Below are 57,671 nucleotides of genomic sequence, written 5' to 3'. Positions count from 1 at the left end.
TAGGGCCGGAGAGTGCAATGGTGACCGGGTTGATAATCGCCGTCAGCGAGACAATCACTTTTGCCATCTCCTCCGCCACCGGCAGCGTGTTCAGATGCTCAAACGGCAGGTTGGAAACTTCACCGGCAAACTGGCTTGCGCCCTGTAATACCTGTCCGTTAATCACCATCCCGCATCCGAGACAAGGGACATCCGGCTTAAATACATAGGCAACCGGCGCAGTGACGCCGGCACAACTGCTGCGGTAAAAACCCCAGGCGGTATAGTTCATGTCGTTATCGACTTGCACGTACAGGCCAAAACGGTCACGCAGTTGTTGTTCGATGGCAACACCGGCAAACACCGTGATATCGCAGGTCGCGACGGTGCCTTTCACCACCACACCCGGCAATCCAACGCCCAGCGCTTTAATATTCGGGTAATCTGCCAGCAGCGATTCAATCTGCTGATAAAACGTTGCCAGCATCAGCGGCAAAAAACGAACTTCGCCCTGAGCCAGGCTTTCACCCGTGGCTGAATTCACCGACCAGATAATCTGCGCCGCCGTGTCACTGCCCTGTGCATACAAACTCAGTACGGAGAAGAAGTCCGGGTTATATGCATAGCGCTGCGCCGGACGCCCACCACGAGAAACTTCCAGTTCCAGCGCCAGTACCTCATGGCGCAGACTCAGTTCATTAAGCACCGCACCACACGTCGCAATGCTCAGCCCGGTAGCAACCGCTAAATCTGCTTTTGTTGCCGACCCCAGTGATTTCAATGCATTAGTGACCAGCACAACATTGTTGATCTTCATTTCACGGGTGGTACGGTTGAGCGGAGTGAACATGTTGCCTCGGGGAATACGGGTAAGAATGAGGGCTAATTTAGCACAAAGTGGAATAATGCTCCGGTTGTCTGACGACAAAAGTCTGCACGCAATGCCATAACCGGCTATAAAAAGTGTTCAGTTTCAATGGAGGCACCCATGATTTCACACATCTGTATCGGCGTTAACGACTTTGAGCGCGCTTACAAATTTTATGCCACGGTGATGGCTGAACTGGGGCATATCCTGAAGTTTTGTGACGATGAAAAACCCTGGGCGGCGTGGATGGCACCTGATGCACCGCGCCCGTTATTTTTGATAGGTAAACCTCTTGATGGCGATACCGCCAGCGCCGGTAACGGCCAGATGGTGGCATTGCTGGCAAAAACACGTCACACGGTTGATCGGATCTATGAATACGCTATCGCCAATGGCGCAAGGGACGAAGGCCAGCCGGGATTACGTCCGCATTATCATGCGGATTATTACGGCGCGTATTTCTGCGACGCCGATGGCAATAAACTGTGTATTTGTTGTCATGAACCGCAGGTCTGAACCCCTTTCCGCATTATTCGACGTTTTGCACAAGTCTGCCGAGTTCAGTCTCGGCTTCCCCTTCGTGATATCCGTCAGTAAAGCAGGCTCCGGTCACGGGTTCGCTGAGATCCGGGAAGTGATAGACCGCATTCACGCACGACGGACCGCCGCCTGAGTGACCTGCCGAGCGTCCGGCTTTTCCCATTGCGCCGCTCATCAGCCCGAGCGCGTAACCGCATTCGGTCCACGGTCGCCCTTCAAGGGCACCGCCGAGCGGGTATGTCACCCGCATGTCAGCCAGCGATGCCGGGCTGAGGAGTTTGCCGGTGAATAAACCGTGCAACAGTCTGGCGGCGTCCCGCACATTGCCTGCCAGACAACCGTGAGACACCCAGCCCGGATCGTACTTTCCGGCGGCTTCACAGTGAAGTTGCGCGAACTCTTCGCGCGTGGTGGCAAGAGAAATGCTGGTGAGCCCGAGCGGTGTGGTGATGATGTCTGCCACCAGTTGCGCAAAACTTTGTCCGGACGCGGCTTCAATCTGCTCGCGGGCCAGCATGTAGCCAACATTGGAATAGGACCAGCCTTCACCGGGTGCAAACAGCATGCCTTTGGCTAAGGCGGCATTGAGTAATTTTTGGCGCTCCCAGGGTTGCTCACCGGCAGCGACAGCGTCGTGATAGATTTTCAGCGAGCCGTAATCCGGCAATCCGGCGGTGTGGTTGAGCAGTTGCCGCAGTGTATAAGCCGCGCCGTCAATGCGGCTGTCGGGCTGCAAAACGCCACGTTCACTGAGCTTCAGCGCGCAAATCGCTATCGTGGTTTTGGTGAAACTCCAGTAAGGAAAACGAGCCTCGAAATCCCCTTGCCCCCTTTCTTCCCCTGAGGCTGAAATACAATAAGAATGGAATTGATGCATGACTAACCTCATCGCATGAAAGAAAACGGGCAAGGCCGAAGAATAGCTGATAACAGACTGCTCTGAGTTCCCGGAATGCGCATTCATCTCTCACCGGAGATCGGGTATATTGGTACGCAGATCACAAAAATCCCTTAAAGGAAGACGTCGCACTATGAGTTATCGTTTCACCCTGGCTGCCGTAGCAGCCGTTTTAGCCCTGACAGGATGTGCAAAATCGAAAACCGCCGACCAGGCACCGGCTTTCGATTTTGGCTCCACGCGGGTGACCGTAACGCACGTCCCGACCAAAACCGACGACGGCACCAAGCTGTATGTGACCATTGATGGCAAAGATGCCGGTGCGCTGGGGATTGGCGAGAGTATGGAGTTACAACTTCCGGAGGGCAAACATAAAGTCGGCGGCTATGCCCGTTCACTTGTTGGCCGCGTGACCATATCCCCTGTCGAAGTGGCCACTTCGCGCGATGTGATCAGTCATGTAACCTATTCGGTTGCGAACCTCAAACCGACATTCCTTGTTCGCGCATCAACGCCGGTTCCGAAACCGAAGTCAGAATCAATTCCGGCAGAACCCGTTCCGAGCATTCCGAGCATGCCAGCACAAATTGAAGATCCTGCCGCAGCTGAACAGACGCAAACTGTAGCGCCTGCCGCGCCGGTAGCAACTCAGCAAACGCAGACTGCCACACCTGCCGCGCCGGTAACGACCCAGCAAACGCAGACTGTAACACCTGCCGCGCCGGTAACGACTCCGCAAACGCAAACTGCAACACCGGTAACCACGCAGGGGACGCAGGCGCCGAACATCACCGAACTGACGCCCGTCACTCAGTCGCCAGCATCACAAGCAACGCAGGATTCAGCAGCGTCTGTTATCACAGATTTAACCTCCTCCGCTCCGCAAACTTAATCCGCCTTTACCGCTGGTGCCTGATGCACCGGCGGTGACCTGTGGCCTTCCTCAGAATTTCACCACCGCACCCAGCTCAATCACCCGGTTTGGTGGAATATGATAATGTTCCGGCGCACGCAGAGAATTTCGCTGCAATACCTGAAATAGTTTTCCGCGTGCCTTCAGGTACCACGGGCGCGGCTCGCCGAGAATAAAGGTGTCGCGCGACATAAAAAATGAGGTTTCATTCATGTTGCTTTGCAGCCCTTCCAGCCCGCAACGATAAAGGATATCCGTCACATTCGGCTTTTCCCGCCAGCCATAACGGGCGATAACCCGCCAGAATGCCGGTGAAAGCTGTTCGATAATCACCCGCTGTACGTTATGCACATACGGCACATCCTCGGTGACGATAGTCAGTAACACCACGCGCTCATGCAATATCTTGTTGTGCTTGAGGTTATGCAACAACACCAGCGGCACTTCATATTGCCCGCGCGACATCACCACGGCCGTTCCCGGCACCCGTTGTGGCGGCGCTTTTTCAAGCGAGGTAATCAGAGCCTCCAGCGCTTCCGGATCCTGACGCAAGCGGCGCAGCAACCGCGAACGTTCCGTTTTCCAGGTCAGCATGATCACCAGAATGGTCAGCCCGATTGCCACTGGCAACCAGCCGCCCGAGAAAATTTTGCTCAGGTTGGCCGCAAACAACGGTACATCAATCAGCAACATGGCCGTGATCACCAGGCCGCCAGCCCAGCTTTTCCATCCCCAGTTTTTAATCATCACAATGCCGATCAGTACAGACGTGATCACCATCGTACCGGTGACCACAATACCGTACGCCGAGGCCAGATTACTGGAATGTTTGAAGCTGACGATCGCAATCAGCACGGCAAAATACAGCAGCCAGTTGACGACCGGAATGTAGATTTGCCCCGACTCCACATCGGAGGTGTAAATAATGCGCATCGGCGGCAAATAGCCCATACGCACGGCCTGACGCGTCAGAGAGAACACGCCGGAAATCACCGCCTGCGAAGCAATGACGGTCGCCAGCGTGGCCAGCACCAGCAGCGGAACCAGCGCCCAGTCAGGTGCCAGCAGGAAAAACGGATTCTTAATGGCCGCAGGCTGGCTGAGTAACAACGCGCCCTGCCCGAAATAATTCATCACCAGCGAAGGCCCGACCAGCACAAACCAGGCGATGCGGATGGGTTTCTTACCAAAATGCCCCATATCTGCATATAGCGCTTCGCCACCGGTGACTGAAAGTACCACCATACCGAGTGCGAAAAACGACACGGTTTTGAATTCCACAAAGAAATGCACCGCCCAGTAAGGGTTGAGCGCCTGTAATACGTCAGGATTACGCACGATGCCGCCGATGCCCAGCGCGCCAATCGTGATAAACCATACCACCATCACCGGGGCGAAAATTTTCCCCACGCTACCGGTACCGTTCTTCTGAATAAAAAACAGCAGCGTCAGAACAGCAATAGAAAACGGAATGATAAAGCGGTCGAGCGATGGCTCGATAATTTCCAGCCCTTCAATCGCCGAAAGCACCGAGATGGCAGGCGTGATAACGCCGTCACCATAGAAGAAGCTGCCGCCGACCAGGCCGATAAACATAATGAACGGGATCCAGCGCGGATTCAGATTGCGGATAGCCAGCGCCATCAGAGTGAGAATGCCGCCCTCCCCGTCGTTATCAGCCCGCATGACGAAACTGATGTATTTAACGGAAACGACCAGCATGAGAAGCCAGAAAATCAATGACAGAAAGCCGAACAGCGCGCTTTGCGTCACGGCGATGCCCGCCTGTCCGGTCAGGCATTCACGCAGGGTATACAACGGGCTGGTACCGATGTCGCCATAGACAACACCGATACAGGCCACGGTCACAGTAAGCAGCGATGATTTATTTTTAGTTTGCTTCATGAGTGGCTTCACAATTTCCGGGGCGACGTTGGTCGTCCCACAGAAAGAGTATAGATACACTCGTACGCCATCGGGTATAGATGAACGCTTTATTATTCAAGGCTAACTTTTGACATTAAGGGCATGATAGTCATGCGTAAAGCGAACCGGTTTAAGGGGGCTTACACATGACGCTCATCTCTGTAAAGGAGATCTTTAACGAGAAATGTCAATAACCGGAACGCCAGGATTACATTTTTTCATCCGTTCAACTAACTTGTACAACCTTTCGTTAATCCCTAGGGTCGCTTCCCGAGTCGGACGTATAGTCTTAGGTGCTACAAAAATCCCCGCTATTTTAATCTCACGCGTCGGAGGTAATCCCTGATAAGTATTAATATCCGGACGACCAATAAGCAGGATCTCATTATGCCATTGGTAATTAGTGTTCTTGAGTATCTTTTGGGGTGGCTGAATTTGATTGTAACCACCGGGAGCAATGATTTCTTTCTTTTTAGATCTGCCCGCAAAAATATTGTCAGCAAGGGCAAAACGGTTATAGACCATACCATTACTGACACCCGCATGATTAGGGAACCATACATCACCGCTGAATGTTCCCATTATATTTTGCACCGGCACATCGAGAATAAAGCCTGCTTCGAAAAATAATCCTGATTGCGATCTGACCGTGAGTCCGGCCCCCAGCCGGAAACCGGCCAGCACGTTATCCAGATCAATGAATGAACTTGAAATAATATCCCAGGTTTTAAAAACATCTCTGCCCGGTTTCATGAGCAGTGGTGTATTCACATAGTTAGCAGAAACCGTGTGAATCAGCAGTTGTCTTTTTTTATCACGAGCGTCCCATTTCTTCAACGCTTTGACTTTATCTGCATCGGGAGACTTTAACTGTTTTTTACCGAACATAATGTAACTCCATTACATAATTACTATTAATAAATTCTTCAGATATGCTTTTCAAATAAATACATAAAATAGATTGAATTTAACGCTTCGATTCTTTGTGAGACCTGCTTTAATAATGCCGAATTAAACTGATCGGTATTTTCATTTTGCTGACTGAGTTGCCAAAGTAGGGTTTCAGCGGGCACACCATTGCGCTGCAGGTCCTGCCGTATCTGATATACCGCTGTTTTCAATTCTGACACGGTCATATATTGGCTGTGTTTCTTTTCAGCGTTCAGCAACCGGGCTTCAAGCTCATCAAGATGTTTATTAGCAAGCACTAAACCGTCCAGTGCCGGAATATCTCCCGCCTTTTCATCTACTGTGCGCTGCCATTGAGCACTGTACTGATTTCCCGGATAGGCTTTTTCCAGATGATCAGACAATATTTCACCCTGACGCAGCAATACATCAGAGGGTTGTTCGCTCAGCCATGTCAGCACCGGTGCCGCCTGCGCTAACACTGCCTCTTTTTGCGCATTCAGATCGGCTTCAGGCGCTTTGTTCCAGGCGTCATTTATTTGACGCTCACTGTGTTGCAATGTCAGTAACGGGACGCTCAACTTTTCACTAAAACTCAACGTCTGTGATGAGAACCAGAACGCCGCAGCGACGGCGCAAACCGCTATGCCAGCAGCCATTCCACCGAGCCCCCACAATAACGGGCGCGGGTGATGTGTCTCAGCAAGCTGGATTTCAACCGGTTCTACATCAGGTACGATGTCAGTCAGCAGTGCAGCGACATTTTTCTCACTCAATACCTGAGGAGTCTTATCTACGGGCTCACGTATCGCTTTCGTCACTTTGGCGTGGACCGGATACGGCACGGAACGACAGCGAACCTGCAGGAAATAATGCAGATTGTTCAGCGAGTCATGGCTGCGTGATTGCAGGTTTTTGGACTGTGTGCACAGCACGCCGATACTTCTTTCTACCTGTCGCATTTCCGCGCTGTTTTCCGGCCCGTACTCCAGCGTATAAATATGCGTCGCCACATTGGCATTGAACCAGTCGATCAACTGCTGTCGCTGCTGAACGGCGGCCACCGGCGGCCAGCAGCGCTGGCTGTTGTGGGTAAATGCCGTCGAAAGCAGATCGAGTGCCAGCGCCAGCCCTTTCCAGCTCTTAAGCCGCAGGTTGATGAGACAAAACCACATGCCACTTTGCAGGTCGTAGCCATATTCATGGAACAGCTGAAAACACCGTTCTTCCAGCGCATTCCAGTCCAGTCTGGCGGGAATGGTGCCATTCAGCGGGCTTAGCTCACTGCTCAGCAACAGAAAGGATTTGCTGAGCCTCGGATCGTGCCCGTTAATTTTCAGTGCGCGCAAATTCACCCGGTTTTTCATGGTTATCCTTTTCCTGTCACTCAGACGGGTTGTTTCGCGGCAGAGCGTTTGGTCGCTGACTGTTTCGTCAGAGTGAGCTGATCTTTACTGACACCAACCTGCAGGCGGATATCGGCTTTGCTTTCGACCGCCAGCAGACGGTCGGTCAGCAACGGCAGCAGTTCCCGATTCAGGACGGCATCAATTTCGCGCGCCCCGCTTTGTTCGACCTGACAGCGGCTGGCCATGAACTCCACCACTTTTTCGCTGTAGCTCAGGGAGGAATTACCTTCACCGGCACCGCTAAAGCGTTTGCACACTTTATCGATTTTGAGACGGATGATTTTTGCCAGTGTTTCGCCCACGACCGGCAGATAAGGGATCAGCTGTAAACGTCCCATCAGCGCAGGACGGAAGTACTGATCGAATTCAGGCCGCAGGAGTGCTGTCAACTCTTTCTGATCCGTATTTCCGGCGGCACAGGCGGTCATCACGCGATCGCTGGCCAGATTGCTGGTCAGAATAATCAGGGTATTGCGGAAATTGATCAGTTGGCCTTCAGCGTCTTCCATCACGCCTTTATCAAATACCTGATAGAAAATCTCCATCACATCCGGATGGGCTTTCTCAACTTCATCGAGCAGCACCACGCTGTATGGACGACGACGCACCGCCTCGGTCAGCACACCGCCCTGCCCATAACCCACATACCCGGGCGGGGAACCTTTCAGGCCTGATACAGAATGTGCTTCCTGATACTCGGACATATTGATGGTAATTAAACTTTGCTCGCCACCGAAAAGCAGCTCAGACAAGGCCAGCGCCGTTTCTGTTTTCCCAACTCCGGAGGGCCCGGCCAGCATAAAGACGCCGGTCGGCTTAACCGGATCCGCCAGATTGGCGCGCCCGATGCGGATTTGCTGCGCAATGTCCGCTAATGCGTGGGATTGCCCGATCACCCGGCTTTCCAGACGTGCAACCAGATCGCCAAGCTGTTGCTGCTCTTTTTCCATCATCCGGCCCAGCGGAATACCGGTCCAGCCAGCAATCACATCTGCGACACAGGTCGCATCCACGCAGTCATACACCAGAGCTTGATCTTTATGCATCTCAGCCAGTTGCACACGCAATGCGGCAATCTGCGCCACATCCTCAATACTATTAATTTGCGCCACGATCTGCTGTTGCTGACGCCAGACCGGCAGCAGTGCCTCCAGACTTTGCTTCAGTTCGCTTTCACGCTGGTCCAGCCATTTCACCCGGGAGGGATTCTCGCCCTCTTTCAGCAGACTTTCCCGCTCAGTGTGAATGTTGCTGATCATCGCATTAAGATCTTCGATCTCTTTAGGCTCATGGCACTGTGAAATCGCCACCCGAGCGCAGGCGGTGTCCAGCAAGCTGATGGATTTGTCCGGCAACTGGCGGCCAGAAATATAGCGGCTGGAGAGGCGAACAGCGGCCACGAGCGCGCTTTCGAGGATTTGCACGCCATGATGTTTGCTGAGAGCCGGTTTCAGGGACCGCAGCATGGCGATGGCGGTCTCTTCATCAGGCTCCGCCACTTTGATCACCTGAAAACGTCGTGCCAGGGCCGCATCTTTCTCAAAATATTTTTTGTATTCAGCCCAGGTGGTGGCTGCCACCACGCGCATTTCCCCGCGAGCCAGCGCTGGTTTAAGCAGGTTAGCAGCGTCGTTCTGACCGGCCTGTCCCCCCGCGCCAATCAGTGTATGCGCCTCATCAATGAACAGAATGACCGGAGACGGGTATTCTTTCACTTCACGCAACAGAGTTTGCAGGCGGTTTTCAAATTCGCCTTTCACGCTGGCACCGGCCTGAAGCAACCCCATATCCAGCGACAGAATCTCCATTGACTTTAGCGCTTCCGGTACAGTGCCATCCGCAATGCGCTGTGCCAGCCCTTCAACCAGCGCGGTTTTCCCCACTCCCGGTTCACCGGTCAGCACCGGGTTGTTCTGACGGCGGCGTAATAGCACGTCGATCAGTTGACGAATTTCAGGCTCGCGACCCAGCGCGGGATCCAGTGCCGCATCACGCGCCTGTTCAGTCAGGTTACGGGTAAATTTCATCACCGCAGAATCAGTATTGTGGCGGGTTGCAGCAGGATGATTCGTGGCCTGTACCGGTGCGCAGGCATCGTGCAGCAACCGGTCAGCGCGATCAGCCTGACACAGCAGCGCCTGCTGTAAGGCTGACGACAGGTGGATCTGATTGTCTTTTTCACTGGCAAGCAGGCTACCCAGAAAGGCCTGTACCGGCAGTTGTGTTTGCTGCCAGCAGGCACTGGCGTGCAACCAGGATTTCTCCAGGTGTTCGACCAACAGCTCCGATAATACCGGGCTACGCGTATTGCCGCTACGCAGGTGGTTGAGGCTGACTTGCAGCGCATCGACTAACGCATCACCCCGCAATCCGGCATTCAGACAGAGTTGCTCAATCAGCGCAGGCTGACGGGTCACCAGTGCGAGCAGTAAATGCTCGATGTCCACTTCGTGATGCGTACGGCTGACGGCCAGACTGATCGCGGCATCAAGGCACTCACGTGCCTCGACATTCATTTTCTCTACAATTTTCTTCAGGTAGTTACCCATAAATTATCCTTTTTAAATTTTTCAAAAGGCGTCCTGATCAGACGCTCAGTGACATCCGGTAATGCGGACAGGCAGTTGAGAGAACGCACTCTTCAGCGCCGTCGGTCGTTGTTTTTCCGCTTTTTTAAGCCCGGTTTCCTGCTGCGCCTCAGCGTTGTCATTCAGTGCCTGATTGAGTTCTTGCCACTGATGCCAGCGATCCTGCACCGCGTTCTGTGAGCCGCTCTGATAACGCACCATGACTTCTTTGATGCCCAGTGCCGTCAGCTGAGCAGCATCATCCGGGAAATCTTCCGCTTTGAAACGATGCTGCCCGTCGGAAATGTCCTGCAGGAAATCAGGCCATGCGGCGTCGCCGAAGTATTCGTACGTCAGATCGAAACCAGGGAACTTGATCACCAGCGTGGCACGGCTGCAATGCCCCGGGCGCCAGCGGAATGCCGCCTGTTCGCTGAAGTTCATGCTATTGAGCTTCCACTGTTGCTCATCGCAGAACAGCGTCAACTGAGTACCCACCGGCATCAGCCGCGCACCGCCGGGAATGGTGGCAGGCAGGCTTTTAAGCGTCAGTTCCAGCGATTTTGCTTCCAGTGCCGCCATTTGAGCCTCCAGATCGGCCTGCTCATCTTTCAGGGCGGCCAGCGCATCGTCATTGCGGGTATTTTCACGTTCCGGCATCGCCAGCACGTCATCCGGACGCAACACGTGATTGACCATTCGCAGAAATTCCGGTGTCAGGCCCGGTGTCTGCCCGTTGAATTCGCCCGCTTTTGGCCCGTTATCTTCAACCACCAGCACACTTTTTGCCGGTCCACGGATAAAGTCAGACAGGTATTGCCACGCCAGATCCTGTTGGTCATCGTACTCCAGACGGCTGGCATTATTTTCCATTGGCCACAGCACCCGGCTCTGCCATTGCTGTTCAAGCCAGCAGGCAGAACGCTGCATGGCATGCGCCACCAGCCAGTGCGCATCATTCTGATACAACGCCCACACCGCGTTGGTGGCAAAATCATCGCGTTCCGCCGACAAGCTCTTACGCAGCACGTTAAAACGGCTGTCGAGTAATTGCAGTGGATTGCTGTCACCCGCCGCGCCGGTCTGGAACAGTCCGCGCGTCAGACGATCGCTGCTTTTCGGCGTAGCAAACACGTCCGAAACCGCCGCATGCAGACTGTTTTTCCAGGCATTCCAGTTTTTCACATTGAGATCGGAAAGCACGGGTGTCAGGGTTTTGCTGTCGATTTTCAGCAGTGCTGAAATTTTCTTCTGAAAAGACTGCTGGACCTTGCTGATACGCGGTATCAGCGCACCGGGTACCGACATAGCCTGTAACTGATTCAACCGGCGCAGCTCGCGCAACCAGGGCTCGGCATCCTGAGCACGGATGTCTTCTAGTTGTTCATTGACGTAACGGGAAAATTTCATTGATGGGCTGTTACCCTGATCGAGCGTAATCAGCGCGGTTTGCCACTCTTCGCTGGTCAGCTCCGGGGCGGGTTGCTGGTTCATCGCCAGCATCATCGTCATCCATTGCGTCTGGCGCAGCGCAGGCCAGTGCTGTTCAAAAGCCACTAGCGCAGGCATCGGGACCTGTTCACCTCCTGCGCGACGAATTTCCTTCAACCAGCCCTGAATTTGTGCGGTGCCCTGTAGCGTCCACAGACCACTGACCTGCGTTTTATCCTCAGACGAGGGCATGAAATCCGTCAGATTCACTGGCGTCAGATCGCCTGAAGGAGCCACCAGCCATGCCATCTGCGGATCACTGTTGACCAAACGTCCGAGCAATTCGCGCAGTACCACAAGTTGCTTGCCGCCTTCCGGCAACTGTAACAGCGCGCGTTGCAACACCACATCCTGTTGATAGGGTAAGGACACGGTGGCCCCGGTCATGCTCAGCGCCGCCGGAACCGGCGCCTGTTTTATCAGCTCACTGACCGGCTGTTTTTCCCACATGGCCTGTTTAGTGATAAGCGTGCTTGCCAGGTTCAGAATCAACTCGCGTTTTTGCTGTGGATCGGCGTCGGTGAACAGCTGCTGGTAGTTATCTGCTATCTCCCGCAGGTTCACCTTATCGCGTGGGGATGCAGCAAGAATGCTGGCCTCAAGCTGCGCATGGCGATGGTTGAGAACGGGAACAAAAGGTAAATATTTCAGCGGATGTGCATTCCAGTGTTCAATGTTCTCAAGCTGCTGAACCTGCGCCGTGACATCCATTTGCGCGGGCGAGCCCCCGGTGAGGCGGTTGGTGAAATAACCGGAAAACAGCACATAGGTTATTGCCAGCACACTGAAGGTCATCGCCCCCCATTTATGCAGATAGCGACGGCCAAACCCGACAGGCTCAATTTCACGCTGGCGGCTTAGTTCAGGCAGTAATCGGGCCATCAGGTCATGGATAAAGAAAGCCTGACGCGAAGCACTGTTTTTGCTGACAGGTTCAGTGGCGGTAAACCAGATACCACCCAGTGCTGCGGGCTGAAAGTAAGCGTCCGGCTCACACAGGGCGGCCAGATAACGTTGCAGTGCAGGTTGCAATTTCGGTAGCTGTTCAGGGAAATCCATCAACGCCAGCGTGTCGCCATCCGGTTCGCCGCCCGAAAGCATGCTGACACGCACTTTATCCAGCCCGTCTTTCACGCACGTAAACAGCGGATCCAGCAAGGCCGGATCTTTCCCGTCGACGACAGGCGAACGGCGCCAGTAGTAACCCAGCGGTTGCTGGCGCTGTTCGGCGGAGAGATTATTGGCCCAGTGGCTGAAACCGGGCACCCGGTCACAACAAGTGATAAACAGATACACCGGCAGACGGCGTTTGACTTTACTGACCAGCGGTTCGATCTGCGTGCGGATATGCCGCGCATGCAGATGCAGTTCCGCGTCATCTTTTTCGAGCAACTCACTGACCGACACGCACACCACGATGCCACCCGGCGCAGGCAGACGGGCACACCAGTTCACCAGACGCAACCAGCCGCGCTCGAAGGCCGGGGTTTTATTCAGAAAATGGCTGGAGAGGTCGAGAAAACCTGCGGAACGAAAAAACCACCAGCGTAAGGTTCGGGTCGGCACAACCAGAGAACTTTCCGGTTCATTAGAAAACAGCGGTAATCCTGCACCGGCCATCAGCGTCGTTTTACCACTTCGCCCGCCAGTGAGTATAAACCAGGGTATTGGCTGTTTGCGTCTTCTGATGCGCTTAATTACCGCAGCCCCGGTTTTCCAGTGTTCGAATAAAACATATTCCAGCCGGGTGAGTTTAAATCTTGCCTTCAGGGAGGAGATATATTTCGCCTGCGCCATACCGGAAACAGATCCCCAGACAAACCGGGAAAATAAAACGGCGAGGATCAATATCAGCCACAAAATTAATGCATGCAGGAGTGTTTGTTCGAAAACAACAGACATGACAATACAAACAATAAGTAACAGGCACAGAAATAGTGTCCATGCGACAAAGGAAAGTAATTTTTTAAACATGATAGGTTACCTGAAAAATATCCCTAAGCCGGTGGACAAAATCACTAAATAGACGACAACAGGCAGTGCCAGTAACAGCCCTTTACGCTGGCGTAGTTTTTTCACCACCGTTTTATTTTTTTCGCCGCCGCCTGCGTCCTGTTCAACCAGCAAGGCATTGTTCGGCCAGTGACGCCAGGCTTGTGGCAAGCATTGCCGCTCATCCTCGATGCGCTGTTGCAAAAGCTGCGCATCCTGTGAGGTATATTTTCCGTGGAAGCCCATCAGCAGACAGAACAGATACACCATTCTCAGTTGTGTATTGGTTTTATCGGTTTGATCCAGCCGGTCGAAAAATGCCTCGCCGCCGACAGAAATATCAAAATAATATTTCTGCAACAGATTGCTTCGCCATTCTTTCACCCACTCCGCGCGGGATCTTAATACCCGCTCATCTACCCACAGCACCACCGCGAAATAAGCATCATCGCACTCTGCTTTTTCATGATGACGTTCTGACTCAAGCAGCGCCTGCTGTAATAAAGTAATAATTTTTTCGCGAAACTCTCTGTAATCAGAATATTCCTGCGGATTAATAAAAAACGCCGTCACATAGCGAAACAGCGGTAAATAACAATTGAGCAAACTCATCATGAAGGCACCACAAATATAATTTGCACCTGAAGATCTTCCGGCATGTCTGGCCAGTAGAAGGAAATGCTGCTGTGCTGCCGGGCTTTGTTCCACAATTCGCTATCCTGCTCGACAAGGAAATAATGCGAATCTCTGCGGTTTGGTACACCCCGCGGTGGCTGTGGACAACGAACTACCGGAATGCCCGGCAGAGCATGCTGGATCAGTGGTTCGATCATTCTTGGTGAAGCCAGTTTGATGCCACCCGGATTTTTTATCTGACGATTTTCCATCGGCATGCTGGCGGAACGTAACAGCAGCAGTACCGTTTCGGGATTTTTGCTCTGCGCGCTGTCAAAGCTTCCGGTGAACACGCCCTGAAGATCGTTTTCCAGCGTGATGTACGTATTGTCCTCAAGCACCAGACTGTTCAACAAGGTAATCAGCGTCTTACGGGCGCTTTCGAAACAACTCAGCAATTCATTGTGGTTGTAGGTTTGCAGTGAATTTTCACCGTCGTGCCACTCACCAAGGAAGGTGCAGCTGTCATTGAATGAGGAAAGATCGCCCACCAGCTGGCACAACACGTTGTAGACTTGCCATGGATGAACCTGGCGCGCCTGACAGAAATTTTTCAGTTGTGGCAACACCCGGTTGAGAGAACGCATCGCTAACAACTGTGTCATCTGGTCGCCACGGTCGGCATCGCTGACCAGTCGCTCTGAGCGTTTGTATTCTTCAAGCTTCCTGGCCCGCGCACTCAGTTCAAAATAAATAGTGTCAATCAGCTTGCCGAGGCTGAATGATCCAAAAAGTGTCACGGAAGGTGGCGAGAATGTCGGATCGAGGATCACCCGTTCGTTTTCATAACGCAGTCGGGTGAGTGGAATGCATTCGCAGTCAACCGCATCGTCTTTTTCAACGTCCGTCAGCAACCTGACGTTGTAGCACAGGCGTGCCACTGCAGCATCCGGCGCATGATCATAGACATCTTTCATCACCCGCTCTTCGCTGGTGTTGATCCAGCGCGTGACGGCGCGATCATGCTCTTTTTCCAGCGTGGTGACATTACTGTGCAGCGGATCAAAGCGACGTAAAGCCAGCCAGATGGTCAGCGGCTGATCGCGCTGTTTCCAGAGGTCACGGAAGTTGCGTTGTTCAACACGGCTGTTGCCGGGCAGTGAGAGCAAGGTACCGCCGGGCAAAATACAACGGATCTGCTCAACGCTGATCACGTAGTCGCTCAGTGCTGCTTCATTAATACTCACCTCAATCAGCCCGTGATTATAGGGCTGCGCCAGCCGCAAATGCTGCGCGAGGTTCCATTCATAATGCAGGTCAAGTGACTGAAAGTGCTGCGGCTGCAGATAAAGCCCGGAATGCCAGTAAATTTGCTGTTGTTCTGGATACATTATTTTTTCTCTCCGGCAACAGGGACATCTGCACTGACAATACTTTCACTGCCTAAGGTGACAGAAAGAGTGACCGGCGCTAAATGCGCCTGCCAGACAGGCTCCCACCAGCCAGTGCTCTCAGACTCTACCGGCACCAGTGCGCTGACCATGTGTTTCTTTACCGGGAACGGATAGTAGCCTGCGACCAGCGCCACATTGCGGGTATCTCGGGCGCGATCAATATGCACCGTGTTGGTTTGTCCCGGCATCATGACGTAACGATCCACCTGCAAAACGTCTCCTTCGCTGCCGGCACCGGCAAACAAGCTTTTCAGCGTCGCGGGATTACCCAGTATTTTATCCAGCGTCGGTTTATCCTTGGCTTGTAGCAGTAATACTGTACAGCTGTTGGGCATGTCGTTCAGGCTGTTCAGCCCCGGCTCAGCCCGCAGTTGCAGAGTGATAGCCCCATTCGCGAAAGGCGCAGCCACTTCACTGATCGCCTTCTGACGGCTTTGCCCATCATCTGACGCGCAACCTGCCAGCAGCATGACACTCAGTATCAGCCCGGTCAGTCCCCTTTTCCCCCTCATTCTCTGCCGTGTCCTTTCAATACTTTGTTGATATCGCGCATACTGCTGTCATCCTGCAACATCTCTTCCAGCCATTCGGTCAACGTCATAGCCGCCCAGCGCGCCGCACGCTCCATCAGAAAAGGGACGGGGCTTGACGGTTCGGTCTGACGGAAAAAATGGGCAATGGTCAGCATCTGGCTGATGGCCAGATCCCGTGACATCGTTTGTTTTTTGGTGTTATTCATCAGTGAACTGACGTCATTGGCTTGCTCATCTTCGTCAGGCATTAATACGTTAAGGGTCATCACGTCGTCATATGCCGGTGCCGCACGGTCAAACAGGCGTTTCACAAATTCCTGCATTTCGGCGACGGCACTACGCATCTGCCCCATTGCCAGAGAATCAGCCTGCGGATTCAGCTGACCATAGAGGGTTTCAAGCGTATCCAGCATAGTCATCAGTTGAGTTAACGCCTCGTTCTGTGCGGCAACTTTCTGCGGATCCAGTGTGGCAGCCCAACGGTTGAAGGTATCCATCGAGAAATCATCGTCACTGCCCCGTTCCGCAGCGCTGTCAGGTTTCATCGTCACCCGGTGCTCATAAGCGAGCACCTTGCGCCAGTGATCCAGCGTGCTTTCCGGCTGTCCAAACAGAGGATGACAATGCAGCATTTGCGCCAGTTGGCGGTCCAGACGATTAATCATGCCATGGCGGATTATGACGCCGTCCTCATCCAGCTCCGGCCAGCCGGTTTGCCAGTAAGTTTGTATAAACGGTATCAGAAAACCGGTACCGTCCAGCAGGCCGCGGATCCCGTGTTGCTGGCTCAACCCTTCGATCAGCCAGCAAGCCACCTGCAAATCTTTGCTTTCTGCCTGCAAAACCTTCGCGCTTAAGCGAACGACTTTGCTCCAGTCGGCTTTACGCAATTCAGTGGCCCATTCGCCCTGCGGCAAATAGTCAGGATCGCTTTCCCGCGCCTCACGGATTTCGTTATAGACCGGCTCATATTCCATGTTGCGCCCGACAGGATGATCGCCGCTGAACGGGGCAAGCAAGGGCTCAAAATTCATTATCATTTCAATACACTCTATGAAATCAGTACGGTCGGGCAACCCGCAACAATGGTTCCGCCATGCGCTGTGCTGTCGCCCATCCGCGCTGCGGGTTTACCGCCAATCAGCACTTTCGTGCTGCCCATGATGACCGAATCCGGTGGTCCGACGCACACTGCCATCGAGCCCATAGTCGCGGCAGGCATACCTCCGATAAGTACGGTCGGCGTACCGGGAGTGGTCACCGGTCCGCCAACGTGTGGGATCGGGGGTAAGCCGGGTGTCACCATCGGGCAAACATGCATATCGCCAACGCGAGCAGCGGGCTGTCCCATCAGTAACCTCCCCCGGCAGCGTGCCACTCAGAAAGCAATGTCTGTGCTCCCTTAAGTGGCGCGTCTTCCGCCGCGATCGCCACGCTGAGCAATTTCAACGCACAATGGAGCATCAGACGGGACAAATGGGGTTCTGGGTACACCGCATCGAACTCTGCGGGTGTCATGCTGCCTTGCATCCAGAACAGTGACAGGCCGAGCGCGCCAACGGGGGTATCAAACCCGAGCTGTTCTGCCTGCTGGAAAATACGGAAACGCCGGTCATCATCAGGATTTGCCAGCCACTGATGGATTTCACTGGCACATTGCTGCATCGCGGGTTCCTGTGATTCAGGGCGGGCCAGCGCCTTTTGCAGCGTCCATGCCAACAGTTTCTCCTGCACAGAATCAGCCGCCACGCTTGCCAGCGCATCTTCCCAGCGTTCTGCGATCATCAGTTGCGCTGCGTTTTCAGCGCCGTTTTGCAGCGGGTTGTAAGCAGCAAGCGCTTCCGGCGTGAGCAGTTTTTCTTTCATGTTATTCATTTCCTCAGCCAATCATCGTCACGCCGCCCTTGATCTGGGTCATACCACTACCCTGAACAGTGACCATCGCACCTTTAAGTTCTGCCGTGCCCTTCCCTTCAATTTTGATCGTGGTGCCGCTCAGCGTAATGCCGGAAGGAGAAAGAGTAATTTTGCTGCTACCGACTTTTAATTCGATAGACTGGGTCGATTCAATAACGCAGGCTTTGTCCGCTTTGACCGTGCTACCGCCACCACTGATGTTTAGCTGATGGTTACCGCTGGTCAGGCTTTCCTGCAAATTGCCTTTAATATCCAGGGCATAATCGCCCTGTTTGAGCGTCAGGCTTTCATTACCTTTGGTTAACTCGGTCGTGCGGTTCTCACCAATGGTTTCAGTGACGTTTTTGGTAATACGGGTGGTGACGTCGTTTTTCACCGTCAGCAGCAGATCTTTTTGCGAGGTGATGACCAGACGCTCTTCGCCTTTTTTATCGTCGAAGCGCAACTCATGGCCTTCTTCAACATTGCCGTTGAGGGAGCTGCGTGAAACGAATCCGGCGTGATTTTTCTCCTCAGGCAGGCTCAGCGGCGGTTTGTTTTGCCCGTTGTATACCGAGCCGGTCACCAGAGGATAATCAGGGTTGCCATGCACAAAGCTGACCGTAACTTCGCTGTTGACGCGAGGCAGGAACATGGCGCCGAAACGGCCACCCGCCCACGGCTGCGAAACCCGCACCCAGCAGGAACTGCCATCGTCATGTTTGTTTTCGCGATCCCACGGGAACTGAATTTTGATGCGGCCATATTCGTCCGTGTGGACTTCTTCTGATTTTGGCCCGACAACGATGGCGGTCAGAATACCGGCGATTTCAGGTTGTCTGGTGAGGCACGGCGGACGCCAGGAAAGGCTGTCTTTCAACACAGTGAGCGCGTAGCCAAAATCAGGCTGCCCGTCATCAATGTTGCTTGATGCATGCATATGAACCGACTTGATTCGGTAGTTTCCCCGACAGGAAGGATGCCCGCTCAGAAGGAATTTATCGCCACAGCCTAGCCACCACACGCTGGCTTCGGCGTAAAACTGCTGGTTATCGGCCTCAAGCTGTTCCATCTTCAGCCGGGCTTCTGATTGCAGTAATTCGCGTTTTTCATGGCCGTGCGCGTCCACGTAGCTGACACCCGGCACGGAATATTCCGCTTCCACGGCTTTCGATTCGCCCTCCACACTGGCTGCCTGCACAATGTTAAAACCTTTGAGCATCACGGAAGAGGCCGCCAGTGAAGAACTGGCCACCCAGTTCAGGATACCGACGCCATCGCCTCGCCCCTGCAGTGGCATAAAGGGTAACTCCGCCGTTTTGCCAGACTGATGGCTGGACGGATGATCGGCCAGTACCAGCGTGTGTTGCCCGGCATCATGCTGGAAGAAGTAATAGATCCCTTCCTGCTCAAGAAGGCGGCTAATGAAGTCAAAATCGGATTCGCGATACTGAATGCAGTATTCACGCGGCTGATAAGTCGCACGCAGACGCAAATCAATGTGGCTGATGTTCTGCTGGCGCAGCAGCTTGCACACTAAATCCGGTACGGTAATATTCTGGAAAACCGCCAGGTTACGTCCGAGACGCAACAATGCCATGCGCGGTTCCAGCGTACCGGTGAAGGTACTGATGCCATCGACATTATTGTCTTCTTTAATCTGTGTCAGCACACCATGCACGTAGCGCTTTTGGTTGCCACGGCCAATCTCACAGGCCATTTCATGCCCCAGAAAACGCCCCATCTGCGGAGTCATTAACGACGTGCGAAACTGGACCTGATAGCTGAAGGTGTCAGAGAATTGTTCATCGCCCTCGATATACATCAGCGTCAGTGAATCAGCGGCATCGCCAACGAAACGGATAAACCGGTTGTCTTGTCCTGCTACTTTCGACATTTTTTATTTTCCTTCCCGGCAGACGGGTAAACGAATTTTATGCTGGCCTGCTCCCTCGGAGGCCCCGAGACAAATATCCAGCCCGAGTTGTCCGCACCCCAACGAGGTAACGACGTTCGTGGTATTTTCGATCAGCAGATCAATATCAAAATCCAGACCCGGACCAACGTATTCACGCAGATGCGACCACAGATTTTGGTAGTGCTTGCCCTTTGGCAAAAAAAGACCGGCGTTTTTCATCGGCACCGGTCCCAGTGTCACCGTAAAATGTGATTGCCGATCCCAGTACACGCTGCCCAGCATGGGAGCAGCGGCCAGCGTATGTGACGGTTCTCCCAGCCGGCAACACTGGGCCGGGTCCATGACCTGCCATCCGCCGGTAAAAGGCGTGACTTTCGCCGCCACGGAAAAGCGGTGTTTTAACCAGGTTTCAACGTTGAGCATTGAGCGCACTGAATGCGCAAATAAATCAGCAAACTGCTCCTGCTGCAGAGATGGCGCACTGTTTGCCACGCCGGATAACGCACGGATTGCCTGACTCAGCGGCCGTGTTGCACTGAATTCTGCCATGGCGTAATAGTGATATTTCTGCCAGGCGAGATAGCGCAGGCTATGTAGCCGGTGGTTAAAAATGTCCAAAAAAGCTTTGGCAGTTTTGTCCCCATGGCGGTAATAGCGGTCGATCATCCACTCGGTGTATACCGTGGGTAACGCGCCCAGTGCCCCCGTCAGTCCCTGGGCGGCCACTTCAACTTGCCAGCGCTGCTGATCCAGCGGAGTTACCGACGTAATGTCACCTTTCGGCGCATCCAGCGAGAGCGGTGAAATGAAATCAAGTTGCGCTTCGAGCACCTGTTTGCTGTCTTTTCCCTGTGCTCTGGTCAGACTGCGTAACATCAGCCGCACCTGTTGGAAAAAGTTATGCGGACTGAGGATTTTGCTTAGATCCATGATAGCCTTCCTGCCCGCACAGGCCATGTACGTGGAGTTTCACCCGGTGAGTCAATGCAGGTGATTACACGGGTGAAACTGTTGACCGGTGCGTACAACGCCAGGAAACAATCAATAAAGCGACACAGCAGGAAGTACTCAACTTCTTCGGCCGCTTCGCTGGCAAAGGTTATGCGGATCTCCATCCCCCGCGCCATGGAACGGGGATCCAAAGGCGCCAGCCGGGTAACAACCGGGCCAGACTCGACATGCAGGATCAGGTTGATCAAGCGGGTAATGCCCGGATTATCGACAAAGTTGTACAGCGCCAGTGATTCCCTGAGTACACGGGCGCCTTCCGGCCCACTGATCAACATATGGTTGAGCGAAAGCTGAGAAATCAAACGCCAGCGCGTAGCCTGCTTAGCCGGTGGCCTGACCGGCAGCGTCGGGCGTGTCAGCGCAATAATTTTCATGCCCGCAATCGGCAGCTCTGATTCGAAATCGCCTTCAGGAGCGCCGTTGCGCATGGCTGCGGGAATCTCACGATTGGTGCAGGTCAGGTTCATGCTGACAATGTCGCAACCGGGCGCTAACGGGCTTTCTCCCCGGTCAGAAAAAGCGATAAATAACGATGTGGCGACACCGTCATTTTGCATGGTTTCGCGGCGCATACATTGCCAGAACAAACCGGTTTCACCGTCACTGGCGGAATGGTCCAAACCAAACAATGGATAAACAGGCCGGGACTGTGTTTCATTGCCCAGTTTGCGCATCGCCGAAACGCCGTCTACAGACCAGACTTCCATCGCATCCTGGTGACGAATGTCAGGGATAACCGGATATTCCGCCGTTTCGTGATCAGGTGAAATCGGTTCGGCCCGATGGGCGAAAAGATTAACAGCAGGCGTGCAGTTGAGCAGAAACAGGTTTTCGTTCACCGCACCAGCTATTTTCTCCAGCTGGCGCGCTATCATGCAGCGGTTGAATTTCACCACCAGTGAAAGCTCGCTTTGACTGCCCGCCACCATGCCAGCAGGCAACGGCATATCAATAAAATGAAACTTTTGCGGGAAGTAAAAATAGTCCTGCAACAGGCTGTGAGTGGGCGAAACCCGTGAATCACCCGCAAGCAAGCCTTCATTTTCACCGAAGCCTGCGGCACGTATAGTTTGCGGCGACAGCGTATGACTCTGCCCTTGCTGGAAAACTGTCAGTGACTCAACTTCGCTGCACAGCAAGGTATAAAGGATGTTGACGATGCGACTGGCGCCGCTGAGATGCAACCTCAGGGAATCCGCCGCCAGTGTGGCACCGGGCCAGACCGATAATTGTATTTTCAGACTCCAGCTCATGTCATCGGCATCCAGATGCAGGCTGACGTTATGCAGACTGACAGGTTGAAGCGTAACCGGATAAGTGGTGCGAAAACGGCAGACCTGTCCGTTCACCGGACGGGAAAATAATGCTGTTCCGGCGTCAATGCGGTTACTGGCTGTCAGCGCACTGACTTTGATATCTGGCTGCATTTGTACGACGCAAACCGAAGGAAAAGGACGCAAAAATTGCGGAGCCAACACCGTCAGCAATGCATCAGTCACTTCCGGCATATCCTCATCGAGACGTTGCTGAATCTGCGCCGTGACCAGCGCAAAGGACTCAATAATTCGCTCAATATGTGGATCTTCTGACGTACCTTCTGACATCCCTAAGCGTCTGGCGACTTTTGGGAAATGGCGGGCAAACGCCTTCCCCTGCGTTTTGAGGTAAGCGAGTTCATTCTGATAATAAGAAATTAATTTTTTCGCCAACATTATAAACACTCGTTAATCACGCAGAGAAAATTGACTGATGACATCGTCCCACATTAGACGGTAGCGAACTTCACCATTGAATGTTTCAGCATTAATAATGAATGAACAAAGACTTCCCAGTTCTTCACCGGGGGTCACGCAGACGTTTTTCAATCTTGGTTCAAAGCGTTGTAATGCCATTTCAATACGTGATTGCATAATGGCATTGCGCTCAAGACGAGGCGTATCACTGGAAAAAACGTCACTGACTCCATAATTAAGTATCGACTCATTAATCAGTGGAATATTATCAATGCGGTAACTTCGGGGGCGTGAAGACAAAAGCAGCAATATTTCGTCAATGAGTGTGCTGCTTTTGTCTTCTTCCTCAATAAGGTCATTTTGATCTTTTGGGTTATTGTCAGATAATTGCTGTAATAAGCTCTTCATCAATAAGCCTTAATACAGTGCACGCTTACAGCGTGCACTGTTGTTTTAAAAATTACAGCTTAGTGTTCTCAACCAGATTCCAGCCCACAGGACCTTGTTTGCTGGTTTTACCGTCTGGCTCAACCATATTAGTTTCGAATGTCATCTGACCAAATACAAAGCTCAGATTTTCACTCGGAACATCCCCTTCTGAATAAGCGTTGAAGTTGTAGCTGTTCAGTACACAGTTTTTATAGGTCAGCTTGAGTGCTTCAACCAGTTTCTCACCCTGGAACAATGCTTTAACAATAACAATTTGCTTAACATTGCTGCCTTGCGCAACCATATTGGATAACTGAGTAGAGGTAGTATCCATTACTTTTGAAAATGAAATTGCATCAAAGTTGACGCCATCGCTGTTTACCTGACCGCTAGCATTATCAATTTTAGCTGAGCAGTAAACACCGAAATTCATATTCTCAACGGCAATCCAACCTTCATAACCTTTATTACTTACAGTGCCTTTAATACCATCAATTTGCATGAAAAGCGATTCAGTGGCCATTTTATATCCTTATTTTTACGATTAAGTATTTATGCACCCGTCGATGCAGGAAGTTCCGCTACCAGACGCAGCGACATGCTGAGTCCTTCAAGCTGGAAATGCGGTTTTAAATACGCAACGGCGCGATAACTGCCCGGAGAACCTGGTACATCAACAACTTCGACCACAGCCTCACGTAACGGATGGCTTGCTTTAATCGTTGGTCCTACATTATCTGAACCCACAACATATTGGTTGATCCAGTTCTGCAGGAAATTCTGGCATTCAGATTTGGACATGAAGCTGCCCACTTTATCGCGCACGATGGATTTTAGATAATGAGCAAAGCGCGACGTTGTCATAATATATTGCAACTGACTTGACAATTTGGCGTTAGCATTCGCCAGCTCAGAATCGTATTTACGCGGTTTATTGGTCGACTGCACAGCGAAGAACGCCGCGTAATCTGTACCTTTGCAATAAATGAGCGGAATAAAACCAAGCTCAGCTAACTCTTTTTCGCGACGGTCAGAAATTGCCACTTCTGTCGGGCATTGCATGACCTTTTCGCCGGTCTGCGAAATGTAATTGTAGGTCGGCAGTGACTTCACCAAACCGCCGCCTTCAACACCACGGATCGCCGCACACCAGCCGTGTTCCTCAAACGCCTCGACCATACGGCCCGCTAAATCATAAGCCGCGTTGACCCATAAATAGCTGGCTCCTTCATTATTTTCATCAATTTTTTCTTCGAAATTAAACGCGTCTACGGATACAGTTTTTGCACCGTAAGGCAGACGGCCGATAACACGTGGCAGCGTTAAGCCGACATAACGTGAGTCGTCACTCTGACGGAAGGATTTCCAGCGGGCGTAGTCAGAGGTTTCAAACAGTTTGCCCAGATCACGCGGACGCGGCATTTCGGAGAACGATCCCATCGCAAACATGCCAGGGTTCGCAGCACTCAGGAATGGCGCGTGGGCGGCGGCGGCAACATGTGAAATCTGTTCCAGCAGTTGCACATCTTCCGGCATACAGTCGAATTCAAAATCACCCACAAAAGCAGAGTAAGGGTCACCGCCAAAGGTACCGTATTCGCTTTCATAAATGCTTTTGAATAATGAAGACTGATCAAAGTCAGAGGCGGATTTAAAATCACGCAGCAGCTCTTTCTTCGTGCAGTTAAAGACACGCACTTTGGTGTTTTCCGTGACGCTGCTTTGCACCAGTTTGTGCAAACCACGCCAGGAAGATTCCATACGCTGGAATTCAGGTGCCTGAATAATTTTGCTGACTTGAGAAGACAGCAGTTCATCGATGGCGGCAATGCGTGCTTCGATGCTACCCACCAGATCATTGGAAACAATGACCGCACCTGATGCCACTTCCGACAGGAAGTTATCCAACTGGCTTTTTACTTTATTACGATCGGATTCCCGGCGGATGGCCTGAGTATTATCGATAATTTGATCGAGATAATCACCGGACTGCTCAGCTTGAGCTGAAGCATTCATGACCTGGATATCGCTCATTCTACTTCCCCTTTGGCAGGTTCTGCGTCTTTCGCCATACCCTCTAATAATTCAACCAGTTGCTCTTTCAGACGGTCATTGCTCGCAGTTCTGTTGCGCAAATCACTCAGTTGCTCGCGTAATTCAAGAAGTTTGCGCAACGGTTCCACCTGCATCGCCACGTTTTCAGGAGAGAAGTCATCCATAGAGTTGAATTCCAGTGCAATAGCCATCTGGCCTTCTTTTTCTGGCAACGTACTTTCCACCAGCATGTCCACAGCCGGCTTCATTCCTTCCATGACATTATTAAAGTTGTCTTTATCAATGTGCGTAAAACGACGGTCGCGCAGTGGCAAATCATCTTTAGCAAAATTCCCGATAACCCCCATCACCAGAGGTAATTCTTTTTTGGATTCAGCACCGCCAACTTCAACGTCGTACGTAATTTGAACGCGAGGGGGACGCGCTTTGCTCAATTTATATTGTGTATTACTCACGGATAAATCACCATAATGTTTAAAAGAGAGAATTAATATGGCCGTGATAATAAACAGTAATTATAGATTTTCACATATCCGATTGCTTACTAATACATTTACCTTTGCTAAAGTATTTTATTTTTTTCATAAAAAATAACAATATACAGGGTTATTTTAATTATTTGTAAATGAAAAAATAGAATCTATCGAGATTAGATTTTAATATTTATAATAGGGAATGCTTGAATTTTTTATAAAAACAAGAAATACCACGAAATATTAAATGATAATTATTTTTACATTTCATTTTTGACATTCCCCATTCAACTCTTTTTTAAAGAAATAGTATGTGATAGGACCTGCAATGATAATTGTTTTCACGCCATACAAGGGTACGCATAACTTCACAACCTGTACCTGTACCTTCATCATCACATTCAGAATGCGGCGTCACTGGAGATCTTCGGCCTGGTGACGTTCTGTACTGTCCTGAAACAGTAAGATTTTCTGAATAAATCATACTCACTCTACATCGTTATGATGATTGATGTTTTTGATGCTTCTCATCGTAATTTTCATCACTTTGCGGGCATTTTGAACAAATATAGCCCGTGCTAACATTCTTAACCAACACTATAACATACTGAAAATAAAGGTTTTTCTATTTTGTTTTTTGTGGCAGACTGCGCATCTCAATTAATAAATAGCCTTTGGGATTACCGAAGGCCTGACTGGTCCGTTTTATGCAACTTTATACCATCCTCATTCTGGCGTTCGGTATGTCCATGGATGCCTTCGCAGCCGCTATTGGCAAAGGTGCCTCTCTGCACCGGCCACCGCTAAAAGAGGCGTTACGCACAGGGCTTATTTTTGGCGTAATTGAAGCGATTACACCGGTGATCGGATGGGGAATTGGTCTGGCGGCCAGCCAGTTTATTATGAGCTGGGATCACTGGGTGGCATTCACCCTGCTGCTGATCCTTGGTATCCGCATGATTGCGGAAGCCTTCAGGAAAGATAAATTGGAAGAAGATACGCAGGCACCACGTCGTCACGGTTTCTGGGTACTGGTCACTGCAGCTGTCGCGACCAGTCTGGATGCAATGGCTGTGGGCGTCGGTCTGGCCTTTCTTCAGGTGAATATTCTGGTGATGGCGCTGACTATTGGTGCCGCCACCACCATCATGGCGACATCCGGTATGTTGCTTGGCCGGTTTCTCGGTGCCGCGATGGGCAAATGGGCTGAAATTCTGGGTGGTGTGGTGCTGATTGGTATCGGTACATCAATTCTCATCGAGCATCTTGGTCTGCTCGGTTGAGTCTTCATCCAGCGAAGCTATTTTTTATAGTGCCGACTAACAGGCTACTTTTCGATTCCTCAGATAATTTATGTTTGAGATTATCTTCGCGCACAAAATCGATAAACGCCTGTAATGGCGCGGGGATCAGACGCCGGTCATTGTAGTAAAGATATGGCCCGGAAAACGACAGCCACCATGGTTGCAAGATAGCCTCCAGTTTGCCGCTGGCAATGGCAGGCCGCAGCCATTCTTCGAACAGATAGATAATACCCGCACCCGCCACCGCCGTTTCTACCGCCAGATCCACCGCGCCCCCTACACTCACCACCAGCGGGCCGCTGACCTGAACGCTGAGGCTTTCGCCCTCATGTTCGAACTCCCAGTCCGGCATAATCCCGCTGGCATAGCGACCACGCAGGCATCGGTGTTGTATCAGATCCCGCGGATGCGATGGCCGTCCATGCACATTCAGGTAATCAGGGGAGGCCGCCGCCGCATAACGCTGACGGCGCGGTCCGATGGGGATCGCCACCATGTCCTGCTCGAGACGTTCGTCGTAACGAATACCGGCATCGCAGCCATCACGAAATACATCCTGCACGTTACTTTCAGCAATGATTTCCAGCTGGATATCGGGGTAACGCCGGAGAAATTCGGGCACAAGTGCAGGCAAAACCAGCCGGGTTGCGCTGACCGGCACATTCAGCCGCAGTGTACCGCCGGGCGTATTGCGATAACGGTTGAGAGCATCGAGTGCCGCATCCACTTCATTCATGGCCGGGAGCAACCGCTCGAGCAGCGCCCTGCCCGCTTCGGTCAACACCACCGCCCGCGTTGTGCGGTGAAATAAGCGAATGCCCAGTTGTTGTTCGGCCCGGCGCACAGCATCGCTCAGCCGGGATGCATTACTGCCTGTGACGCGTGCCGCTTCACGAAATCCTCCGGCTTTGGCCACTTCTACCACTGCGTGCAACAGCGCGATATCCATCGGCATTGTGCGTCACCCTGTACAGTTACTTCTGATTTAACCGGATAGTTGCACACTCACAACATCGCGACAATCATTTGATTGATCCCGAGTGACACACAGAGAATCGCGGTATTAATTAAACCGAAAGCTCCTCACGAAATACTAACGATCTTTAACACAATCTTTCCTTTACGCTGACGTTATGCGTGGAACTAACTTTTTAGGATTAAGTCTACCTTAGCAGTAAATTTCATTATGTCTTTATGACGGCCCTTTAATAGAACACCCGCATGATGATAATGAAGTTTATATATAATGATAAGAGTCAGGCATAAAGTTACATTCTTGATGACAGTGTATTTAATGAGGAAAGAAATGAAAATATTAATAATCAGACGGGAAAACATTGGTGATCTTATCCTTACAACCCCGCTGATTTCTATGCTGGCGAAAAATCATCACGTCGATGTGCTGGTTAATTCTTACAACAAACAGGTTCTTGAAGGTAATCCCGGCGTCAGTAAAGTTCATCATTATACTAAACTGCATCATGAAGGATCTTACACTCAAAAGATAAAAGCCATTTTACGCCGTGTAGTCACCACTTTGGCTATTCGGAAAGAAGGTTATGATGTAGCTATTGTGGCAGGGAACTGGAATAAAAGACCTTTGCGATGGGCAACATTATCACGGGCCAAACGAATCATCGCGATAGGAAGTGATTCGCCAGACTCTGTCACCGATAAAATACCTTATATGCGGGATGGCATGCATATGGTTGAACAGATGGCTGAACTCGCCAGGCCTTTAAATTGTCACGCCAAACCGGGGAAACTGGCTTTATGGGTGACAAAATCTGAAAAAGAACTGGCAGCTCACAAAATAAAAAACACTTACAATATGCCCTTATATGGTTTGCAGATCAGCGCCCGAAAAGAAAAACAACGCTGGCCCGTTGAGAATTATATCGAAATCGCGCACAGGCTGGCGCGTGACGAACCTTGCAAAATTATTCTTTTCTGGTCGCCAGGTTCAGAAGATAACTTGTGTCATCCCGGGGATGACCAGAAAGCGCAGTACATCATCAACGCCTGCAAAGATATTATTATGGTTCCTTTCGATACCGTAAATATTCGTGAACTTATGGCAGGAATGTCTCTGTGCCACCAGATAATCACCAGCGATGGCGGTGCATTGCACATTGCAGCGGGTGTGGGAAAACCAGTGGTGGCGCTTTTTGGTAACAGCGATCCGCAGGTCTGGGGGCCATGGAAAGTGCCGTGCAGAATCATTGCTGCTGCAGACGAAGAGGTTTCTCATATTTCAACCGATGAAGTTTATAACAATTTCGTTGCACTGAGAGATGAAGTGCTTACTGAAAATACAAAAAAATGAGTAACAGCCTAAAACTCTATTTGTAATTTAATGGAAAAATAGTCCCTATCATCGCGTTGCGGGTAACCTGAACAGAAATGAAAGCCATCAAGATAAAAGTAATAAAGACGATATTGCATATCTATTGTTTTTTAACGAGAAGAAAAAAATATTCGCTGCAAGAGCGTGAAACATCACCGGGTAATATTGTCATTTACTCCACTACCGCGCTGGGGGACTACCTCATGAACACACCGGCAATCATGCATTTAAAGAATAGGTTTCCAGCCAGCAAAATAATACTGGTTACCAGTAAAAAAAATCACAGCCTGGTTGTGCAATATGATTGGTTTGACCATATTTATATATGGGATAATAAAGTTGTCAGAATATTACCTTTGTTATGTAAACTCAGAAAACACAAATCTGATATTTCCGTTATTTTACACGCACACTTTCCTTATGACATATTTTGTGCTGTTTTATCCGGCAGTAAAATTATTTTACGCGACCACTATGGCAGTGAGTCTCCCGAACTTAATCGTTATTTAGATCACTATTCCGGTTACTATGACGGACATACTATCCGGCGCAAATTGAAGCTACTCGAAACACTGGGAGAAAATACTGGCGACACGACAATGCATCTTCCCGTGATCAATACTCTTTTACCGCGTCAGTATTTACGCCAGCGCATTGGATTTCAGTTAGGGGCATCCAATGAGACCCGTCGCTGGCCGGTATGTTTTTTCAGTACACTCGCCTGTATGTTATTAGACAACGATCGGGATCTGGAAATCATTATCACAGGCACAACATCCGAAAAGAATCTGGCGAATGATTTCTTAAAACAATTACCCGCTCACTATCAGAACAATATATGCGTAATGTCTGGTCATACGCAGTTGACAGAATTAGTCACGCTGTTGAAAAGTCTGGATGTTCTTGTTACGGGTGACACCGGGCCGCTACATATCGCAGTGGCCGCTGGCGTAAATACAGTCAGTCTTTTTGCCACAGCCAATCCAGCCTATACCGGTCCGTGTCAGGATCCGGATAAACATATTATTTTGCACCGTCCTGATGGTGAAAAAACAGAACATCCCATGATGGCGATTCTGCCTGTTGAGGTTTACCACGCTGTCAGGGAATTGCTGGGGAGGACATATGACAGTGAATGATGTGCTGGAAGGGAAAATCATTGATTTTCTTGAACAACATAACCACCCCACCGTGTTTGGTTTTTACAATAAGGTCTGCGGGAGTGATTTTTCATTGTTAAAGCTTTCGCTGAGTGAAATACAGACGGATATCCTGATGAACGATTTTTTCATCCAGTTCAAGGTAAAACCTAAAAACTATCGCACATCCAACCATTTCCCCGAAAAAACGGGTGTTCTCGGTTCATTGATTTTTACCCTAAACCGGATGCAGGGAAAAGTGACACCCATAACCGTCAGAGCGCTGCACGATGCGGCTCTTATGGGCGTCTGGCCTGATTATCTTCAGGGCAAAAATCAATAAACAATGTCCTGTGCAGAATTCAGCGCGATAACCTTCGCCATTGTGCGCCAGTCCGTACAGTTTGTCCTGATTTCACCGGATAGTTGCACAACCTGCCCGCGGCTACAATCAGTGAACAATCACACAGGAGAATTCCATGTCACACACCTCAATGACTTACCCCCTCGGCGACAGAGAAGTGGCGCGCTTAGGTTATGGCGCAATGCAATTGGCTGGCCCCGGCGTTTTTGGCCCGATCAGCGATGAAGCACGGGGCATTCAGGTGCTGCGTGATGCCCTGGCATCTGGTGTTAATCACATCGACACCAGCGATTTTTATGGTCCGCATGAAACCAATAAGCTGATCAAAAAAGCCCTGCATCCGTATCCCGATAATCTGTGCATCGTGACAAAAGTCGGCGCACGACGTGATGAAAAAGGCGGCTGGTTACCGGCTTTCAGCCCGCAGGAACTGACGCAGGCGGTGGAAGATAACCTGCGCAATCTCGGGCTGGAGACGCTGGAAGTGGTAAATTTGCGCAGCATGCTCGATGAACGTCAGCCAAAAGAAGGATCACTGGCACCGCAGCTGGAGGCGCTGATTACGCTGAAAGAGCGCGGCCTGATCCGTCATATAGGTCTGAGCAATGTGACTGCAAAACAGGTCGCCGATGCACAGAAACTGACGAAGATCGCCTGCGTTCAGAACATGTATAACCTGGCGAACCGTCACGACGACGCGCTGGTGGATAGCCTGGCTGAACAGGAAATCGCGTATGTGCCGTTCTTCCCGCTGGGCGGTTTTTCGCCGTTGCAGTCAACGCAGCTTGATGAAGTAGCGGCACAATTGCAGGCGACGCCGATGCAGGTCGCGCTGGCCTGGCTGCTCAAACGCTCGCCGAATATCTTGTTGATCCCCGGCACGTCATCGCCGCAGCATCTACAGGAAAATCTGGCCAGTGCGAAGGTGATTTTGTCCGATGAAGTGATGGAAAAACTGAACGGAATTGCGGGTTAGCTCTCACACATCCCCCGGCACATCATGCGGGGGAATGGTTTCCCCGGTGGCTGAATCTTCGCCCCGTGGTATTAACGGAGTCTGGTCACTCACAGCAATTCATGGGCCTGCGCGCAGATCAGTTGTCTCAGCCATTTCTGCGCATTGCTGTCATCAGAACGCCGGTGCCACAACAGATAAAACGGGATCTCCGGCAATGCCACCGGCGGCAGGGTCATCACGATATTGGGGTGTTTCTCGCTCACTACCACGCTGCGTTTGAGCACCGTCGCGACATACCCCGTCTGCTGCACCACACCGGCAACGCCAGCCATGGTCGGCAACGTCAGACGAAGTTCACGAGCCAGCCCCATCTCCCTGAGTTGTTCATCGACCAGACCATAATGATTTCCTTCCGGCGAGACCAGAATATGGCTCATCCCGAGATAGGTTTCTAACGTCATGCCGTTGCGTGCCGCATCACTGTCGCGGCGGATAAGCGTGACAAATTCATCACTGAACAAGGGCTGCGATAAGATGCGGTTTTCCGGCCGGGTCGGGGGAATACCGATCACCACATCAACCTCACCGGCATCCAGCATCGACACGGACACATCGCGGTCGGTGAATGTCCTCACATGCAGTGTCACTCCGGGCGCCTGTTCGCTGATCGCCCGCATAATGCCGGGCAGTAACACCATCAGCGGATATTCGGACGTGCCAAGCGTAAAAGACATTTTTCTGTTTTCCGGCGCAAAATTGTCGTCCGGAGCCAGCAGATGACTCAGTTCGTTAAGTGCTTTTGACACATGCAAACCGATCTCTTTTGCCCTGGCGGTAGGCAGCAAACCGGAAGCACTGCGGATAAACAGCGGATCCGCAAAATGCGTTCGCAGGCGCGACAATGCCGCGCTCATCGCGGGCTGACTGACCACCGCTTTGCTGGCGGCACGGGTCACATTCCGCTCTTCCATCAGCGCATCAAATGCGACCAGCAGATTCAAATCGAGACCCTTAAAATCCATAAAACGTATATTCCTCTATATGCTTTTCTTATTTCAATTATTACTGATATGAATGTGATACTCGCTGCGTGCACCACATTAACCCTATAAAAATGCAATCAGCCAGAGGAATTTAACGATGTCAGACAACAATAGCGAGATGGCAAATCGTCTTATCGCGGAGCGTAAAGCCGTTGAAAAAATCTATCAGGCTTTTAGCCTGCATGATCCGGACTTAATGGATGAGGCAGTCACGCAGGACTGGAAAGATATTCCCCTCGCGCCAGGTCAGGCATCCGGCCCCGAAGGGTTGAAACCGATCATCCGGGGGTTCATTGAGGCTTTTCCGGATGTGAAGATCACCATCCACGACCTTCTTCAGACCCCGGGGAAGATTGCCGTGCGCGCAGAAATTACCGGTACCCATCACGGCAACTTTATGGGCATCGAACCGACCGGCAAATTTGTCAGCATCCGGCTGCATGAATTTCATGAGCTGAATGGCGAACGCGTCACCACCACCTGGCATCTGGAAGACTGGTTTGGCGCGTTCATGCAACTCGGTCAGTTCCCGCCGCAGGGTTAACAACCGGACAACAATTAAAGGCAAGCGCTGACCCGTCTGATAGATTTCATTTCGGATTGTCTGGCGGTGAGGCGGGTGCGGCGAACCAGTTATCCTGAGTTACCATGACCGCCGTTTCCGGCTGATTCACAAAATTCGGCGACATGATCTGCACATTAAATTCGTTGAATACGTCCTGAATGTGACTGTGCAATTCGCTTCTCACTGTGGCAAGAGATTCGCCCAGCTGGAGATGCACCTGCAGTTCATAAGCGATGTACCAGTCCATCAGGCTGAGCTGGCGCACCAGCGGCTTCTGCTGAAGATCAATACCTCGCGTGCGACTGGCGGCCACGACAGCCCGCAGGCAGCCGGATTGTATCTTTATGAAATTGGCACAGAAGATGCCGGGCTGACCGAATACCCCCTACCTTACGCTGAACTCCAATACCGTCCAGAAGACGTTGCGCAAACTGGCTTTCATGAGCCTGTCCGGGACTCAGCACGATGTTTAGCGGGAGACCGCTTGCGCCTGTCACCCGATGGATTTTGATGCCAAAACCACCGTGAGAGCGACCCAGCCCATTATCTCCGGTTATATAGGGATGTTTTTTTGAGCGCCGGCAGCACATTTCAGCGCCCGGATATTACTGCCATCCATCGCTGTGGCAGACCAGTCAACAAGGCCATAAAGCAACCTGTTGAAAATAAGGTTAATCACTGCCGATTTTGACCATTGGTTAAAGCGGATAAACGGTTTTCCACGGCCCCTATCGTTTAGATAAATCGCGCCATAGGGCACCTGAACACAACACCCAGAACATGCCGTTGATGATCATGCGGTGCTGTGCCCATGGCCGTCCGCCCCGTGGCGTAGCAGGCTCAAGAGGCAACAAGGACTGGATGATGGTCCATGCTTCGCCGGGAAGGTCGTAGCGAGGCATAGTTTACTATGTCTTGAAAACAGATAGTTACTATAGCCCGGATGATTAAGGGACACAGCTTAGCTGCAGGTCACCTGCAGCCAGGCCTTAATTCATTTACGGTGAAGGTTTTTCAGGCCCATCGTCGCGCAGTTATCTAACGTTACTCTTCGCCTTCATAAGCCTGACGATAGAGTTCAATGACCTGCTCTTTAGTCGCTTTGCGCGGGTTCGTTAACTGGCAGACATCTTTTTTCGCATTCTCGGCCATGATGGCAAAATCTTCAGGTTTGACGCCCAGGCTTTTCAGATCGCGAGGAATGCCAACCTGCCTGCTCAGGCGGCGGATGGCGTTAATGGCTTTAACCGCAGCCTCATCGGTAGAGAGCCCGGCCACGTTTTCCCCCATGGCCTCTGCAATATCGCGGAAGCGATTAAGGTTGCCAATCAAGTTAAAGTACTCAACATAAGGCAGCAGAATGGCATTACATACCCCATGGGGAAGGTTATAGAACCCGCCCAACTGATGCGCCATCGCATGGACATAGCCCAGAGAAGCGTTGTTAAAGGCAATCCCGGCGAGGTACTGCGCGTAGGCCATATTATCCCTTGCCTTCATATATTCGCCGTTTGCCACAGCTTTGGGAAGGTACTGGGTGATCATCCTGATCGCTTGCAGCGCGGCGGCATCAGTCAGCGGGTTCGCCATGGTAGACACGTACGCTTCGATGGCGTGAGTTAACGCATCCATGCCGGTCGCGGCGGTCAGTGAAGGTGGCATCCCGACCATGAGTTCCGGGTCGTTAATCGAGATTTGAGGCGTCACGCGCCAGTCAACAATCGCCATTTTAACTTTACGTGCTGTATCAGTGATGATGCAGAAACGGGTAATTTCTGAAGCGGTACCTGCGGTGGTGTTGATTGCCATTAATGGGATCATATCGTTGCTGGATTTATCAATACCCTCAAAGTCGTGAATATTTCCTCCATTGGCTGCGACTAATCCAATACCTTTCGCACAGTCATGGGAGGAACCGCCACCGAGTGAAACAATACCATTGCAGCCATGTTCCCGGTAAAAACTAATCCCCGCCTCTACGTTTTTATCTGTGGGGTTAGGTTCCGCGCCACCAAATATACGCGCTTCAATACCGGCTTCTTCATAAATTTTAGCGACTTTGTCCGCCATGCCACTTTTTGCCAGGAAAGCGTCCGTGACAATCATGATTTTTTTTACATCTAACGTTTTTGCCAGCGTACCGGCTTCCTGAACACTGCCTTCGCCAAATACATTTCGTGTTGGCAGAAAATAATATGTCGACATTGAGCTTCCCCTGTTCATAAATGTGATTGTTAATGTGTCCATGACTGCTTTTGAGCGGTAGACAAAATGCATCAAGCGCGGAGCGGGTGATGCGAACAAAAGCGCGGACCGAACATATCCACGACAATGGTAAGGGATTACTGGTAAAGAACAGAGAACAACCTCACAAAAGGAAGGGTCTTTATAACAAAAAGAATTATCTTTTTTCACATTGCATGTCTGGTTGGTCGTTGACCTGGTCGATTCAGGTTACCGCTGGAGATTTCACGCCGGCCAATACACAAATGTTGTTGCAAATCTTGCGACGTCTGCGGCAGAGGGAAGCGGCGAAAATAATCGGGTGAGCCATACACGGCGGCGATGAAGGGGCCTGTCTCCGATCTTCGTACGAATACATAAACAATTTCCTGACAGTCCAATAAATCGTCCGCACCACCTCGCAGGATACAAACACATCGCTGGACAGCCTATTTGTTTCGGCCTATTTTTAATCAATCGATTGATTAACTCTTTTATGAGGCAATATGCCGACCTCTCAACCTCCCATAACTTCTCGTGGCGAACAGGCTAAAAATAGCCTTATTAAAGCTGCCATCGCTCAGTTTGGTGAATATGGCTTGCAGGCGACCACCCGTGATATCGCGGCTCTTGCCGGGCAAAATATTGCGGCTATCACCTATTATTTCGGCTCAAAAGAAGAGCTGTATATTGCTTCTGCTGGGTGGATTGCTGATTTTATCAACGACAACTTTCTTGAGCACATGCAGTGCGCCGAAGAGGTTATGAGTCAGTCGCCATCAGACAAAGCGCAAATCCGCCAGCTAATTCATACGGCATGTGAGCAAATGATAAGGCTGCTCACCTCCGATGAAACTCTGAATCTCAGCAAATTTATCTCTCGCGAACAGCTTTCGCCAACCCCCGCTTATCAGCTCATCCACGATCGTGTGATAGCACCGATGCACAGCCACCTGACTTCCCTTGTGGGCCGTTACACTGGACGTGATCCCCTGGATACCGAAACCATTTTGCATACTCACGCTTTGCTCGGACAGATTCTGGCCTTCCGACTGGGGCGGGAAACTATTTTACTACGCACCGGTTGGACAAACTTTGATAAGGCCAACCGGCAGCAAATCAGTAGCGTTGTGTTAACCCACGTCGATTTCATCCTGCTGGGATTGTCTGTTAATTAAGGAAGATCGTGCCATGAAAAATAAAAAGCCCATGGTTGTGCTCGTTGTTATTGCGTTGCTGGTCAGCTGTTTTGGCGGCTGGATGTGGTATCAAAGCGAGCAGGAAAAGCCATTAACGCTCTACGGGAATGTGGATATTCGCACAGTGAACATGAGCTTTCGCGTCGGTGGTCGCCTCGCTACGTTGCAGGTCGATGAAGGCGATTCAATCAAGGCTGGGGAAACGCTCGGGGAACTGGACAAAGGCCCGTATCAAAACGCCTTGCAACAGGCGGAAGCAAACGTTGCAGCGACACAAGCGAAATTTGATTTGATTATTGCCGGCTACCGTGACGAAGAAATTGCCCAGGTGGCCGCGCAGGTGAATCAGGCGCAGGCTGCCTATGACTATGCCCAGAATTTTTACCAGCGCCAACAAGGGCTGTGGGCCAGACGCATGATTGCTGCAAATGAGCTGGAAAATTCCCGTTCATCAAGCGATCAGGCAAAAGCTACACTGAAAGCCGCGCGCGATAAGCTCAGTCAGTACCACAACGGTAACCGCCCGCAAGAGATTGCCCAGGCACAGGCCAGTCTGCAACAGGCTAAAGCACAGCTCTCCCAGGCGCAGCTGGATTTACAGGACACCACGCTTACCGCCCCATCCGCCGGCACATTGCTTACTCGCGCTGTTGAACCAGGGAGCATGCTCAGCGCGGGTAGCACGGTATTAACGCTTTCCCTTACACGCCCGGTGTGGGTACGTGCTTATGTGAATGAAGTGAGTCTTTACAATGTACAGCCGGGTACGGAAGTGCAGATTTATACCGACGGGCGTCCCGAAAAGCCCTATCACGGCAAAATTGGCTTTGTTTCTCCTACCGCGGAGTTCACCCCTAAAACGGTTGAGACGCCCGATCTGCGCACCGATTTGGTCTATCGCCTGCGCATTATCGTGACCGATGCCGACGATTCGCTGCGTCAGGGTATGCCGGTCACCGTAAGTTTTAACAATGGTGCCCAGCATGACCCGCTATGACAGCGGCATCATCCGCTTGCAGGGGCTGATGAAAAACTTCCCTGAACTGGGTAAACCCGCGGTAGCAAGCCTTGAATGTGAAATCCACCCGGGGGAAGTCACCGGGTTGGTGGGGCCTGACGGCGCAGGGAAAACCACGCTAATGCGTATGCTGGCAGGCTTGATGAAACCTAGCGGGGGAAGTGCACAGGTCATAGGCCTCGACCCAATCAAAGATGGCAGTGCCCTACACGCCGTAGTAGGGTACATGCCGCAAAAATTCGGGCTGTATGAAGATCTGACGGTAATGGAAAATCTCACTCTGTACGCAGACCTGCGTGGAGTGACGGCCGAGGAACGTAAAAAAACATTTGCGCGGCTGCTAGAATTTACTTCCCTCGGTCCCTTTACCTCGCGCCTCGCCGGCAAACTTTCCGGCGGTATGAAGCAGAAGCTAGGCCTCGCCTGTACACTGGTCGGCCAACCTAAGGTTCTGCTGCTCGATGAGCCCGGCGTCGGCGTAGACCCCATTTCGCGACGCGAGCTGTGGCAGATGGTGCACGAACTGGCAGGTGAAGGGATGCTGATCCTATGGAGTACTTCGTACCTTGACGAAGCCGAACAGTGCCGCGAGGTGCTACTGCTAAACGAAGGCGAGCTGCTGTATCACGGAGCGCCAAAAGAGCTGACGCAGAAAATGGCCGGGCGTTCGCTGCTGGTGAGTCATGGGGGAGAAAACAACCGCAAGCTACTTCAGCGGGCGCTGAAATTGCCGCAGGTGAGCGACGGTGTGATCCAGGGGCGTTCCGTACGTCTGATACTGGCAAAAGACGCCACTATAGAAGAGCTGGCACAAGCATTGGATCTGTCTCTGGAGCAAATAACGCGTACCGTCCCGCGTTTTGAAGATGCGTTTATCGAACTGCTGGGGGGCACCGGCACGAAGGAATCACCGCTAGGAAAAATACTGCATACGGTGGAAGGCAGTTCCGAAGAAACGGTGATTGAAGCCAAACAGCTCACAAAGAAATTTGGTGATTTCACAGCGACTGACCAGGTCAATTTTACCGTACAGCGCGGCGAGATATTCGGGCTGCTTGGGCCGAACGGCGCGGGTAAATCCACGACGTTTAAAATGATGTGCGGGCTGCTAGTGCCGACCTCTGGCAAGGCGCTGGTGTTGGATATGGATCTGAAAACCAGCTCCGGTAAGGCCCGTCAGCATCTGGGATATATGGCACAGAAGTTTTCGTTGTACGGCAACCTGACGGTTGCACAAAATCTGCGTTTCTTCTCAGGTGTGTACGGGCTGCACGGCAAGGCGCAGGACGACAAAATTTCCCGTATGAGTGAAGCGTTTAACCTCCAGCCGATATTTAACAGCCCGACAGATTCCCTGCCACTCGGCTTCAAGCAGCGCCTGGCGTTGGCCTGCTCACTGATGCATGAGCCGGATATTCTGTTCCTTGATGAACCCACGTCTGGTGTTGACCCGATTACACGGCGCGAATTTTGGATGCACATCAACGACATGGTTGAAAAAGGCGTAACCGTGATGGTCACCACACACTTTATGGACGAGGCGGAATATTGCGACCGTATCGGGCTGGTATATCGTGGCAAGCTTATCGCCAGCGGCACGCCGGACGATCTCAAACAGCAGGCGGCAGACGACGAGCAGGTCGACCCAACCATGGAACAGGCATTTATCACGCTGATAAACAAGTGGGATAAGGAGCACACGCATGAGTGAGCATAAAATAGTCTCATGGAGGCGAGTACGCGCCCTCTGCGTGAAGGAAACGCGCCAGATTGCGCGTGACCCGAGCAGTTGGTTGATTGCTGTGGTGATCCCCCTGCTGCTGCTTTTTATTTTCGGCTTTGGCATCAACCTGGATTCAAGCCGCCTGCACGTGGGGATTCTGCTGGAACAGCAAAGCGAAGAAGCGCTGAGTTTCGCTCATACCATCAGCGCTTCGCCCTACATTCAGCCGACCATCAGCGATAACCGCCAAGAACTGATTCAGCTCATGCAGGCGGGAAAAATCCGCGGCATAGTGGTTATCCCTACAGACTTTGCGCAGAACATGGCGCGCGCCGGGGCTACAGCGCCGGTTCAGGTGATTACCGACGGCAGCGAACCGAACACCGCAAACTTTGTGCAGGGCTATGTCGAAGGGATCTGGCAGGTATGGCAACAGCAGCGCTCGAAGAGCCGGGGTGAAAGCGTCGAGCCACTGATTGACGTGCAACTGCGTTACTGGTTTAACCCTGCTGCTATCAGTCAGCATTTCATTATTCCGGGGGCGATAACCATCATTATGACGGTTATCGGTGCCATTCTGACATCGCTGGTCGTGGCGCGTGAGTGGGAACGAGGCACTATGGAAGCCCTGCTTTCAACGCAGATAACGCGTACCGAGTTGTTGCTGTGCAAGTTGCTCCCCTACTATGTGCTCGGCATGCTGGCAATGCTACTGTGTATGGTGGTTTCGGTATTTATTCTCGGCGTACCCTATCGCGGTTCGCTGCTACTGTTATTTTTGATTACCAGTCTGTTTTTGCTCAGTACGCTTGGTATGGGTCTGCTGATTTCGACTATCACTCGCAACCAGTTTAACGCCGCTCAAGTGGCGCTGAACGCTGCATTTTTACCTTCCATCATGCTCTCGGGCTTTATCTTCCAGATCGACAGCATGCCCGTGATTATCCGCGCAGTGACTTATATCATACCGGCGCGCTACTTCGTGAATACCCTGCAAACCCTGTTTCTCGCGGGAAATATCTCCACGGTGCTGATAGTTAACGTACTGTGTCTCATTGTCTCGGCGGTGATGTTTATCGGCCTGACGGCGTTGAAGACCAAACGTCGTCTGGATTAAGGGAAAGTTATGTATCATCGACTCTGGACATTAATTCGCAAAGAACTGCAATCCCTGCTGCGCGAGCCGCAAACCCGTACCATTTTGATTTTGCCGGTGGTGTTGCAGGTGATTCTGTTCCCGTTTGCCGCCACGCTTGAGGTCACTAACGCCACCATCGCGATTTACAGCCAAGACAATGGCAGCCATTCCGTGGAACTGACGCAACGTTTTGCACACGCCAAAGCTTTTAGCCATCTGCTGCTGTTAAAAAGCCCGCAGGAAATCCAGCCAACCCTCGATAAACAAAAAGCGCTGCTGCTGATCCACTTCCCTGCGGATTTCTCACGAAATTTGGCAAGCAATCAGCCAGCTAAACTGCAAATTATTCTTGACGGTCGTAACTCGAACAGTGCGCAGATTGCCGCCAATTACCTGCAGCAAATCGTGAAAAACTACCAACTAGAACTCATGACTGGTCAACCGAAGTCGAATAACAGTGAGCTGGTAATACGCAATTGGTATAACCCAAACCTGAACTACAAATGGTTTGTGGTGCCGTCGCTTATCGCCATGATAACGACCATCGGCGTAATGATTGTGACTTCACTGTCCGTTGCTCGTGAACGTGAACAAGGCACGCTCGACCAGCTCCTGGTGTCGCCGCTTGCCACCTGGCAGATATTTGTTGGTAAAGCCGTACCCGCGCAGATTGTCGCCATTGCGCAGGCCACTATTGTGCTCGGTGTGGGAATATGGGGCTATCAAATCCCCTTCTCTGGTTCGGTCTTACTGTTCTACTTCACCATGTTGATTTACGGGCTTTCGCTGGTGGGATTCGGGCTGCTGATTTCTGCACTTAGTTCGACGCAGCAGCAGGCATTTATTGGCGTATTTGTCTTTATGATGCCGGCGATTCTGCTTTCCGGCTATGTCTCACCGGTAGAGAACATGCCCGTGTGGTTGCAAAATCTGACGTGGATAAATCCTATCCGGCACTTTACGGACATCACAAAACAAATTTACCTGAAAGATGCGAGTCTGGACATTGTATGGGGAAGCCTGTGGCCGCTACTGGTGATTGCAGCGATAACAGGCTCAGCGGCGTACTGGATGTTTCGCCGCAAAGTGGCCTGATCTGTCAATCAAATTCTTCGCCAGGGGTTGTCACGCACTTTGATGACTTTACGCAGATGAGCTACATCCTTCAGCATGGCAGCCACACGTTGAAATTGCTGTCATAGACCACTCTTGTTAAAAAATAGTGTTATTTTTGACCAGAAAGCTCCGTTGTACGACGCACCGCAGCCAGAACGCTGCTTTGCAGACCAGCGGCGAAATTAATTTTATTCAACTCATATAAACCATTAATGCCAACCCCTGCCGGAGAGTTATTAATATCCATCAACTGGCGCGGATGGCGCCCGGATAACTTAAGCATTTCAACCGCGCCCACCAGGTTTTCCCACACCACTTGCGTTGACTGAGTCCGGGTTAATCCGGCAAGGACACCGGCGTCCGCCAGCGCTTCGACAAAATAATAGACATAGTTGACACCAGCGACAGCAAAACCGGTGAAGACGTCAATCAACCGTTCTTCCAGCACCATCACCTTGCCGAAACTTTCCAGAAACGGCATTACGGACGCGCTGTTAACATAAGCATTAAACGCCACGCCGCTGTAGCCCAGCCCGGTATCCGTCAGCGTATTCGGGATGATACGCGTAATCGGGCGTGACTCGCCCAGCATCAAAGACAACTGGGTCAGCGTTACGCCAGCAATAATAGAAATGACCGACGTCTGTGGCGCGGCATACTGCTTAATCAGTTGTGCGACATCAGCAATATTATCCTGCGGACGTACCCCAATCACGATGTGATCCGCTGCGGCCAGCGCGTTTGGCAAATCTTGTGTATTGCTCAACTCATAGCGCGCTTTCAGCGTTTCAATTCGCTCTGGATCAATATCCGATAAGCTGACCTCGTGCGGGTTTAATGCGCCGCGTTTTAAGGCGGCGCGCAGAATCGCTTCGGTCATTTGACCAGCACCAATAAAGTGGATATGGCTCATAGTTAATCCTCAGAAGTAACAGAAACAGGACCCAATGACCTCTCCACCAGCGATACCCAAAGACCGATGCCAGGTGCGATAAGTTGGTCATTAAAATCATAATGCGGGTTATGTAATGCCGCGCCCGGCGTTGGGCCATCGGCCCCCAGCCACAAATAAGCGCCCGGACAGGCTTCCAGAAAATAGGCGAAATCTTCTGCCGCCATTGAGGGTGATAACTGTGTGTGGACCTGCGTGATCCCCTCGACGTGGCGTGCGGCATCCGCCAGAATTTTTGCCTGTTGCGCATGGTTGACGGTTACCGGGTAACCGTATTCCCAGCGAATGCTGCCACTGACGCCAAATGGCCGGACGAGCTGTTCGACATACTCCGCCATCAGAATCTGGCAGCGCGCTCTGGCCGTCTGGCTCAGGCAACGCAGCGTGCCGGACAATTGCATTGTCTGCGGGACGACATTTATTGCTTCCCCGGCCTGGAGTTGCGTCACGCTGATCACGACGCTGTCCAGCGGAGAGAGTCGGCGCGTCATGATCGTTTGCAACGCGGTAATCAGGTGTGCACCGGCCAGCACCGGATCGGCCCCTTTTTCCGGCATCGCCGCATGGCATCCCACGCCAGTCAGCGTGATAAAAAAATTGTCCTGAGAAGCCATCATTGGGCCTGTGCTAACGGCCACTTGCCCCACCGGCAGCCCCGGCCAGTTGTGCAGCGCATAAACCGCAGAAACGGGAAAGCGCGTAAAGATTCCTTCTTCCACCATTAAACGCCCGCCGCCGGCATTCTCTTCCGCAGGCTGAAAAATAAAGTACACCGTCCCGTTGAACGCTCTGGTCTGGCTGAGATAGCGCGCCGCCCCCAGTAAAATGGCGGTATGCCCGTCATGTCCACAGGCGTGCATCATGCCTGGCGAGGAAGAGCACCATGCAACAGCGTTGTTTTCCTGAATGGGTAATGCATCAATATCAGCGCGAAGGGCTATTGACGGCCCCTCGCCATTGCGAAGAACACCCATCACGCCAGTGCCCGCAATGCCGGTATGCACTTCAAGATCATATTGGCGCAGCAGGCTGCTGATTTTCGCGGAAGTATGAAATTCTTGTAAGCCAATCTCCGGGCGCGTGTGGATCTCACGTCGCCAGATAATCGCCTGTTGAATAATCTCTTCGGGAATGGAGCGCATATATCCTCTACATTTTCCCGGCACAATGCCGCAGCATGACGCTGTGAATGAATTACCGGAACGCGTAATGCCCTCTGGTAGCTGATTAAATTATCGGTTTGGACCTAATGAAAAGAGTGGCTCAGGGCTTCCCAAAATAAATCCTGGCAAGCCCTTCTTTTGTGACTTCAACCGCGTGCTCGGCACTCAATGAAATATGTTGCTCAATCAGCACCACGCCTTTTTCGATATCCCGCTGGCGTAATGCTGCGATAATTTCGACATGCTCGTCATAGGCATTGTTCCTGCGCACGGGCGTTTCGAGATCGATACGCCGGAAAAAGCGGCTCAGCGAATTCAGGCTATCGAGCATTTCATAGAGCCGACTATTATGGGAAATACGGGCTATTTCCATGTGGAAACGCTCATCAATTTCCGCAATCTTCGCCCAATCCTGTTCAGTTTGCGCCGGGCGATGCTGGCTCACTTCTTCCCAGATAGCCGTGGTCGTAGCGATCTCTTCATCTGTTGCCCGCAGGCAGGCGAAACGAAAGGTCGATTGCTCTATAACCATTCGCACCTCATAAAGTTCGCGGACACCTTCCGGCGTCAGGTCACGGGAGTAAAAACCCCGGTTGGGTACAAAATTCATAAAGCCGTCTTTTGCCAGACGGTTCAGCGCTTCCCGCACCGGCGTACGCGAGACCCCCAGTTGTGCCGCAAGCTCAACTTCATTCACCCGTTCGCCGGGACGAAAGTAGTAATCAATCGCCATGCCTTTCACTTTCTCGTAGACCTTTTCCACACTGTCAGCGCTACGGGATTTCTTTTTTATGATAACCACATTATCCCCTTAATTTACCGCATGCTCAGCACGAAAATAAAAATGCGGCAAAGATTATTTCACGTAATGTTTTTATAGATAGCACAGCAAAAAAAACAACTCAACACAAAAGTGAATACACTTTTCTTTAATTAAAAAATTACTCATTCATAAGCATTTTTCATCTTATTTATTCTTATGGATTTTCCCCGCACCATTTTACGGCAGCATTGCACTAAAATGATTCAAAGTGTATTCACTTATGCACACAGATATTTTTATTGGCCATGATAAAAATGAAAACGAAAGTTTTTTAGATATTTTCGATTCCATTGTATTTATTCATGAATTTGCATTCGTTTAACCTGAAATAAGCACTTGATACCGGGAACGTCCTGTTATCTGGCATCGTCTTTGCTTAATACACAAGTGTATGCACTTATATATTCACTTTAGTGCGCTCTTTTTCGGCATTACCAGGCAGGCTTGTGCACATTTGCGCAGGCGACAAAACACCGGCCTCAGAAGCCGGCAACAGCAAACCGGAGAACCAACATGAAAAATCGTTTCGGGCAAGGCATGATGCTGTCAACACTGGCAGGTATGACGTTGTTTGGTCTGGCGCGCACGGCGCAGGCCGATGTGAACATGGGTGCAATTTTGCCCTTAACCGGCACCAGCGCCAGCATTGGTGAAGATCAGCGTCGTGGTATTGAACTGGCGGTTGAACAGGTTAATGCCCAGGGCGGCGTTAATGGTCAGCCATTACATGTGATCGTGGAAGATTCCGCCGAAAGCCCGGTTACAGGCCTGAATGCCGTACGTAAGTTAACTCAGGTTAACCATGTCCCTTTAGTGATGGGCAGTTTTTCCTCTGGTGTCACCATTCCGGTTGGGCAATATCTGGTGAAGAACAATCTGCTGCACATCAATATTTCCGGTACCAGCACCGATATCCGCAAAATCGGCGCTACCTCCTGGAGCGTTATTGGCCTGGATTCTCTTTCCGCAAGCTTCTCGGCAGAAGATGTGCGCCAGCTCGGTTACAGCAAAGTGGCCTTTATCGCCCCGGATGGTGCTTACGGTCAGGGTATGGCGAAGCAGTTCACCAACGCGTTTGAAAAAGCCGGGGGCAAAGTGGTCGCCAAAGTGCTCTATGCCAGCGGTCAGCCTTCTTATCGCCGCGAGCTGGAACAAATTTCTCGCGCTCATCCGCAAGCCTACGTTTACACCAGCTACGGCCAGGATGCCATTGTGCTGAACCGTGAGGCCTGGGAGCTGGGTCTGAATAAAACGCCCTGGTATGGCATGTATTTAACCATGGCCGTTGAAGGTTCCCCGGCGCAGTACACCAACGGGCAGGTTGGTATGGAAGTCGCAGGTATTGACCAGAAAACGTCGGGTGGTCACGGCGTAAATTATGCTGAGCTGTACCAGAAAAAATTCCATGAGAAACCTCGCTCTGTGTACGGTAGCTATGCCTGGGATAGCGTAATGCTGGCGGCGGCAGCTATCGACAAAGCGCACAGTGCCGATCCGGCAGCCATGATCGCGGCAATGAAAACCGTTGCGCCTGGCTTTACCGGCATTACCGGTACATTAAATCTGGATGCCGATAACCAGCGTATGTCTCAGCCCTACCTGAAAGTGAAAGCGTTTAATGGCGTACCGGTTCCCCGGTAACGAGCCGCTTTATCTTGCCAGTTCACGCTACATCATCGGGGAAAAACCATGCTGCAGTTTTTGATTGATACATTGATTCGCACTGCGGATTTGTCGCTGGTCGCGCTGGGATTAAGCCTGGTTTACGGGCTGGTACGGTTCGCCAACATCGCTCATATGCAATATGCCATGGTCGGTTCATTTATCACCGCCGCCGGGCTTCGTCTTGGCATGCCGTTGGCTCTGGCAATCGTGTTTTCTGCATTGGTCTGCGGCATGCTGTCCATGATTTTGCATCACTGGGTTTATCAGCCACTGCTGAAAAGCGGTACCGCTAACGCCATGATCGGATCGCTTGCGGTATCGATGGTGCTGATCGCACTGGTTCTCGGGGTTGAGGGGTCGGCCCCGGTGAATTATTCCCTGCCTGTGGGTGCGCTCTTGCAGGTTGGGGACACCCGAATCTCCTCTGACGAACTCTGGGGTCTTGGCGTCACGATTTCGCTGGTGGTGGTGTTCAGCCTGTTGCTGTTTCGTACGCCGCAAGGTCGCGCTATCCGTGCGCTGGCAAGTAACCGGGATCTGGCAGCAGCCTCCGGGTTAAATGCCAGCGCAATTATCCACACCGTCAACCTGTTGGCTGGAATGCTGGCCGCTGTGGGAGGCAGTATGCTGGCGATGAATGCCAGCGCATGGGTCAACCAGGGCAATGATCTGATGTTGCCGGTGCTCGCTGCCGCCATTCTCGGCGGGCTGGGAAATCCAATGGGCGCCATTTTTGGTGCACTTCTTATCGCTGCAACCGAAACCCTCGTGACCAACATCGACTGGAGCTGGCTGTTCGGCGGCGACTTATTGTTTATCCCGGTGACCTGGGTGAACGCCTCATCGTTTGTCATTCTGCTGCTGGCGCTGTTACTGCGTCCTTATGGCCTGTTTAACCGGGAGGTCCGCCGTGTCTGAGTTTTTACTGCATATCCTTTGCCTTGCCGGGATCTATGCCATTATCGCGCTTGCCCTGAATTTACAGGCAGGTTACGCCGGTTTGCTGAATTTCGGTCACATTGTGTTTGTCGGAACCGGCGCTTATGCCGTCGGTCTGGGAAACAATTTTGGGTTGCCGCTGTGGGTGGTGATCCCGGCCGGGTTACTGTGTGCCATTGTTATCAGCGCGCTGATGGCGTTGCTGGGGCGTCAGCTAACGGCGGACTACTGGGGCATTGCCACGTTGGCGCTGGCTGAAATCATCCGCATTGCCGTCGTCAATGAAGACGAACTGACGGGCGGCGCGCAGGGGATTGGCGGCCTGTCTTCGCCCTGGTCGACCGGTGATACCGTCACCGATACGCGTATCTTCGCGATCATTATTCTGCTCAGCGTCATCGTCGCCACGCTCGCCAGCCTGCGTATCGGCGCCAGCCGGTTTGGGCGGGCGCTGCGCCTGATGCGCGAGCAACCTCAGTTAGCGATCTGCATGGGCTATGCGCTGCCGTGGCTGAAATGCCGGGCGTTGATGAGCAGTGCTGTGATGTGCTGTCTGGCCGGTATGTTACTGGCCTGGTACACCGATTATGTCAGCCCGGATTACCTGCTTTCGTCGGAAACCTTTCTTATCTGGAGCATGGTGATGATCGGTGGTCTTGGCAATGTGCGCGGCGTGTTGCTGGGCGTGTTGCTGGTGGAAGGGCTGTATAACTTTATCCCCTTTGCAAAAGACTATTTCCACATCAGTTCAGACCTGACTGGCGCGCTACGCCTGGGGTTGGTGGGTCTGGCTTTATTACTGTGTCTGCTCACACGACCAGGTGGTCTGTTACCGGAAAAATTAAGGACTTTCTCATGAGCCGTTTGCTTGAAGTGGCTGACATCAGCAAATCCTTTGGCGGCAACCAGGTACTGACATCCGTATCATTTACGCTGGAAAAGGGGGAGATTCTTGGCCTGCTCGGGCCGAATGGTTCCGGTAAAAGTACGCTGCTCAACACCATTTCCGGGTTTAACCGGCCGGATGGCGGCAGCATCACATTCGATGGACAGTCCATTACTCGTCAGCCCAGCCACCGGATCATCCAGGCTGGCATTGCACGCACCTTCCAGCTCCCCGTCATGCCGGAAAAGATGAGCGTTATGGAAGTCGTGATGACTGCTGGTACTCGTCAGCACGGGTTATTCAACGGTCTGCTGGGGCTGGCTTCCGGGCGTAAAGCCGAACAGGAAGACAGGACCCGCGCCAGCGAATTACTGGATACCTTGCTGTTAACCAAAGTTAAAGATCTGCCTGCTGCGGCGCTTTCCGGCGGACAGAAAAAACTACTGGGTATTGCCTGCGCGCTGATGGGTAAACCGACGCTGCTGATGCTGGATGAGCCTATGGCCGGTGTGCACCCGAAATTACGCCAGGAGCTGGTGGAAACGTTGGTCAACCTGAGCCGTCAGGGTATTTCACTTTTGGTTATTGAACACGATATGCATTTTATAAACACCCTGTGCCAGCGCTGCATCGTGCTGGATCGCGGACAGATTGTCGCCAGTTGCCGCCCGGATGAACTGGCGCAGAACCAGCAAGTACTGGATGCCTATTTAGGGCAAAGCACCGCAACATTGCAGGAGGCCGTATGATTACCCTCGAAAACGTGGTCGCCGGTTATACCCCGGGGATTGATATTCTGCACGGTATTTCATTGCATGTTGAACAGGCGGAAATCGTGACGCTGCTGGGGCCAAATGGCTGCGGCAAATCCACCTTGCTGAAATCGATTGCCGGATTTGTCTCCCCGCGCGAAGGACGGGTTGAAATCGATGGATGCGAAACGGCAAAAATTCCGGTGCACCGGAAAATCCGTGAATGCTCACTCGGGTTTGTCCCACAACTGGACAACGTCTTCAACAATCTGACCGTGGCAGAAAATCTGCAAACCGGGGGACAATTTTTACCGCCAGGCCAACGTAAGCAGCGAATGGCCCAACTGGCGGAAAATTACCCTGTGTTACATAAAAAATGGCAATCACCCGCGTCAGCGCTTTCCGGCGGCGAGCGACAAATCCTCGCGCTGGCAAGGGCTCTGATGCCTGAACCCGCAGTACTGCTGCTCGATGAACCTTCGGCCGGGCTGTCACCGAAAATGCTTACGGAAGTTTTTAGCGCCATACAAACCATTCGCCGCCAGGAAAAAGTGACCATTTTAATGGTCGAGCAGAATGCTATGGAGGCACTGCACATTTCCGACCGGGTCTATGTTCTGGCGCTGGGGAAAGTGGCGATGGAGGGCAGCGCGCAGGACCTGCTACACGACCCCCGTATGCGCGAACTCTATTTTGGCGGTCGTGCCGCCTGACAGGATCAGTAAAAAGAACAGAAGGAAGACACCATGCCGATTACTCCGGTTATCGATCACGCGGTGATTAATGTCGATGAAGAACTGGATCAGGCGCAAGGCCTGTTCCAGCGGATGGGATTTCAGCTCAGTACACGGGGGCACCATTCGATGGGCTCCAGTAACCATCTGGCCGTCTTTGCAGATAACTATCTGGAACTTTTAGGTTATGAGCCTGCCAGTCAGACAGACTCGCGAGGATTGTGGAACGTTGCGCCAGGCCTTGCCGGACTGGTCTGGAAAACCCGGGATGCGCATGCGGTATGGCAGCACCTCCGGCAATGTCAACTCGATGGCGAACCGCCGACCCGCTTCTCACGCCCGGTGATATTGCCGGACGGCAGCCAGACTGAGGCCCGGTTCTGCATCTCGCGGATCCGCGCCAGCGCCCTGGCATACGGCTTCAGTTTTTTCTGCGAACATCAAACGCCGCAGGCCGTTTGGCAGCCCGCCTGGCAGGTACATCCTAATGGCGTGCAAGCGCTGTCTGCCTTCGTTATTGCCTCGCCTCAACCTGAACAGACGCTGGCGCTGTATCACCAGTTGTTCAGTGTGGAGGCCCGCGCGGAGACCAACGGCGGTTATGTGCTTGATTCAGGGACCTGCTGCCTGCGTATTATCACTCATCAACAAGCACGTCTGGAATTCGCGCTTCCGCCTGTCGCTGCGCAGGCACCGGCGAAAATGGTGGCGCTCTGTTTCCAGGTAGCATCACTGGAGCAGCTCAGGCGCTGTCTTAGCCAGGGGGATATTCAGTGGCGCGAGCAAGATGATCAACTGTTGGTGACGCAGCAGCATGCTCAGTGGCTGGCGATGCGCTTTAAGGATAAATAGCGGTGAAGCTCCGCCAGTTACTGTTGGTAAATCTCACTTAATTTCCATTTGTTCATCCCTGAAGTGGAAGTTAACGCCCACAGCAGCACCAAGATTATTACTGTCAGGAGCTTCGAATTTTAAGTCATTGACATCCTGTTCTATAAAGTATTAAAAAAGTCGGCTGATATTTAATTTTATAAATTATAAAGAGCTATACATGATTAAATATATTGTGTCATTTTCAATTATGATTGTCGTTCTCATTATTTTTTTGCTTAGCCGATTATATGATTTCGATCTTTCAGGGTACGGGCAACAACGTTCTATATCTTTTAAGCATAATAACGATGTTCTGATGGGGACGTTGATTATGCCTCCAGGTAAGGTTTCTCCTCCGTTTGTGCTTTTAGTTCATGGAGACGGACCTCAGGACCGCTGGTCAGAAGGTGGATATATTCCATTGGTTAAATTCCTTGTCTCACAGGGAATTGCCGTTTTTTCATGGGATAAACCTGGTGTGGATAAAAGTACAGGTAACTGGCTGGCACAGACAATGTCAGATCGCGCAGAGGAGGCGGTTTTGGCGTTAAAAAAACTGAGAGAACAGCCGGAACTGAAAAAAAGTCGCGGAGGTTATCTTGGGTTCTCGCAGGCAGGTTGGGTTGTACCGCAGGCGAGCCAACTGACAACAACTGAGTTTGTTGTGCTGATAGGTGCGGCGATAAACTGGCGTAATCAGGGCATATACTATACAGGACAAAGGCTTAAAGTCGAAGGTCGCTCCCTGAATGATATTCAGGATGCTAAAAAACATGAAGCCGTGGCTTTTGACCGCCAGTTTACAGAAGAAGCAGCTGTTCTCCCCTGCCACTCCCAATGTACGCGCCAGGACTTCGAACGCAGGAATTCCCTGGCTGATGCGACGAAAGATATTTCCGGTACACATACTCCGGTATTAATTCTGATGGGCCAGGATGACCGGAATGTAGACGCTGATGAAACAGCCACGGTCTGGGCCAAAGCACTACCAGCGGGCACTCCCCGCTGTATCAGGCAGTTGCCGGGGGCAACTCACGGACTTTTACGAAGCGAATGGTTTGATTATCAGCTTGCTTCTCAGTGGCCTTTGTGGAAACAGGGACTTTTTCTGCTGTCAGGGAGATACTCATATTCGCCCGGGGCGCTCAGGACTGTCTCATCATGGATCCTGAATCAGAACTGTGTGGACTGAATTGCATTCTTATTACGTGCCCAAAGCCAGTTCTTCATCGAAGAGCAGGGAACCGAGGTGACTTACCGTCAGAGTGCTACGGTTTCGCTGAACTGGGTTTAAGTCAGGCAACAAAACTATATTGGATACCACACAAACTAAATTAACAGACACTTCAAGCACTTTCAGGAATCGCTTCACAAGTTTCTTGATCCTTAGCTGCATTCAGCAATACTGTATATAAACACAGCATATCGAGATCAACATCATGCAGCTCATTCGACCAACTGAGGCTTCTCAACCAGTCATGCTTCCTCTCTTCTCTGAGAAAGTGCCCTGTGGCTTTCCGAGCCCAGCGCAGGACTATGTCGAGGACAGACTGGATCTCAACAAATTGCTGATAAGACATCCGAGTGCCACTTACTTCATAAAAGTTAGCGGGGAGTCTATGCATGGCGCCGGCATCAGTGATGGGGATCTTTTAGTGGTTGATCGCTCGCTTTCAGCCGTACATGGCGATATTGTTATTGCTGCTGTTTCAGGTGAATTCACCGTGAAAGAACTTCGTACTCATCCTTATCTACAGCTAGTACCTCACAACGATGATTATTCTTCGATTTCATTTCAAAATGCAGAAGAATTAGAAATATTCGGAGTGGTCATTTTTAGTATTAAGGCGCATAAATAATTATGTTCGCTCTCATCGACGTAAATAGTTTTTATACTTCTTGCGAAACTGTTTTTCGGCCAGACTTGCAGGGGAAGCCTGTTGTCGTCGTTTCCAATAATGATGGCTGTATTATTTCTCGCTCAGCCGAGGCAAAATCCCTTGGTATTAAAATGGGTGAGCCATTTTTTAAAATAAAAAACAATACATATAGCTCCAGGGTTTATGTATTCAGTTCTAATTATGCACTTTATGCCGATCTAAGTGAGCGAGTTATGCAGACGCTAACTGAAATGTCTCCTTCGATCGAAGTTTACTCAATAGACGAAGCCTTCGTTAATTTATCTGGGGTAATAAATTGCATGCCCCTAAATTGCTTCGGTCATGAAATGAAAAATAGAGTATTTAAAAATACAGGATTAACTGTGGGGGTTGGTATTGCACAAACAAAGACATTAGCAAAGTTAGCTAACCATGCAGCCAAGAAATGGCGTGGCACTGGTGGCATTGTCGACTTATCGAATATTGAACGTCAGCGCAGGCTACTGGCAATTATCTCTGTTGAGGATGTCTGGGGTATTGGCCGGAGAATTAGTAAGAAACTTAATTCAATGGGTATTAATACAGCACTTGACCTGGCTGAAAGCTCATTATGGGTAATAAGAAAACACTTCAATGTTGTTCTCGAAAGGACTGTTCGTGAACTTCGAGGTGAACAATGTCTTGAACCGGAAGAGTTTGCACCAGAAAAACAACAGATCATCTGCAGTAGATCTTTTGGCAACCGCATAACTCAGTATTCGGATATGCATCAAGCCATTTGTGACTATGCTGAGCGAGCATCAGAAAAACTACGTAGTGAGCGCCAGTTCTGCCGTTTCGTTAGTGTTTTCCTTCATACCAGCCCACACGCACATAATGAAACATACTATGGAAATCAAGCATCCATGAAGCTACTGACCCCTTCTAATGATACTCGTGACATTATAAGTTCGGCCACGAACTCCCTGAAGAGAATATGGGTTGATGGCCATCAATATATGAAGGCTGGCGTTATGTTGGCTGATTTTTTCAGTAATGGAGTAGCGCAGCTAAATTTATTTGACGATAACGCTCCACGAAAAAACAGTGCAGCGTTAATGGAGGCTATCGATAAATTAAATAACTCTGGGAAAGGAAAGATCTGGTTTGCAGGACAGGGTATTGAAAAAAACTGGGCGATGAAACGGGAGATGCTTTCTCCCGCTTACACAACCCGATATTCAGACTTACCAGTGGCGAGGTGAAATTATTCATGCAAGCCACGAGGAAAGGAAACAGCCTCTGATGAATGCCACTCACGTTCGCCACGCTCACGAAAATCAGCGCCAGCGTCTTCGATGACTTGCTGACTTAAGGTCGGTGAAAACAGTCCGGCTATCACCCGGACTATTTTCAAACCTGGCGGGGGAATATCAGCTGATATCTGCGCCGTTCGTCTCGATCACTTTCTGATACCAGTGGAACGATTTCTTCCTGTAACGGTTACCGGTGCCGGAAATCTTATCGTCGAGGTCGACATAAATCAGACCGTAGCGTTTACTCATCTCGCCGGTAGACATACTCACCAGATCAATACATCCCCACGGGGTATAACCCATCAGTTCCACGCCGTCGTCAATGGCTTCAGCCATCGCCTGAATATGCTGGCGCAGATAGTTGATACGGTAATCATCGGCAATAAAGTGGTTTTCATCCGGCTTATCGACGGCGCCCAGCCCGTTCTCGACAATAAACAACGGCTTTTCATAGCGATCGTACAGTTGATTGAGGGCAATCCGCAGGCCGACCGGATCGATTTCCCAGCCCCATTCACTGGCTTCGAGGAACGGATTGCGCGCGCCGCCAAGCAAGTTGCCCTGCGCCGAAACCGCGTCAGGATTGGTTTTGTTGATGGTTGAAGACATGTAGTAGCTGAAACCAATGTAATCCACCGTATGTTCTTTAATCAGCGCTAAATCACCCGGCTGAATATCCAGTTCAACACCCTGAGACTTCCACAAACTTTTGGCGTAATACGGATATTTACCACCGGCCTGCACGTCGGCGCAGTAGAAATTAAACGCCTGCGTCTCTTTCAGGGTTTCCAGTTGATTGACCGGATTACAGTCATAAGCGTAGTTGGTGGCAAACAGGATCATGCAACCAATCTGAATCTGTGCGTTGGTTTCATGGGCGATTTTGACCGCCAGACTGCTGGCGACAAACTGGTTATGCCACGCCTGGAATTTCGCCTGCGCCTCAAGCGCGCCGGTTTTTACCGTCAGCCCCTGACTCATGATCGGGAAATGCGCCGCGCTGTTGATCTCGTTGAAAGTCATCCAGTACTTCACTTTATGACCAAAGCGGGTCAGCACCGTGCGGGCAAAACGCTCAAAGTGACCAATCAGTTCACGGTTTTTCCAGCCGCCAAACGCGGTAGCCAGATGCAGCGGCATCTCATAATGGGAAATGGTGATCACCGGTTCGATGCCGTGCGCAATACAGGCATCAATCACCTGATCATAATGCTTCAGCCCCGCTTCGTTGGGTTGCTGCTCAATACCGTTCGGGTAGATGCGGGTCCAGGCGATAGAAAAGCGGTAACATTTGAATCCCATTTCCGCGAACAGCGCGATATCTTCCTGAAAGCGATGATAGTGATCGATGCCTTTATGATTGGGATACGTGTAGTTTGCAGTATCAAGGGTAAAATCAAACTCCGGTGAGGAAACGATGTTCAGACGCGCTTTGCCACCCGGAATTGCATCGACAATCGACAGCCCTTTGCCATCCTTATCGTAAGCACCTTCAACCTGATTGGCCGCCGTTGCCCCGCCCCACATAAAGCCTTGCGGAAACTTACCTTTCATAAAAACTCCCTGAATGTGTTGATTGATCCCTCGGATCATTTAGAAAATGAATAATTTACCTGTCAAAACACGGCTCTGCCACAAAAGTTACGCCGATGCCCGGGCTTTCAGGCATAACCGGTGCAGTGATCTAAATCACAGATTTAGCTGCATTAATCGCTCCCTGAACCGCTTATTCCGCGTAATAACCGCTTATCTCCCTCTGTGACCGCTTACCAAGTTTCCCCCCTGCGCGCCTGCGAATTTGGCACCCTATGCGGGCAGTAAAGTGTGTAACAAAACAGGTCCCTGCCTCTCTGAAAGCGGTCCTTAATAAAGAAAACAGAGACGGGTATTTCGTGAGTCTTTTAAAATAACCGGGTTATTTATGAATAAAAAAGCATTATTCAAGCACATACCGTGGATGATTGTGGCTCTCCTCGGTGCCTGCTGTCTGGGTGTGGTTGCCCTGCGGCGGGGTGAACATATCAGCGCCTTATGGATAGTCGTGGCCTCTGTCTCGGTTTATCTGGTGGCCTATCGCTATTACAGCCTGTATATCGCGCAAAAGGTCATGAAACTCGACCCTTCGCGCTCGACGCCTGCGGTAATCAACAATGACGGCCTGAACTATGTGCCGACCAACCGCAACGTACTGTTCGGCCACCATTTTGCCGCTATAGCCGGGGCGGGTCCGTTAGTCGGGCCTGTGCTCGCCGCGCAAATGGGGTATCTGCCGGGCGTTCTGTGGTTGCTGGCCGGTGTGGTTCTTGCCGGTGCGGTGCAGGACTTTATGGTGCTGTTCATCTCTTCACGCCGGAACGGTGCGTCCCTGGGCGAGATGATCAAAGAAGAGATGGGGCCGGTGCCGGGCACTATCGCCCTGTTCGGCTGTTTCCTGATCATGATTATTATTCTGGCGGTGCTGGCCTTAATCGTGGTGAAAGCCCTGGCCGAAAGCCCGTGGGGCGTGTTTACCGTGTGTTCTACGGTGCCGATTGCCCTGTTTATGGGCATCTACATGCGCTTTATCCGCCCGGGTCGCGTGGGTGAGATCTCGGTGATTGGCGTGATCCTGCTCGTCGCGGCTATCTGGTTCGGGGGCGTTATCGCCAGCGATCCTTACTGGGGTCCGGCGCTGACTTTCAAAGACACCACCATTACCTTTACCCTGATTGGTTATGCGTTTGTCTCCGCTCTGTTGCCGGTGTGGCTGATTCTGGCGCCGCGTGATTATCTGGCAACGTTCCTGAAAATCGGCGTTATCGTCGGGCTGGCGATCGGTATCGTGCTCCTCAATCCGGAACTGAAAATGCCTGCCCTGACCCAGTACATCGACGGTACAGGTCCGTTGTGGAAAGGTGCGCTGTTCCCGTTCCTGTTTATTACCATCGCCTGCGGTGCGGTGTCTGGTTTCCACGCACTGATCGCCTCCGGCACCACGCCTAAACTGCTGGCCTGCGAAACCGATGCACGGTTTATCGGTTACGGCGCAATGCTGATGGAATCCTTCGTGGCAGTGATGGCGCTGGTCGCGGCATCAATCATCGAGCCGGGTTTGTACTTCGCCATGAATACCCCGCCAGCCGGTCTGGGCATCACCATGCCAAACCTGCACGAACTGGGCGGTGATCATGCGCCGATGATTCTGGCGCAACTGAAAGACGTCACGGCGCACGCTGCAGCAACCGTCAGTTCATGGGGATTTGTGATCTCGCCTGAGCAGATTATGCAAACGGCGAAAGACATCGGCGAACCCTCAGTGCTGAACCGCGCAGGTGGTGCACCCACGCTGGCCGTCGGGATTGCGCACGTGTTCCACAAAATTATGCCGCTGGCCGATATGGGCTTCTGGTATCACTTCGGCATTCTGTTTGAAGCGCTGTTCATCCTGACCGCACTGGATGCGGGCACCCGTTCCGGCCGCTTTATGTTGCAGGATCTGCTGGGTAACTTTATCCCGTTCCTGAAAAAAACCGATTCACTGATCGCCGGGATTATCGGCACCGCAGGCTGTGTCGGGCTGTGGGGTTATCTGCTGTATCAGGGCGTGGTCGATCCGCTGGGTGGCGTGAAAAGTCTGTGGCCGCTGTTCGGTATCTCAAACCAGATGCTGGCCGCCGTCGCGCTGATCCTCGCCACCGTCGTTCTGGTGAAAATGAAACGTACGAAGTACATCTGGGTCACCATGCTGCCAGCCATCTGGCTGCTTATCTGCACCACCTGGGCGCTGGGTCTGAAACTGTTCAGCACCAATGCACAGATGGAAGGCTTCTTCTACATGGCCGGTCAGTATAAAGAACGCATTGCCACTGGCGGCGCGAACCTGACACCAGAACAAGTCAGCAATATGCACCATATTGTCATCAACAACTACACCAACGCCGGGCTGAGTGTTCTGTTCCTGATTGTGGTGTACAGCATCATTTT

Annotated in this window: 50 protein-coding genes and 2 pseudogenes (2 of these 52 running past the window's edge); 23 read left to right on the top strand and 29 right to left on the bottom strand. The window is 51.5% G+C overall.

The window, feature by feature from the left end; translation table 11 throughout:
* Nucleotides 1–829, bottom strand: partial view of an ROK family protein gene (locus tag GW591_RS16560; protein ID WP_112197327.1) — the 5' portion only. 170 nt of this gene lie to the left of the window's left edge; 829 of the gene's 999 nt are visible here — the first part of the coding sequence; the start codon lies at nucleotides 827–829; the stop codon falls past the left edge of the window.
* Nucleotides 830–967: 138 nt separating this feature from the next.
* Here GW591_RS16560 and GW591_RS16555 point away from each other — a divergent pair, with 138 nt between their 5' ends.
* The gene (locus GW591_RS16555) at nucleotides 968–1,363 is read left to right on the top strand and encodes a VOC family protein (RefSeq protein WP_112197328.1); all 396 of its coding nucleotides are present in this window, start codon (nucleotides 968–970) and stop codon (nucleotides 1,361–1,363) included.
* Between the two features lie 13 nt (nucleotides 1,364–1,376).
* Here GW591_RS16555 and GW591_RS16550 read toward each other — a convergent pair whose 3' ends face one another.
* Entirely contained in the window at nucleotides 1,377–2,264 is an 888-nt protein-coding gene (locus GW591_RS16550; protein WP_112197329.1) for a serine hydrolase domain-containing protein, read from the bottom strand.
* 154 nt (nucleotides 2,265–2,418) lie between these two features.
* Here GW591_RS16550 and GW591_RS16545 point away from each other — a divergent pair, with 154 nt between their 5' ends.
* A complete protein-coding gene (locus GW591_RS16545) occupies nucleotides 2,419–3,177 on the top strand; it encodes a hypothetical protein (RefSeq protein ID WP_153375286.1) in 759 nt (252 codons plus the stop codon).
* A 51-nt stretch (nucleotides 3,178–3,228) separates the two neighbouring features.
* Here GW591_RS16545 and kup read toward each other — a convergent pair whose 3' ends face one another.
* The 18 genes from kup to tssB all read right to left on the bottom strand — a co-directional run bounded on the left by kup (nucleotide 3,229) and on the right by tssB (nucleotide 25,591).
* The gene (kup, locus tag GW591_RS16540; RefSeq protein WP_013578190.1) at nucleotides 3,229–5,103 is read right to left on the bottom strand and encodes a low affinity potassium transporter Kup; all 1,875 of its coding nucleotides are present in this window, start codon (nucleotides 5,101–5,103) and stop codon (nucleotides 3,229–3,231) included.
* Nucleotides 5,104–5,298: 195 nt separating this feature from the next.
* A complete protein-coding gene (locus tag GW591_RS16535; protein ID WP_112197331.1) occupies nucleotides 5,299–6,012 on the bottom strand; it encodes a hypothetical protein in 714 nt (237 codons plus the stop codon).
* Between the two features lie 38 nt (nucleotides 6,013–6,050).
* Entirely contained in the window at nucleotides 6,051–7,400 is a 1,350-nt protein-coding gene (locus GW591_RS16530; protein WP_134705368.1) for a VasL domain-containing protein, read from the bottom strand.
* A gap of 20 nt (nucleotides 7,401–7,420) precedes the next feature.
* Nucleotides 7,421–9,991, bottom strand: coding sequence for a type VI secretion system ATPase TssH (tssH, locus tag GW591_RS16525; RefSeq protein ID WP_166861023.1), 2,571 nt, complete (start codon nucleotides 9,989–9,991; stop codon nucleotides 7,421–7,423).
* Between the two features lie 45 nt (nucleotides 9,992–10,036).
* Entirely contained in the window at nucleotides 10,037–13,474 is a 3,438-nt protein-coding gene (locus GW591_RS16520) for a type VI secretion protein IcmF/TssM N-terminal domain-containing protein (protein ID WP_166861020.1), read from the bottom strand.
* A gap of 6 nt (nucleotides 13,475–13,480) precedes the next feature.
* Nucleotides 13,481–14,107 (bottom strand): DotU family type IV/VI secretion system protein, encoded by a 627-nt coding sequence (locus GW591_RS16515; protein WP_112197334.1) that lies wholly within the window; start codon nucleotides 14,105–14,107, stop codon nucleotides 13,481–13,483.
* Nucleotides 14,104–15,498 carry a type VI secretion system baseplate subunit TssK gene (tssK, locus tag GW591_RS16510; RefSeq protein ID WP_166861018.1) on the bottom strand — a complete coding sequence of 465 codons (1,395 nt, stop codon included), beginning with the start codon at nucleotides 15,496–15,498 and terminating at the stop codon, nucleotides 14,104–14,106. Before tssK ends, GW591_RS16515 begins: the two co-directional genes overlap by 4 nt.
* Nucleotides 15,498–16,073, bottom strand: coding sequence for a type VI secretion lipoprotein TssJ (locus tag GW591_RS16505; protein ID WP_013578183.1), 576 nt, complete (start codon nucleotides 16,071–16,073; stop codon nucleotides 15,498–15,500). Before GW591_RS16505 ends, tssK begins: the two co-directional genes overlap by 1 nt.
* Nucleotides 16,070–17,134, bottom strand: a complete 1,065-nt coding sequence (tssA, locus tag GW591_RS16500; protein ID WP_013578182.1) for a type VI secretion system protein TssA — start codon at nucleotides 17,132–17,134, stop codon at nucleotides 16,070–16,072. Before tssA ends, GW591_RS16505 begins: the two co-directional genes overlap by 4 nt.
* A gap of 11 nt (nucleotides 17,135–17,145) precedes the next feature.
* Nucleotides 17,146–17,445 carry a PAAR domain-containing protein gene (locus GW591_RS16495; protein WP_013578181.1) on the bottom strand — a complete coding sequence of 100 codons (300 nt, stop codon included), beginning with the start codon at nucleotides 17,443–17,445 and terminating at the stop codon, nucleotides 17,146–17,148.
* On the bottom strand, nucleotides 17,445–17,960 hold the full coding sequence (locus GW591_RS16490) for a DUF6931 family protein (protein ID WP_013578180.1): 516 nt from the start codon (nucleotides 17,958–17,960) through the stop codon (nucleotides 17,445–17,447). The genes GW591_RS16495 and GW591_RS16490 overlap by 1 nt, the downstream gene beginning before the upstream one ends.
* Before the next feature lie 13 nt (nucleotides 17,961–17,973).
* Nucleotides 17,974–19,887, bottom strand: a complete 1,914-nt coding sequence (locus tag GW591_RS16485; RefSeq protein ID WP_166861016.1) for a type VI secretion system Vgr family protein — start codon at nucleotides 19,885–19,887, stop codon at nucleotides 17,974–17,976.
* 3 nt (nucleotides 19,888–19,890) lie between these two features.
* Nucleotides 19,891–20,838, bottom strand: coding sequence for a type VI secretion system baseplate subunit TssG (gene tssG / locus GW591_RS16480; RefSeq protein WP_013578178.1), 948 nt, complete (start codon nucleotides 20,836–20,838; stop codon nucleotides 19,891–19,893).
* On the bottom strand, nucleotides 20,829–22,631 hold the full coding sequence (gene tssF / locus GW591_RS16475; protein ID WP_013578177.1) for a type VI secretion system baseplate subunit TssF: 1,803 nt from the start codon (nucleotides 22,629–22,631) through the stop codon (nucleotides 20,829–20,831). The genes tssG and tssF overlap by 10 nt, the downstream gene beginning before the upstream one ends.
* Nucleotides 22,632–22,643: 12 nt before the next feature.
* On the bottom strand, nucleotides 22,644–23,060 hold the full coding sequence (locus tag GW591_RS16470) for a GPW/gp25 family protein (protein ID WP_013578176.1): 417 nt from the start codon (nucleotides 23,058–23,060) through the stop codon (nucleotides 22,644–22,646).
* Nucleotides 23,061–23,112: 52 nt separating this feature from the next.
* Nucleotides 23,113–23,604, bottom strand: coding sequence for an Hcp family type VI secretion system effector (locus GW591_RS16465; protein WP_013578175.1), 492 nt, complete (start codon nucleotides 23,602–23,604; stop codon nucleotides 23,113–23,115).
* Between the two features lie 29 nt (nucleotides 23,605–23,633).
* The gene (tssC, locus tag GW591_RS16460) at nucleotides 23,634–25,115 is read right to left on the bottom strand and encodes a type VI secretion system contractile sheath large subunit (RefSeq protein ID WP_013578174.1); all 1,482 of its coding nucleotides are present in this window, start codon (nucleotides 25,113–25,115) and stop codon (nucleotides 23,634–23,636) included.
* The gene (gene tssB / locus GW591_RS16455) at nucleotides 25,112–25,591 is read right to left on the bottom strand and encodes a type VI secretion system contractile sheath small subunit (protein WP_013578173.1); all 480 of its coding nucleotides are present in this window, start codon (nucleotides 25,589–25,591) and stop codon (nucleotides 25,112–25,114) included. Before tssB ends, tssC begins: the two co-directional genes overlap by 4 nt.
* Nucleotides 25,592–26,316: 725 nt before the next feature.
* Between tssB and mntP the strand changes: the two genes are divergently transcribed.
* Nucleotides 26,317–26,892: a manganese efflux pump MntP gene (mntP, locus tag GW591_RS16450; RefSeq protein WP_013578172.1), complete on the top strand. Its 576-nt coding sequence runs from the start codon at nucleotides 26,317–26,319 to the stop codon at nucleotides 26,890–26,892.
* Between the two features lie 4 nt (nucleotides 26,893–26,896).
* Here mntP and GW591_RS16445 read toward each other — a convergent pair whose 3' ends face one another.
* Nucleotides 26,897–27,868, bottom strand: coding sequence for a LysR family transcriptional regulator (locus tag GW591_RS16445; RefSeq protein WP_013578171.1), 972 nt, complete (start codon nucleotides 27,866–27,868; stop codon nucleotides 26,897–26,899).
* Between the two features lie 351 nt (nucleotides 27,869–28,219).
* On the opposite strand from GW591_RS16445, the gene GW591_RS16440 reads away from it, so the two are divergent.
* From GW591_RS16440 to GW591_RS16425, 4 genes are all read left to right on the top strand, one after another.
* On the top strand, nucleotides 28,220–29,239 hold the full coding sequence (locus GW591_RS16440) for a glycosyltransferase family 9 protein (RefSeq protein ID WP_013578170.1): 1,020 nt from the start codon (nucleotides 28,220–28,222) through the stop codon (nucleotides 29,237–29,239).
* Between the two features lie 77 nt (nucleotides 29,240–29,316).
* Nucleotides 29,317–30,399, top strand: coding sequence for a glycosyltransferase family 9 protein (locus GW591_RS16435; RefSeq protein ID WP_166861014.1), 1,083 nt, complete (start codon nucleotides 29,317–29,319; stop codon nucleotides 30,397–30,399).
* Nucleotides 30,386–30,742 (top strand): DUF1493 family protein, encoded by a 357-nt coding sequence (locus tag GW591_RS16430; RefSeq protein ID WP_013578168.1) that lies wholly within the window; start codon nucleotides 30,386–30,388, stop codon nucleotides 30,740–30,742. The genes GW591_RS16435 and GW591_RS16430 overlap by 14 nt, the downstream gene beginning before the upstream one ends.
* 136 nt (nucleotides 30,743–30,878) lie before the next feature.
* Entirely contained in the window at nucleotides 30,879–31,739 is an 861-nt protein-coding gene (locus GW591_RS16425) for an aldo/keto reductase family oxidoreductase (RefSeq protein WP_166861012.1), read from the top strand.
* Nucleotides 31,740–31,828: 89 nt separating this feature from the next.
* On the opposite strand, the gene GW591_RS16420 is transcribed toward GW591_RS16425, so the two are convergent.
* Nucleotides 31,829–32,743 carry a LysR family transcriptional regulator gene (locus tag GW591_RS16420; protein ID WP_166861010.1) on the bottom strand — a complete coding sequence of 305 codons (915 nt, stop codon included), beginning with the start codon at nucleotides 32,741–32,743 and terminating at the stop codon, nucleotides 31,829–31,831.
* 118 nt (nucleotides 32,744–32,861) lie between these two features.
* Between GW591_RS16420 and GW591_RS16415 the strand changes: the two genes are divergently transcribed.
* Nucleotides 32,862–33,308: an ester cyclase gene (locus GW591_RS16415; protein ID WP_112151407.1), complete on the top strand. Its 447-nt coding sequence runs from the start codon at nucleotides 32,862–32,864 to the stop codon at nucleotides 33,306–33,308.
* A gap of 46 nt (nucleotides 33,309–33,354) precedes the next feature.
* Here the strand turns inward: GW591_RS16415 and GW591_RS16410 are convergent.
* The 3 genes and pseudogenes from GW591_RS16410 to GW591_RS16400 form a co-directional block, all read right to left on the bottom strand.
* Nucleotides 33,355–33,642, bottom strand: a pseudogene (locus GW591_RS16410) (mechanosensitive ion channel protein MscS); the annotation flags it as partial.
* A 49-nt stretch (nucleotides 33,643–33,691) separates the two neighbouring features.
* Nucleotides 33,692–34,231: pseudogene (locus GW591_RS16405) on the bottom strand (IS5 family transposase); the annotation flags it as partial.
* Between the two features lie 142 nt (nucleotides 34,232–34,373).
* Nucleotides 34,374–35,534 (bottom strand): iron-containing alcohol dehydrogenase, encoded by a 1,161-nt coding sequence (locus GW591_RS16400; RefSeq protein ID WP_013578164.1) that lies wholly within the window; start codon nucleotides 35,532–35,534, stop codon nucleotides 34,374–34,376.
* A 524-nt stretch (nucleotides 35,535–36,058) separates the two neighbouring features.
* On the opposite strand from GW591_RS16400, the gene cecR reads away from it, so the two are divergent.
* Genes cecR through GW591_RS16375 form a run of 5 tightly spaced genes read left to right on the top strand, consistent with a single transcriptional unit; the run spans nucleotide 36,059 to nucleotide 41,725 of the window.
* Nucleotides 36,059–36,730: a transcriptional regulator CecR gene (gene cecR, locus GW591_RS16395; RefSeq protein ID WP_013578163.1), complete on the top strand. Its 672-nt coding sequence runs from the start codon at nucleotides 36,059–36,061 to the stop codon at nucleotides 36,728–36,730.
* A gap of 13 nt (nucleotides 36,731–36,743) precedes the next feature.
* Nucleotides 36,744–37,748 (top strand): secretion protein HlyD, encoded by a 1,005-nt coding sequence (gene hlyD / locus GW591_RS16390; RefSeq protein WP_013578162.1) that lies wholly within the window; start codon nucleotides 36,744–36,746, stop codon nucleotides 37,746–37,748.
* Nucleotides 37,735–39,480, top strand: a complete 1,746-nt coding sequence (locus GW591_RS16385) for an ATP-binding cassette domain-containing protein (RefSeq protein WP_112151410.1) — start codon at nucleotides 37,735–37,737, stop codon at nucleotides 39,478–39,480. The genes hlyD and GW591_RS16385 overlap by 14 nt, the downstream gene beginning before the upstream one ends.
* Nucleotides 39,473–40,609, top strand: a complete 1,137-nt coding sequence (locus GW591_RS16380; RefSeq protein WP_166861008.1) for an ABC transporter permease — start codon at nucleotides 39,473–39,475, stop codon at nucleotides 40,607–40,609. The genes GW591_RS16385 and GW591_RS16380 overlap by 8 nt, the downstream gene beginning before the upstream one ends.
* A 9-nt stretch (nucleotides 40,610–40,618) precedes the next feature.
* Complete coding sequence (locus GW591_RS16375) at nucleotides 40,619–41,725, top strand: ABC transporter permease (RefSeq protein ID WP_112197336.1); 1,107 nt, start codon at nucleotides 40,619–40,621, stop codon at nucleotides 41,723–41,725.
* A 130-nt stretch (nucleotides 41,726–41,855) separates the two neighbouring features.
* On the opposite strand, the gene GW591_RS16370 is transcribed toward GW591_RS16375, so the two are convergent.
* The 3 genes from GW591_RS16370 to GW591_RS16360 form a co-directional block, all read right to left on the bottom strand.
* Complete coding sequence (locus GW591_RS16370) at nucleotides 41,856–42,659, bottom strand: pyrroline-5-carboxylate reductase family protein (protein ID WP_166861006.1); 804 nt, start codon at nucleotides 42,657–42,659, stop codon at nucleotides 41,856–41,858.
* A 2-nt stretch (nucleotides 42,660–42,661) separates the two neighbouring features.
* Nucleotides 42,662–43,840, bottom strand: a complete 1,179-nt coding sequence (locus GW591_RS16365; protein ID WP_166861004.1) for a M20 aminoacylase family protein — start codon at nucleotides 43,838–43,840, stop codon at nucleotides 42,662–42,664.
* A gap of 121 nt (nucleotides 43,841–43,961) precedes the next feature.
* Nucleotides 43,962–44,663, bottom strand: a complete 702-nt coding sequence (locus GW591_RS16360; RefSeq protein ID WP_112197338.1) for a GntR family transcriptional regulator — start codon at nucleotides 44,661–44,663, stop codon at nucleotides 43,962–43,964.
* Nucleotides 44,664–45,197: 534 nt separating this feature from the next.
* Here GW591_RS16360 and GW591_RS16355 point away from each other — a divergent pair.
* The 9 genes from GW591_RS16355 to umuC all read left to right on the top strand — a co-directional run bounded on the left by GW591_RS16355 (nucleotide 45,198) and on the right by umuC (nucleotide 53,657).
* Entirely contained in the window at nucleotides 45,198–46,325 is a 1,128-nt protein-coding gene (locus GW591_RS16355) for an ABC transporter substrate-binding protein (protein ID WP_013578155.1), read from the top strand.
* Between the two features lie 48 nt (nucleotides 46,326–46,373).
* Nucleotides 46,374–47,267 (top strand): branched-chain amino acid ABC transporter permease, encoded by an 894-nt coding sequence (locus GW591_RS16350; RefSeq protein ID WP_013578154.1) that lies wholly within the window; start codon nucleotides 46,374–46,376, stop codon nucleotides 47,265–47,267.
* Nucleotides 47,260–48,147, top strand: a complete 888-nt coding sequence (locus tag GW591_RS16345) for a branched-chain amino acid ABC transporter permease (RefSeq protein WP_014416681.1) — start codon at nucleotides 47,260–47,262, stop codon at nucleotides 48,145–48,147. The genes GW591_RS16350 and GW591_RS16345 overlap by 8 nt, the downstream gene beginning before the upstream one ends.
* Entirely contained in the window at nucleotides 48,144–48,923 is a 780-nt protein-coding gene (locus GW591_RS16340; RefSeq protein WP_014416680.1) for an ABC transporter ATP-binding protein, read from the top strand. The genes GW591_RS16345 and GW591_RS16340 overlap by 4 nt, the downstream gene beginning before the upstream one ends.
* On the top strand, nucleotides 48,920–49,639 hold the full coding sequence (locus GW591_RS16335) for an ABC transporter ATP-binding protein (RefSeq protein ID WP_013578151.1): 720 nt from the start codon (nucleotides 48,920–48,922) through the stop codon (nucleotides 49,637–49,639). The genes GW591_RS16340 and GW591_RS16335 overlap by 4 nt, the downstream gene beginning before the upstream one ends.
* 33 nt (nucleotides 49,640–49,672) lie before the next feature.
* Nucleotides 49,673–50,512 (top strand): VOC family protein, encoded by an 840-nt coding sequence (locus tag GW591_RS16330; RefSeq protein WP_119262312.1) that lies wholly within the window; start codon nucleotides 49,673–49,675, stop codon nucleotides 50,510–50,512.
* Between the two features lie 199 nt (nucleotides 50,513–50,711).
* Nucleotides 50,712–51,725: an alpha/beta hydrolase family protein gene (locus tag GW591_RS16325; protein ID WP_166861002.1), complete on the top strand. Its 1,014-nt coding sequence runs from the start codon at nucleotides 50,712–50,714 to the stop codon at nucleotides 51,723–51,725.
* Nucleotides 51,726–51,972: 247 nt separating this feature from the next.
* Nucleotides 51,973–52,392 (top strand): translesion error-prone DNA polymerase V autoproteolytic subunit, encoded by a 420-nt coding sequence (umuD, locus tag GW591_RS16320; RefSeq protein WP_013578148.1) that lies wholly within the window; start codon nucleotides 51,973–51,975, stop codon nucleotides 52,390–52,392.
* Between the two features lie 2 nt (nucleotides 52,393–52,394).
* Nucleotides 52,395–53,657 carry a translesion error-prone DNA polymerase V subunit UmuC gene (umuC, locus tag GW591_RS16315; RefSeq protein ID WP_013578147.1) on the top strand — a complete coding sequence of 421 codons (1,263 nt, stop codon included), beginning with the start codon at nucleotides 52,395–52,397 and terminating at the stop codon, nucleotides 53,655–53,657.
* Between the two features lie 168 nt (nucleotides 53,658–53,825).
* Here the strand turns inward: umuC and GW591_RS16310 are convergent, their stop codons facing one another.
* Nucleotides 53,826–55,262 carry a glycoside hydrolase family 1 protein gene (locus tag GW591_RS16310; RefSeq protein ID WP_166861000.1) on the bottom strand — a complete coding sequence of 479 codons (1,437 nt, stop codon included), beginning with the start codon at nucleotides 55,260–55,262 and terminating at the stop codon, nucleotides 53,826–53,828.
* 367 nt (nucleotides 55,263–55,629) lie between these two features.
* Between GW591_RS16310 and GW591_RS16305 the strand changes: the two genes are divergently transcribed.
* On the top strand, nucleotides 55,630–57,671 hold the 5' portion of the coding sequence (locus GW591_RS16305) for a carbon starvation CstA family protein (protein WP_166860998.1). It continues 112 nt past the right edge of the window; only the first 2,042 of its 2,154 coding nucleotides appear in the window; the start codon lies at nucleotides 55,630–55,632; its stop codon lies off the right edge, out of view.

This window comes from Rahnella aceris (genome assembly GCF_011684115.1).
Classification (GTDB): Bacteria; Pseudomonadota; Gammaproteobacteria; order Enterobacterales; family Enterobacteriaceae; genus Rahnella; species Rahnella aceris.
This window is presented reverse-complemented; position numbering and strand designations above follow the sequence as displayed.

What these genes read in the sequence shown, in the direction of transcription:
- GW591_RS16330 (WP_119262312.1), top strand. Translation starts at nt 49,673, where the DNA reads ATGCCGATTACTCCGGTTATCGATCACGCGGTGATTAATGTCGATGAA.
- GW591_RS16555 (WP_112197328.1), top strand. Translation starts at nt 968, where the DNA reads ATGATTTCACACATCTGTATCGGCGTTAACGACTTTGAGCGCGCTTAC.
- GW591_RS16465 (WP_013578175.1), bottom strand. Translation starts at nt 23,604, where the DNA reads ATGGCCACTGAATCGCTTTTCATGCAAATTGATGGTATTAAAGGCACT.
- tssH (WP_166861023.1), bottom strand. Translation starts at nt 9,991, where the DNA reads ATGGGTAACTACCTGAAGAAAATTGTAGAGAAAATGAATGTCGAGGCA.
- GW591_RS16400 (WP_013578164.1), bottom strand. Translation starts at nt 35,534, where the DNA reads ATGTCGACATATTATTTTCTGCCAACACGAAATGTATTTGGCGAAGGC.
- GW591_RS16550 (WP_112197329.1), bottom strand. Translation starts at nt 2,264, where the DNA reads ATGCATCAATTCCATTCTTATTGTATTTCAGCCTCAGGGGAAGAAAGG.
- cecR (WP_013578163.1), top strand. Translation starts at nt 36,059, where the DNA reads ATGCCGACCTCTCAACCTCCCATAACTTCTCGTGGCGAACAGGCTAAA.
- GW591_RS16310 (WP_166861000.1), bottom strand. Translation starts at nt 55,262, where the DNA reads ATGAAAGGTAAGTTTCCGCAAGGCTTTATGTGGGGCGGGGCAACGGCG.
- GW591_RS16415 (WP_112151407.1), top strand. Translation starts at nt 32,862, where the DNA reads ATGTCAGACAACAATAGCGAGATGGCAAATCGTCTTATCGCGGAGCGT.
- tssG (WP_013578178.1), bottom strand. Translation starts at nt 20,838, where the DNA reads ATGGATCTAAGCAAAATCCTCAGTCCGCATAACTTTTTCCAACAGGTG.
- GW591_RS16380 (WP_166861008.1), top strand. Translation starts at nt 39,473, where the DNA reads ATGAGTGAGCATAAAATAGTCTCATGGAGGCGAGTACGCGCCCTCTGC.
- tssF (WP_013578177.1), bottom strand. Translation starts at nt 22,631, where the DNA reads ATGTTGGCGAAAAAATTAATTTCTTATTATCAGAATGAACTCGCTTAC.
- GW591_RS16325 (WP_166861002.1), top strand. Translation starts at nt 50,712, where the DNA reads ATGATTAAATATATTGTGTCATTTTCAATTATGATTGTCGTTCTCATT.
- tssC (WP_013578174.1), bottom strand. Translation starts at nt 25,115, where the DNA reads ATGAGCGATATCCAGGTCATGAATGCTTCAGCTCAAGCTGAGCAGTCC.
- GW591_RS16435 (WP_166861014.1), top strand. Translation starts at nt 29,317, where the DNA reads ATGAAAGCCATCAAGATAAAAGTAATAAAGACGATATTGCATATCTAT.
- GW591_RS16385 (WP_112151410.1), top strand. Translation starts at nt 37,735, where the DNA reads ATGACCCGCTATGACAGCGGCATCATCCGCTTGCAGGGGCTGATGAAA.
- GW591_RS16505 (WP_013578183.1), bottom strand. Translation starts at nt 16,073, where the DNA reads ATGAGGGGGAAAAGGGGACTGACCGGGCTGATACTGAGTGTCATGCTG.
- hlyD (WP_013578162.1), top strand. Translation starts at nt 36,744, where the DNA reads ATGAAAAATAAAAAGCCCATGGTTGTGCTCGTTGTTATTGCGTTGCTG.
- GW591_RS16440 (WP_013578170.1), top strand. Translation starts at nt 28,220, where the DNA reads ATGAAAATATTAATAATCAGACGGGAAAACATTGGTGATCTTATCCTT.
- GW591_RS16470 (WP_013578176.1), bottom strand. Translation starts at nt 23,060, where the DNA reads ATGAAGAGCTTATTACAGCAATTATCTGACAATAACCCAAAAGATCAA.
- GW591_RS16530 (WP_134705368.1), bottom strand. Translation starts at nt 7,400, where the DNA reads ATGAAAAACCGGGTGAATTTGCGCGCACTGAAAATTAACGGGCACGAT.
- GW591_RS16545 (WP_153375286.1), top strand. Translation starts at nt 2,419, where the DNA reads ATGAGTTATCGTTTCACCCTGGCTGCCGTAGCAGCCGTTTTAGCCCTG.
- GW591_RS16445 (WP_013578171.1), bottom strand. Translation starts at nt 27,868, where the DNA reads ATGCCGATGGATATCGCGCTGTTGCACGCAGTGGTAGAAGTGGCCAAA.
- GW591_RS16375 (WP_112197336.1), top strand. Translation starts at nt 40,619, where the DNA reads ATGTATCATCGACTCTGGACATTAATTCGCAAAGAACTGCAATCCCTG.
- umuC (WP_013578147.1), top strand. Translation starts at nt 52,395, where the DNA reads ATGTTCGCTCTCATCGACGTAAATAGTTTTTATACTTCTTGCGAAACT.
- GW591_RS16515 (WP_112197334.1), bottom strand. Translation starts at nt 14,107, where the DNA reads ATGATGAGTTTGCTCAATTGTTATTTACCGCTGTTTCGCTATGTGACG.
- GW591_RS16340 (WP_014416680.1), top strand. Translation starts at nt 48,144, where the DNA reads ATGAGCCGTTTGCTTGAAGTGGCTGACATCAGCAAATCCTTTGGCGGC.
- mntP (WP_013578172.1), top strand. Translation starts at nt 26,317, where the DNA reads ATGCAACTTTATACCATCCTCATTCTGGCGTTCGGTATGTCCATGGAT.
- GW591_RS16350 (WP_013578154.1), top strand. Translation starts at nt 46,374, where the DNA reads ATGCTGCAGTTTTTGATTGATACATTGATTCGCACTGCGGATTTGTCG.
- GW591_RS16335 (WP_013578151.1), top strand. Translation starts at nt 48,920, where the DNA reads ATGATTACCCTCGAAAACGTGGTCGCCGGTTATACCCCGGGGATTGAT.
- GW591_RS16370 (WP_166861006.1), bottom strand. Translation starts at nt 42,659, where the DNA reads ATGAGCCATATCCACTTTATTGGTGCTGGTCAAATGACCGAAGCGATT.
- kup (WP_013578190.1), bottom strand. Translation starts at nt 5,103, where the DNA reads ATGAAGCAAACTAAAAATAAATCATCGCTGCTTACTGTGACCGTGGCC.
- GW591_RS16490 (WP_013578180.1), bottom strand. Translation starts at nt 17,960, where the DNA reads ATGAAAGAAAAACTGCTCACGCCGGAAGCGCTTGCTGCTTACAACCCG.
- tssA (WP_013578182.1), bottom strand. Translation starts at nt 17,134, where the DNA reads ATGATAATGAATTTTGAGCCCTTGCTTGCCCCGTTCAGCGGCGATCAT.
- GW591_RS16420 (WP_166861010.1), bottom strand. Translation starts at nt 32,743, where the DNA reads ATGGATTTTAAGGGTCTCGATTTGAATCTGCTGGTCGCATTTGATGCG.
- tssK (WP_166861018.1), bottom strand. Translation starts at nt 15,498, where the DNA reads ATGTATCCAGAACAACAGCAAATTTACTGGCATTCCGGGCTTTATCTG.
- GW591_RS16520 (WP_166861020.1), bottom strand. Translation starts at nt 13,474, where the DNA reads ATGTTTAAAAAATTACTTTCCTTTGTCGCATGGACACTATTTCTGTGC.
- GW591_RS16365 (WP_166861004.1), bottom strand. Translation starts at nt 43,840, where the DNA reads ATGCGCTCCATTCCCGAAGAGATTATTCAACAGGCGATTATCTGGCGA.
- GW591_RS16535 (WP_112197331.1), bottom strand. Translation starts at nt 6,012, where the DNA reads ATGTTCGGTAAAAAACAGTTAAAGTCTCCCGATGCAGATAAAGTCAAA.
- GW591_RS16355 (WP_013578155.1), top strand. Translation starts at nt 45,198, where the DNA reads ATGAAAAATCGTTTCGGGCAAGGCATGATGCTGTCAACACTGGCAGGT.
- umuD (WP_013578148.1), top strand. Translation starts at nt 51,973, where the DNA reads ATGCAGCTCATTCGACCAACTGAGGCTTCTCAACCAGTCATGCTTCCT.
- GW591_RS16495 (WP_013578181.1), bottom strand. Translation starts at nt 17,445, where the DNA reads ATGGGACAGCCCGCTGCTCGCGTTGGCGATATGCATGTTTGCCCGATG.
- GW591_RS16425 (WP_166861012.1), top strand. Translation starts at nt 30,879, where the DNA reads ATGTCACACACCTCAATGACTTACCCCCTCGGCGACAGAGAAGTGGCG.
- GW591_RS16485 (WP_166861016.1), bottom strand. Translation starts at nt 19,887, where the DNA reads ATGTCGAAAGTAGCAGGACAAGACAACCGGTTTATCCGTTTCGTTGGC.
- GW591_RS16430 (WP_013578168.1), top strand. Translation starts at nt 30,386, where the DNA reads ATGACAGTGAATGATGTGCTGGAAGGGAAAATCATTGATTTTCTTGAA.